At 59.5% G+C, this 54912-nt stretch carries 56 protein-coding genes and 3 pseudogenes (2 of these 59 cut by a window edge); 28 read left to right on the top strand and 31 right to left on the bottom strand.

Going from position 1 to position 54912, the window contains the following annotated elements:
- The 4 genes from AC1DUP_RS29035 to AC1DUP_RS29020 form a co-directional block, all read right to left on the bottom strand.
- Positions 1-528, bottom strand: partial view of an HD-GYP domain-containing protein gene (locus tag AC1DUP_RS29035; RefSeq protein WP_477836148.1) — the start only. 534 nt of this gene lie to the left of the window's left edge; only the first 528 of its 1062 coding nucleotides appear in the window; the start codon lies at positions 526-528; the stop codon falls past the left edge of the window.
- A complete protein-coding gene (locus AC1DUP_RS29030; protein WP_113509380.1) occupies positions 525-2339 on the bottom strand; it encodes an EAL domain-containing protein in 1815 nt (604 codons plus the stop codon). The genes AC1DUP_RS29035 and AC1DUP_RS29030 overlap by 4 nt, the downstream gene beginning before the upstream one ends.
- A gap of 612 nt (positions 2340-2951) precedes the next feature.
- On the bottom strand, positions 2952-3230 hold the full coding sequence (locus AC1DUP_RS29025) for a hypothetical protein (protein WP_477836146.1): 279 nt from the start codon (positions 3228-3230) through the stop codon (positions 2952-2954).
- Between the two features lie 151 nt (positions 3231-3381).
- Positions 3382-3846 carry an NUDIX domain-containing protein gene (locus tag AC1DUP_RS29020; RefSeq protein WP_113296281.1) on the bottom strand — a complete coding sequence of 155 codons (465 nt, stop codon included), beginning with the start codon at positions 3844-3846 and terminating at the stop codon, positions 3382-3384.
- Between the two features lie 552 nt (positions 3847-4398).
- On the opposite strand from AC1DUP_RS29020, the gene AC1DUP_RS29015 reads away from it, so the two are divergent.
- From AC1DUP_RS29015 to AC1DUP_RS28990, 6 genes and pseudogenes are all read left to right on the top strand, one after another.
- On the top strand, positions 4399-5013 hold the full coding sequence (locus tag AC1DUP_RS29015) for a hypothetical protein (RefSeq protein ID WP_477836200.1): 615 nt from the start codon (positions 4399-4401) through the stop codon (positions 5011-5013).
- A 1267-nt stretch (positions 5014-6280) separates the two neighbouring features.
- Positions 6281-6589: a hypothetical protein gene (locus AC1DUP_RS29010; protein ID WP_113509353.1), complete on the top strand. Its 309-nt coding sequence runs from the start codon at positions 6281-6283 to the stop codon at positions 6587-6589.
- 194 nt (positions 6590-6783) lie between these two features.
- Positions 6784-7250, top strand: a pseudogene (locus AC1DUP_RS29005) (Hsp20 family protein).
- 69 nt (positions 7251-7319) lie between these two features.
- Entirely contained in the window at positions 7320-7616 is a 297-nt protein-coding gene (locus tag AC1DUP_RS29000; RefSeq protein WP_113308611.1) for a DUF982 domain-containing protein, read from the top strand.
- A gap of 9 nt (positions 7617-7625) precedes the next feature.
- Positions 7626-7907, top strand: coding sequence for a hypothetical protein (locus tag AC1DUP_RS28995; protein WP_477836144.1), 282 nt, complete (start codon positions 7626-7628; stop codon positions 7905-7907).
- Positions 7908-8889: 982 nt separating this feature from the next.
- Entirely contained in the window at positions 8890-9123 is a 234-nt protein-coding gene (locus AC1DUP_RS28990) for a hypothetical protein (RefSeq protein WP_477836142.1), read from the top strand.
- 97 nt (positions 9124-9220) lie between these two features.
- Here the strand turns inward: AC1DUP_RS28990 and AC1DUP_RS28985 are convergent, their stop codons facing one another.
- Positions 9221-10423: an MFS transporter gene (locus AC1DUP_RS28985; protein WP_113308608.1), complete on the bottom strand. Its 1203-nt coding sequence runs from the start codon at positions 10421-10423 to the stop codon at positions 9221-9223.
- A 108-nt stretch (positions 10424-10531) separates the two neighbouring features.
- On the opposite strand from AC1DUP_RS28985, the gene AC1DUP_RS28980 reads away from it, so the two are divergent.
- The 3 genes from AC1DUP_RS28980 (at position 10532) to AC1DUP_RS28970 (ending at position 12908) form a co-directional block, all read left to right on the top strand.
- A complete protein-coding gene (locus AC1DUP_RS28980) occupies positions 10532-11482 on the top strand; it encodes an AraC family transcriptional regulator (protein WP_113308607.1) in 951 nt (316 codons plus the stop codon).
- Between the two features lie 413 nt (positions 11483-11895).
- Positions 11896-12183, top strand: coding sequence for a hypothetical protein (locus tag AC1DUP_RS28975; protein ID WP_113509352.1), 288 nt, complete (start codon positions 11896-11898; stop codon positions 12181-12183).
- Positions 12184-12527: 344 nt separating this feature from the next.
- Positions 12528-12908 (top strand): hypothetical protein, encoded by a 381-nt coding sequence (locus AC1DUP_RS28970; protein ID WP_113509351.1) that lies wholly within the window; start codon positions 12528-12530, stop codon positions 12906-12908.
- Between the two features lie 209 nt (positions 12909-13117).
- Here AC1DUP_RS28970 and AC1DUP_RS28965 read toward each other — a convergent pair whose 3' ends face one another.
- The 5 genes from AC1DUP_RS28965 to AC1DUP_RS28945 form a co-directional block, all read right to left on the bottom strand.
- Positions 13118-13714 (bottom strand): prolyl oligopeptidase family serine peptidase, encoded by a 597-nt coding sequence (locus tag AC1DUP_RS28965; RefSeq protein ID WP_113509350.1) that lies wholly within the window; start codon positions 13712-13714, stop codon positions 13118-13120.
- A 39-nt stretch (positions 13715-13753) separates the two neighbouring features.
- Complete coding sequence (lov, locus tag AC1DUP_RS28960) at positions 13754-14803, bottom strand: blue-light-activated histidine kinase (protein ID WP_113509349.1); 1050 nt, start codon at positions 14801-14803, stop codon at positions 13754-13756.
- A 944-nt stretch (positions 14804-15747) separates the two neighbouring features.
- Positions 15748-17409: an alpha-amylase family protein gene (locus AC1DUP_RS28955; protein ID WP_477836138.1), complete on the bottom strand. Its 1662-nt coding sequence runs from the start codon at positions 17407-17409 to the stop codon at positions 15748-15750.
- 839 nt (positions 17410-18248) lie between these two features.
- Positions 18249-18773: a ferritin-like domain-containing protein gene (locus tag AC1DUP_RS28950; RefSeq protein WP_477836136.1), complete on the bottom strand. Its 525-nt coding sequence runs from the start codon at positions 18771-18773 to the stop codon at positions 18249-18251.
- A 45-nt stretch (positions 18774-18818) separates the two neighbouring features.
- A complete protein-coding gene (locus AC1DUP_RS28945; RefSeq protein WP_113308603.1) occupies positions 18819-19745 on the bottom strand; it encodes a manganese catalase family protein in 927 nt (308 codons plus the stop codon).
- Positions 19746-20950: 1205 nt separating this feature from the next.
- On the opposite strand from AC1DUP_RS28945, the gene AC1DUP_RS28940 reads away from it, so the two are divergent.
- Together AC1DUP_RS28940 and AC1DUP_RS28935 are read left to right on the top strand one after the other, a co-directional pair.
- Entirely contained in the window at positions 20951-21139 is a 189-nt protein-coding gene (locus AC1DUP_RS28940; RefSeq protein WP_113509348.1) for a hypothetical protein, read from the top strand.
- A 282-nt stretch (positions 21140-21421) separates the two neighbouring features.
- Positions 21422-22399, top strand: a complete 978-nt coding sequence (locus AC1DUP_RS28935) for an HWE histidine kinase domain-containing protein (protein WP_113308601.1) — start codon at positions 21422-21424, stop codon at positions 22397-22399.
- 73 nt (positions 22400-22472) lie between these two features.
- On the opposite strand, the gene AC1DUP_RS28930 is transcribed toward AC1DUP_RS28935, so the two are convergent.
- A complete protein-coding gene (locus AC1DUP_RS28930) occupies positions 22473-22865 on the bottom strand; it encodes a serine hydrolase (protein WP_477836133.1) in 393 nt (130 codons plus the stop codon).
- Here AC1DUP_RS28930 and AC1DUP_RS28925 point away from each other — a divergent pair.
- The gene (locus tag AC1DUP_RS28925; RefSeq protein ID WP_477836210.1) at positions 22797-23123 is read left to right on the top strand and encodes an acyltransferase family protein; all 327 of its coding nucleotides are present in this window, start codon (positions 22797-22799) and stop codon (positions 23121-23123) included. The genes AC1DUP_RS28930 and AC1DUP_RS28925 overlap by 69 nt on opposite strands.
- A 79-nt stretch (positions 23124-23202) precedes the next feature.
- Here AC1DUP_RS28925 and AC1DUP_RS28920 read toward each other — a convergent pair whose 3' ends face one another.
- Positions 23203-23916, bottom strand: coding sequence for an IS6 family transposase (locus AC1DUP_RS28920; protein WP_477836131.1), 714 nt, complete (start codon positions 23914-23916; stop codon positions 23203-23205).
- Positions 23917-24330: 414 nt separating this feature from the next.
- Complete coding sequence (gene htpG, locus AC1DUP_RS28915; RefSeq protein WP_477836129.1) at positions 24331-26220, bottom strand: molecular chaperone HtpG; 1890 nt, start codon at positions 26218-26220, stop codon at positions 24331-24333.
- A gap of 359 nt (positions 26221-26579) precedes the next feature.
- Here htpG and AC1DUP_RS28910 point away from each other — a divergent pair, with 359 nt between their 5' ends.
- Entirely contained in the window at positions 26580-27776 is a 1197-nt protein-coding gene (locus AC1DUP_RS28910) for a helix-turn-helix domain-containing protein (protein WP_477836127.1), read from the top strand.
- Positions 27777-28024: 248 nt separating this feature from the next.
- Complete coding sequence (locus tag AC1DUP_RS28905; RefSeq protein WP_162747058.1) at positions 28025-28285, top strand: alpha/beta hydrolase family protein; 261 nt, start codon at positions 28025-28027, stop codon at positions 28283-28285.
- Positions 28286-28482: 197 nt separating this feature from the next.
- Here AC1DUP_RS28905 and AC1DUP_RS28900 read toward each other — a convergent pair whose 3' ends face one another.
- On the bottom strand, positions 28483-28725 hold the full coding sequence (locus AC1DUP_RS28900) for a hypothetical protein (RefSeq protein WP_477836208.1): 243 nt from the start codon (positions 28723-28725) through the stop codon (positions 28483-28485).
- 200 nt (positions 28726-28925) lie between these two features.
- Here AC1DUP_RS28900 and ku (AC1DUP_RS28895) point away from each other — a divergent pair, with 200 nt between their 5' ends.
- From ku (AC1DUP_RS28895) to ligD (AC1DUP_RS28885), 3 genes are read left to right on the top strand one after another with little or no spacing between them, the layout of a single operon-like run.
- Positions 28926-29825, top strand: coding sequence for a non-homologous end joining protein Ku (ku, locus tag AC1DUP_RS28895; RefSeq protein WP_477836125.1), 900 nt, complete (start codon positions 28926-28928; stop codon positions 29823-29825).
- 15 nt (positions 29826-29840) lie between these two features.
- Positions 29841-30650 (top strand): non-homologous end joining protein Ku, encoded by an 810-nt coding sequence (gene ku / locus AC1DUP_RS28890; RefSeq protein WP_477836123.1) that lies wholly within the window; start codon positions 29841-29843, stop codon positions 30648-30650.
- Positions 30647-31690 carry a non-homologous end-joining DNA ligase gene (ligD, locus tag AC1DUP_RS28885; RefSeq protein WP_477836121.1) on the top strand — a complete coding sequence of 348 codons (1044 nt, stop codon included), beginning with the start codon at positions 30647-30649 and terminating at the stop codon, positions 31688-31690. Before ku (AC1DUP_RS28890) ends, ligD (AC1DUP_RS28885) begins: the two co-directional genes overlap by 4 nt.
- Positions 31691-31823: 133 nt before the next feature.
- Here ligD (AC1DUP_RS28885) and AC1DUP_RS28880 read toward each other — a convergent pair whose 3' ends face one another.
- The 4 genes from AC1DUP_RS28880 to AC1DUP_RS28865 form a co-directional block, all read right to left on the bottom strand.
- The gene (locus tag AC1DUP_RS28880; protein WP_113509333.1) at positions 31824-32363 is read right to left on the bottom strand and encodes a DUF4334 domain-containing protein; all 540 of its coding nucleotides are present in this window, start codon (positions 32361-32363) and stop codon (positions 31824-31826) included.
- The gene (locus AC1DUP_RS28875; protein ID WP_477836118.1) at positions 32308-33219 is read right to left on the bottom strand and encodes a hypothetical protein; all 912 of its coding nucleotides are present in this window, start codon (positions 33217-33219) and stop codon (positions 32308-32310) included. Before AC1DUP_RS28875 ends, AC1DUP_RS28880 begins: the two co-directional genes overlap by 56 nt.
- Before the next feature lie 31 nt (positions 33220-33250).
- Positions 33251-35887, bottom strand: coding sequence for a DNA ligase D (ligD, locus tag AC1DUP_RS28870; RefSeq protein WP_477836116.1), 2637 nt, complete (start codon positions 35885-35887; stop codon positions 33251-33253).
- A 156-nt stretch (positions 35888-36043) separates the two neighbouring features.
- Entirely contained in the window at positions 36044-36277 is a 234-nt protein-coding gene (locus AC1DUP_RS28865; RefSeq protein WP_477836115.1) for a hypothetical protein, read from the bottom strand.
- Between AC1DUP_RS28865 and AC1DUP_RS28860 the strand changes: the two are divergent.
- The 4 genes and pseudogenes from AC1DUP_RS28860 to AC1DUP_RS28845 all read left to right on the top strand — a co-directional run.
- A pseudogene (locus AC1DUP_RS28860) lies at positions 36188-36442 on the top strand (Y-family DNA polymerase); the annotation flags it as partial. The gene AC1DUP_RS28865 and the pseudogene AC1DUP_RS28860 sit on opposite strands and share 90 nt — an antisense overlap.
- Positions 36402-36542 carry a hypothetical protein gene (locus tag AC1DUP_RS28855; protein ID WP_477836198.1) on the top strand — a complete coding sequence of 47 codons (141 nt, stop codon included), beginning with the start codon at positions 36402-36404 and terminating at the stop codon, positions 36540-36542. The pseudogene AC1DUP_RS28860 and the gene AC1DUP_RS28855, both read left to right, overlap by 41 nt.
- A 13-nt stretch (positions 36543-36555) precedes the next feature.
- A complete protein-coding gene (locus tag AC1DUP_RS28850) occupies positions 36556-36777 on the top strand; it encodes a hypothetical protein (protein WP_477836113.1) in 222 nt (73 codons plus the stop codon).
- A gap of 76 nt (positions 36778-36853) precedes the next feature.
- Positions 36854-37123: a DinB/UmuC family translesion DNA polymerase gene (locus AC1DUP_RS28845; RefSeq protein WP_477836111.1), complete on the top strand. Its 270-nt coding sequence runs from the start codon at positions 36854-36856 to the stop codon at positions 37121-37123.
- A 29-nt stretch (positions 37124-37152) separates the two neighbouring features.
- Here AC1DUP_RS28845 and AC1DUP_RS28840 read toward each other — a convergent pair whose 3' ends face one another.
- Positions 37153-37647, bottom strand: a complete 495-nt coding sequence (locus AC1DUP_RS28840) for an SOS response-associated peptidase family protein (RefSeq protein ID WP_477836109.1) — start codon at positions 37645-37647, stop codon at positions 37153-37155.
- A 312-nt stretch (positions 37648-37959) separates the two neighbouring features.
- Between AC1DUP_RS28840 and AC1DUP_RS28835 the strand changes: the two genes are divergently transcribed.
- Together AC1DUP_RS28835 and AC1DUP_RS28830 are read left to right on the top strand one after the other, a co-directional pair.
- Entirely contained in the window at positions 37960-38550 is a 591-nt protein-coding gene (locus AC1DUP_RS28835; RefSeq protein WP_477836107.1) for an SOS response-associated peptidase, read from the top strand.
- Between the two features lie 627 nt (positions 38551-39177).
- The gene (locus tag AC1DUP_RS28830; RefSeq protein ID WP_113308575.1) at positions 39178-40263 is read left to right on the top strand and encodes an ROK family protein; all 1086 of its coding nucleotides are present in this window, start codon (positions 39178-39180) and stop codon (positions 40261-40263) included.
- Between the two features lie 354 nt (positions 40264-40617).
- Here the strand turns inward: AC1DUP_RS28830 and AC1DUP_RS28825 are convergent, their stop codons facing one another.
- Positions 40618-40932, bottom strand: coding sequence for a hypothetical protein (locus tag AC1DUP_RS28825; RefSeq protein ID WP_113296255.1), 315 nt, complete (start codon positions 40930-40932; stop codon positions 40618-40620).
- A gap of 148 nt (positions 40933-41080) precedes the next feature.
- On the opposite strand from AC1DUP_RS28825, the gene AC1DUP_RS28820 reads away from it, so the two are divergent.
- Positions 41081-41650 (top strand): type 1 glutamine amidotransferase domain-containing protein, encoded by a 570-nt coding sequence (locus AC1DUP_RS28820; RefSeq protein ID WP_113296254.1) that lies wholly within the window; start codon positions 41081-41083, stop codon positions 41648-41650.
- Between the two features lie 39 nt (positions 41651-41689).
- Positions 41690-41778 (top strand): annotated as a pseudogene (locus AC1DUP_RS28815) (IS6 family transposase); the annotation flags it as partial.
- A 134-nt stretch (positions 41779-41912) separates the two neighbouring features.
- Here AC1DUP_RS28815 and AC1DUP_RS28810 read toward each other — a convergent pair.
- The 7 genes from AC1DUP_RS28810 to AC1DUP_RS28780 are packed head-to-tail and all read right to left on the bottom strand — an operon-like array spanning position 41913 to position 47852.
- The gene (locus tag AC1DUP_RS28810) at positions 41913-42635 is read right to left on the bottom strand and encodes an amino acid ABC transporter permease (RefSeq protein ID WP_477836104.1); all 723 of its coding nucleotides are present in this window, start codon (positions 42633-42635) and stop codon (positions 41913-41915) included.
- A complete protein-coding gene (locus AC1DUP_RS28805; protein WP_113296252.1) occupies positions 42635-43285 on the bottom strand; it encodes an amino acid ABC transporter permease in 651 nt (216 codons plus the stop codon). The genes AC1DUP_RS28810 and AC1DUP_RS28805 overlap by 1 nt, the downstream gene beginning before the upstream one ends.
- The gene (locus AC1DUP_RS28800; protein ID WP_113296251.1) at positions 43278-44057 is read right to left on the bottom strand and encodes an amino acid ABC transporter ATP-binding protein; all 780 of its coding nucleotides are present in this window, start codon (positions 44055-44057) and stop codon (positions 43278-43280) included. Before AC1DUP_RS28800 ends, AC1DUP_RS28805 begins: the two co-directional genes overlap by 8 nt.
- Before the next feature lie 59 nt (positions 44058-44116).
- Entirely contained in the window at positions 44117-44998 is an 882-nt protein-coding gene (locus tag AC1DUP_RS28795; protein ID WP_477836102.1) for a substrate-binding periplasmic protein, read from the bottom strand.
- Between the two features lie 27 nt (positions 44999-45025).
- Positions 45026-46177: an NAD(P)/FAD-dependent oxidoreductase gene (locus AC1DUP_RS28790; protein ID WP_477836100.1), complete on the bottom strand. Its 1152-nt coding sequence runs from the start codon at positions 46175-46177 to the stop codon at positions 45026-45028.
- Positions 46174-47550: an FAD/NAD(P)-dependent oxidoreductase gene (locus AC1DUP_RS28785; RefSeq protein WP_113296248.1), complete on the bottom strand. Its 1377-nt coding sequence runs from the start codon at positions 47548-47550 to the stop codon at positions 46174-46176. The genes AC1DUP_RS28790 and AC1DUP_RS28785 overlap by 4 nt, the downstream gene beginning before the upstream one ends.
- Entirely contained in the window at positions 47547-47852 is a 306-nt protein-coding gene (locus AC1DUP_RS28780) for a (2Fe-2S)-binding protein (RefSeq protein ID WP_113296247.1), read from the bottom strand. The genes AC1DUP_RS28785 and AC1DUP_RS28780 overlap by 4 nt, the downstream gene beginning before the upstream one ends.
- 112 nt (positions 47853-47964) lie before the next feature.
- Here AC1DUP_RS28780 and AC1DUP_RS28775 point away from each other — a divergent pair, with 112 nt between their 5' ends.
- Together AC1DUP_RS28775 and AC1DUP_RS28770 are read left to right on the top strand one after the other, a co-directional pair.
- Positions 47965-49335 carry an MmgE/PrpD family protein gene (locus AC1DUP_RS28775; RefSeq protein WP_477836097.1) on the top strand — a complete coding sequence of 457 codons (1371 nt, stop codon included), beginning with the start codon at positions 47965-47967 and terminating at the stop codon, positions 49333-49335.
- Positions 49336-49624: 289 nt separating this feature from the next.
- Positions 49625-50416 (top strand): IclR family transcriptional regulator, encoded by a 792-nt coding sequence (locus AC1DUP_RS28770; RefSeq protein ID WP_113296306.1) that lies wholly within the window; start codon positions 49625-49627, stop codon positions 50414-50416.
- A 41-nt stretch (positions 50417-50457) separates the two neighbouring features.
- Here the strand turns inward: AC1DUP_RS28770 and AC1DUP_RS28765 are convergent, their stop codons facing one another.
- From AC1DUP_RS28765 to alr, 3 genes are read right to left on the bottom strand one after another with little or no spacing between them, the layout of a single operon-like run.
- A complete protein-coding gene (locus AC1DUP_RS28765; protein WP_477836095.1) occupies positions 50458-51306 on the bottom strand; it encodes a TIGR01459 family HAD-type hydrolase in 849 nt (282 codons plus the stop codon).
- A gap of 4 nt (positions 51307-51310) precedes the next feature.
- Entirely contained in the window at positions 51311-52171 is an 861-nt protein-coding gene (locus AC1DUP_RS28760) for a DMT family transporter (protein ID WP_477836093.1), read from the bottom strand.
- A complete protein-coding gene (gene alr / locus AC1DUP_RS28755) occupies positions 52168-53250 on the bottom strand; it encodes an alanine racemase (protein WP_477836091.1) in 1083 nt (360 codons plus the stop codon). The genes AC1DUP_RS28760 and alr overlap by 4 nt, the downstream gene beginning before the upstream one ends.
- 135 nt (positions 53251-53385) lie before the next feature.
- Between alr and AC1DUP_RS28750 the strand changes: the two genes are divergently transcribed.
- The gene (locus tag AC1DUP_RS28750) at positions 53386-54549 is read left to right on the top strand and encodes a hypothetical protein (RefSeq protein WP_477836090.1); all 1164 of its coding nucleotides are present in this window, start codon (positions 53386-53388) and stop codon (positions 54547-54549) included.
- Here AC1DUP_RS28750 and AC1DUP_RS28745 read toward each other — a convergent pair.
- A protein-coding gene (locus tag AC1DUP_RS28745) for a C45 family autoproteolytic acyltransferase/hydolase (protein WP_477836088.1) crosses the window boundary here: on the bottom strand, positions 54546-54912 show its 3' portion. Its footprint extends 650 nt past the window's final position; the window shows 367 of its 1017 coding nt (coding positions 651-1017); the start codon falls outside the window, past its right edge; its stop codon occupies positions 54546-54548. The genes AC1DUP_RS28750 and AC1DUP_RS28745 overlap by 4 nt on opposite strands.

Genomic DNA, 54912 nt, shown 5'->3' with positions numbered 1-54912 from the left:
GGCAACGGCGATAACCGCCCCGGCGTTTTCGAACGTCGCCGCCATGATCCGTTCTACCGCCGATCCTGCCGCATCGTTTGCGAAACTTTGACGGAAGCGGGCATCGGCAAGCACCTGTTGGAGATGCGGACCGATTTCCCCGATCGAGCGGCGCGCGCGATCGATCTGCTTCACAGAAAACACGGTCAGCAGCATGGCGTTGAAACTTGCCTGGTCCTTAGCCATCGACGGTGGCGCAGACCGGTCTACGTCGGTACCTTTCTCGATATCGATGACGACGCTCATGACATGTCGCGACATGATCGTTTGGAGGTCGTGGGCTGAGGACACCAGAAAAGGCCTGAACGGAGAGGCGGTTTCCGCTCCGCCAACCTCGACGTCTTCGATGAACATTCCAACCTTGAGTTGATTGACCTGAATTCTTCTACGCATCCCCAGTCCTTCAAAATGACAGTATTGGCACCGAGATAAAATGGCTGCCCTATCAGGTGCGCCACGCAGGTGTACGATCCAGGGTCGCAAGCTCATGAAGCTTTCGCCGAGCCTGATCGCTCCGGCACGCGCTGTCCGTGCGCGGCAAGCATATCGGCCGCTCTTTCGCGATCCATCGCTTTCCAAAACAAGTACCCCTGTCCGAGCTTGCACCCAAGCCTGCGAAGCTGATCAGCCTGAGCCTCCGTCTCGATACCCTCCGAAACCACCCGGATACCAAGGTCGGAGGCAATGCCCATCAGGCCTCGGATGATAGGCACGCCCGCATCTCCCGGCACCATCCGGTGAATGAAGGATTTATCGATCTTGATGATGTCGACAGGCACGGTCAAAAGGTGGGTCAGGGAGGCGTAACCCGTTCCGAAATCGTCGAGCGCAACCTTCAAACCTTCCGCTCGCAGTGCCTTGATCTCGTCGGCCACCACTTGGTCCCTTTGGCCAAGATAGACAGATTCCGTCACCTCCAGGATCACGTGGGCGAGAGGCACCCTGGCTTCGCCGAAGACCCGGCACAGCCTCTCCCGCAGATTGCCGCCCCGAAAATCGGCGGCGGACAGGTTTATCCCGACATGCTGGAGCGGCAGGCCACGCCCAATCCAATTGCGCATGTCGGCTGCGACCCGTATCAACATGCGCTCAGTCAACTCAGACGCAAGACCGGCGTCCTTAGTCGCTTCATGAAAGTGTGCGGCAGCGATGATATCACCTGATGGAGTCGTCATCCGACACAACGCTTCGAAGCCAACCAACTCGCGCGTATCCAAACGAACGATAGGCTGGTAGTGCGCATCGATGCGATCCTCAGACAGGGCGACCCCTACATCTCGCACCGCCCGGAACCGTTGTGTCAGCGCCGTGCGCAAACCTGGACTAAACTCGACATAATCGCCGCGATGGTGTTCCTTCGCATGATAAAGAGCCACATCGGCATTCCGCTGAGTCTGATCAGGCCTCGATCCCGTCCCTGCCGCCGCGCCGCCGATGGTTGCAACAGGAATAACGACATGACCATCGCAGAAGGAGGGGGATGACAGAGCGGCAAGGATGTCGCTGGCGATATGTCTGAGGTCGAGGTTATCGACATCGGAAACGATGACGGCAAATTCGTCCCCACCGAGCCTGAATGTGCGTTGTGTGCCCGCGACAGTGTTGATGCGGTCCGAAACCGCGCAGATCAATGCGTCGCCGGCGGCATGCCCGAACGTGTCGTTCACCAGTTTCAGATTGTCGATGTCTGCCAGCAGGATGCCCCAACCGCCAGCCGATGTGGAAAGTTCTTCTTTGAGAACCTGATCGAAACGGGCTCGGTTGGACAAGCCGGTCAGCGCGTCGGTATAGGTCAGACGCTCTCGCTCACGCACCCGCTCTTCCCGATCGATGGCGATCGAACAAAGGTGAACACAAGCGTCTACAACCTCTTGTTCGAGCGCGGTGGGGCCGCCACGTTCACGGTAGTAGAAGGCGAACGTCCCGACAACGTGGTCGCCGCTCCAAATCGGGCTCGACCAGCAGGCCTTAAAACCGAGTGGATGAACCAGAGATCTGAATTTGCTCCACCGTGGATCGTTGTCGATGTCGGTCACGACCACTGGCTTTGCCTCATATGCGGCCGCACCACACGAGCCGGCGAGCGACCCTGCCTCAAGATTGTCGATCGCGGCGGAATATTCGGGCGGGAGGGACGGAGCCGCCAGTGTGTGCAGGCAACGCCCGTCAAATGTCAGGACAGAAGCCGTTATACGCGGCAGTGCCTCCTCGACCCTCAGGCAAAGCTGCTCGGCCGTGGCCGAGAGGGGTTGCCCTACAGCTATCATTTCAAGAATGGCATTCTGCAACTCTAGGATCATATGCAACATCTCGAAGGGAAACCCTCTCTACCAACGCTGCTTTCAGATCCGGTTACCCGGTCGATTACATTTTGATCTAACGGTCGCTCTTCCAACTTTCCAACTTCGCCGACGCGTTCCTCCGGTCGAAGGCCTTGCCTGGTCCCTCGTGCTGATGTCTCCCAATACGGCATGAGGTCGAGATCGTCCCTAGACAGAGTGTCAAACGTTGGCGGAAAAGCAAAAAACGGCCCGCCGGAGCGTGCCAGTTCGAGAAACCACTGAGAGTGGACCGTACGGCGCCTGCTGGGCAGCAGCGACGGGGCGCGTCGTTGCCGCACGGCCCACGCATCGAACGTCCAAGCGCCTGCGATGTTCCAAGAACTGCCCCGCCGAAATGGCTCTTTTCGTGTCTGCCGGTCGCTCCCGCAGCACCGCGCTTGCAGCAACGATCTTAAAAGTCGCGCGAGAAGGAGTCCGCAGGCGATCGAAGGACGGCCAGCGTCGGCGATAGTCGAACGCGCTTCGCTTTCATTCTTGCCGACTGGCGAAGGTCACGTTTCCGGCCGGCAACAGAGAGCGCCAGCGTGTCCGCCTCTGAGCGGAGGGTCTACACGCGGGCTGAAATGCTTGTCAGTGTTGGGCGCGGCGGCGCATCCGGTTGGAGAACTGGTGAACGAGCATGATGCCCTGCGCAAGCAGCAGTTCGGCGACAATCAGATCGCGCTGGGCAAGATCACCGGATATCCCGCGAATGGTGTTCGCGATACACATGGAATTCAGGAAAAAGCGGGTGTCACCGTCCTCGCCGGCTTCGTCAGCAGTCGCTTCGAGCGCGTCCGCAACAGTCTGGAGCAGGCTCGATCGTTCGATCAGTGTCATCTCGTTCAAGGTCTTTGACGTTCCAGGCATGAAGATCTCCTCGCGCGCCGGTGCGGCGCGCCGACAGTGACGGCTGATGTCTGTAGCGATATCCTGGAGATGGCTATGCCATCTGCCGGAAACAAGTCATGGCTGCTGGTCGCCTGACGCATGCCGGCGGACGCGAGAGCGTTGAAGGCGACTACCGAAGGTGCGCGGCCAGCTCGTCAAGCATGGGCCGCTGGCCCTTGAGGATCTTCAGAGCGGCGGCGTCCGGATCGAACCAGCCGGCCCGGTCGACTTCGGGAAAAACTTCCGACCGTCCCGATTTCGGCGGCCACTCCATGGTGAAGGTCGAGCTTTGGATGTTGTTCACATCGAGAGGCGGATTCGCCTCGACGGCCCATGCCACGATCGTCTTGCCGCTGGGCTGGCGAAATGAGCCGAGCGGCAGGAACGCGCCATTGACGGCGGTTCCCAACTCCTCCCTGGTTTCGCGGATTGCAGCAGCAAGATCGTCTTCGCCAGGCTCGATAATACCTTTTGGGATCGACCATGCGCCCTCGTCCTTTTTCGCCCAAAACGGGCCGCCTGGATGAACGAGCAGGATTTGAATGGTGCCTTCGATCCGACGGAAGACGAGAAGGCCGGCGCTGCGTTCCGGCATCGATCAGGTCCCACCGCCTCGCCGGAAACGTGCCGAGGCCGAACAAAGAGCCGGCATCCGTCGGCCGAACCTCGCAGCCTCGTCCGGTGCGGGATCGAGAGGCGGCTCATCGTGAGGTATGCCATCGGGTTCGGGCGGGCTGTCGACTGGTGGCGGCCCGGAGGGCGGTGGTACGATCGGTTCGAAGGGGACAGACATGAAGAGTTCCTCCTTGCGCAAACCAACGCCTGCCAAAGGGTGAGGTTCCGACGAGGGTTTCGGTCATTCGTTCTGATGGCTGTTGACAATTTCATGAAATCGTCAGGCAACTTTTCGTACGGACGGCGCTGGCGATTTTGATCGCACTCGTCATCATCGATCCGGTCCGCCAAAATCTGGCGGTGCGCCGGCCGACGTCTGCAACTGCAACAGACATCCGGTAGTGCATGCTACTCGATGGACATCATTTCACCTCGCCAGAGCAAGGTGAAGCTGGGCAACCTCGATCTTCGCAAGGAAGGTCGGCAGCTACCGGCTTCTTGGCGTGCGGCCGAAACGCACCATGTTGCGCAGATGATCTATTTCACGAGCGACACCCATTTTGGCGACCCACGGGTCCTGCAGATCGACCGACGCCCCTTCCCCGACATGACAGCCCACGACCTGGCGTTGATCGAGAACTGGAACGAGCGGGTAGGAAACGAGGGGGTTGTCTGGCACCTCGGCGATTTTATGTCCGCGCGGGCCGGACGGCTGGGCGTTGATCGGATCAGGCTTCGTTGGCACCGTCGTCTGGGTGTCCTTGTCGATGCTTTCGCCCAGAATTCCGAAGCGCTCCAGGCGATCGCCACGAGAACCAGCGCGCTGACAAGCACGATAAAAACCGGCTTGCCTCGGCTGCCCTGTCTTGCTTCGGTTGCTGTTTCCGTCACTTGCCCCGGGCTGCCTGTGCGGCCATTCGAGTTCATCATCGCGATTTCCCCTGCGGTTGCCCACCTGAGACCTTCGCGCGTCAGACATGTTCCCCGAGATTCGATCGGGGGCTGCATGGTCCGCTTGCCGCTTAAAGGGAATGAAGACCGCTCCACGCCCAACTTGGTACGGTTCAAGACCGGGCGGGCCATTGCGGAACTGCTCTCCGAGACAAGGGTTATGCCGAGCGATCAAGAATCGGAGGTGTTGAGTTGAGTTCGGCGATGTCAGCGGTCGCGCTCCTATCGGCAGCCCTTGTCCTGATCCATCCCACGCGGTGGGCGGCCGCAGGAGCTTGTGGTCTCAACGCCATTGCATCGTTGCACGGATGGTGGAGCCTCATCTTCGGTTGAAGGCACGGCCAGAATTTGTTCAGGCACCCTCTCAACAGAAAGGTCTGGTGAACGGAACCCGTTGACCTGTAGTGACAGCGCCGTTCGGCCCGCCACGCAACGCGAAGACATTTTGCAACAGGCAACCAGCATAAACAGAGATGTTGGGCTTATTGCCAGTCTCCGAACCTCCGCAAGCTCTCCGAATCCAGATTTCAAAATGCAGCCGAAGGGGGCGGCCAAGATGTAGCCAGCCGCTGGCCTCACCGAACATGCGGGTAAGGGTATGACAGACGCCAGAACTGCTTTCGAGGAAATCCTCTCAGAGGTCGCGAAGCTGACTTACCCCTGCGATGACAGCCTCACCTTCCGCTTTGCGTAGAGTACTTGACGAGGCGAAGTATGCTTCCAGTTCCGAGGGCGCAGTCGAGCCGGGATAGTTGAGTTGGCCGGCCGTCGTCTCGAGGCTAATCGCGCGGAGGTGACAGTGCTTCCGGGAAGTCTGGTCGTGGCGGCACTCGCCGACTTCGCCGATAACCCTGTTATCGCCTGCTACACCGGTTCGAGTTGCTCGACCGGGGCAGTTGCCAACGAAACGACGGGGCGGTCTCTCAAGCCTCCCCGAGGTGCTTCTGCTAGAGATCTCATCGAAGAACCTGAATGAGAAAGACTTCGCCGCGCTGACGCGCGTCGCGCTCATCGACTTTAGTCCTCACGATGCAATCCGCGGGCACTGCCCAGACGACGACATCGCTCTGTCTGACGAATTGCTTCACGGATACTGGTGTCAGGCCAGGCGATACTACCGTCAAGACGCGCCACCGCTCTCCAACGAGCCGGATTTCGAGTTTTGATTGCTGCGCTCTCAAGCTGGGGCCGCCAAAAGACCAAAAGTAGCGCTCCCCAGTGCGGGCTACACAAGCAGCCGATCTGCGTGAAGACGGCGGTTTCGACCCCGCGCGAACCTCGCCGGAGATGGCTAGGCCTTATGACGGCTCGAAGGGGCGACACTGCTGACGTCCCACTCGGCTTTCCCTTTGGCGGCGACGCCGGCGGAGTGAGCCAAGCGATCCTTCGGTCGTCGCGTTCTCGCTTACCAGGAACAATCGAGGCGCTTTGTCATTCTACCGCAATTGTCGGAAGGTGCAGAAATGATCGAAAATACCACCTCTCATCGAAGCCGCGTTGCCCGCGGCAGGCCGTATTCACTGGCCGAGTTCGCGGACAAGTACGGGCTCGACGACGATACGGCTTTAAAGCTGTTCACGCGCTTCGGGCCCTCGTCCGTCGAACTGGACCTGCTGATGGCGGCAAAAACGCGGTTGCCATCCATCCACACCATCACCGAGGATTTAGCTTCCGAGAAATCGTCACGCCGACCTTTTCTCAGTTCGGCGACAGGGGGCGACGATCATCACCGGCGAGGGAAAGATGGTCGCCCACGTCCGCTTCCTCGCTGAGCGCCGCCTCACAATTAGCATCACCGATTCTTTAAAATAGGCGAAAACCAGGACAAAATTTTCCTGGAAACCCTCTTGAACCTGAAAATCGCAAAACCAAATCGATTGTCACCGGCCGCTGATAACGGGCTGGCACTAGCGGAAGAGCCGAGTTCGGCGCTTCCGTACTATGTTGCCTTAAGGAGGATATGGCTATGGCAACAACTTACGACGACGCGTCCGAATTCCGATCAAGCATTGACTTCGACCTGGTTTTGGATCCGCCGGTAAATGCCCAGCGTGCCGGTTCGATCAGCGACTGGCCGCCTAACGACATTCCCAAAATGGGCGAAGACAGCGACCGGATCTCGATCGCCGTAGACGGTTTCACGCAGGAAGATCTCGGCATCACCTTTCAGTCCAACCCGCTGGTTGTTACAGGCAAGTGGCAGGAAGCCTGCGCCGACGAACACTTGCATCCAGGCCTTGCCGGCCGACCTTTCGAACACCGGTTCGAGTTGGCCGATCACGTCCGGGTGAACGCGGCTGATGTGGGTAACGGTCTCCTGTCGATCGGGTTGGTCCGTGAAATTCCGGAGGCACTTAGGCCACGGAAAAAGCAATCCAAGGCGCACTTAGTGTGGCGGCTTTGGCGCAAATCGAAGAGCAAAAGGCAGCTTGATCGTCGTGTTCAGGGACGAGGTGCGGTTATTACGGCACCTCAAGCATTACGGGTGGAAAGGAGAGTACGATGAAATCCGGTATGTTCAAAGAACCCATTTGCATTCTTGTCGGCCTCGGATTCCCAGCGAAGGTTGGCAGCGTGATGGACGCCTACCGACACCTTGCGGAATGGCCGGTATCACTGAGAGACACTGCGCATTCGATCGCGCTCAAGGCTTGCGTCGCGGCGCTTCGCGACGAAATCGAGCCGGAGACGGCACGCGGTCTGTTTGCCGCTTTCGCCGAAAGACATGATCTTCTCGCGCCGGACATCGATCCGGCCGCGGTGTCCCTTCGCCGGGACCGAGATCCGCACGTGCGTTGAGGTGCGCCGATGCTGAACAGGATGTTGACGCAGGCCGTCGAGGACGCAGTGGCGATGGGACCAGCCGTTCTGACGGGCCAAGGATCGCAGGTTCGGCGGCCGATCGATGTGGTGAGGGCGCCGTCGCTTACCATCGATGATAAGCGGTCGATTCTCGCTGCATGGGCGTCGGATTTTTACGCCGTCGTTTCCAAGCCGTCCCTGCGTCAGATTCCAGGGACCCCAGAGCCAGTGTCGATCGATGAGGTTCAGTCTGCCCTCAAAGAGCTCGACCGACGAAGTGATCCGTGAGGCCGGCAATCACGAGCGCCATCACGCGCGCAGACTTGCGCTAGATCGGGCGGCTTCTCGGCGTCGGTTACGTTGTCGAAGGCAGAGTCAGGCGGGCAGGCAATCGGGTGCGGATCACGTTGCAGCTCCTGGAGACGGTGAGCGGGACGCTTTATGATGCCACGATCCTGATCCTTTGGGCCGGGATGCAAGGGTCGCTTGGCCGGCCAGAACAGAGTTTGGCCGGTACAGTTCACGCCTGCTGTTCCTTCCAGCGCGCTACAGCGAAGCCGCACTCCTCCTGGAGCAGCGGACCTTTGATACGCCAGAAAGAGAACCGCGGGATATGGCCTGACGCGCCGCGTCCTACACTCATATGGGCCGGATCGGGAAGGCAGAAAGATGCGCCCATGTCTTTGTCAACACCGTCGGCACACGATGGTGCGGAAAAGCGGCGGCCGGCCCGGCTGACTATGTGAATTGGCTTGTCGATGTTTCCTATCTGAGTGAGGAGCGGGAATTTTCGCGGCTGCGCGATGGATTGAAGGGCGCGGGCCTGTCGGCATAGGCAATGCTTCGATTCTCGGTGTGCGATGACTGACATCACCTCGATCTGATCCGGCAAACGGCTTTAAACCCGCCCAGATTATCTCCGACCCAATTGCGTGCATTTGTTCAGCCGTTGGAACGCTCGCTCGCTTGCTTCGCGGTCCTCCATAATGGGGCGGGAGCTCGACCGTGACCATGCGAGTAGTCTCAGTTCAACCGTCGCAGCGTGCCGGCATCAAACCACTTGGTCGGACTTAAGTCCGATTGAAGACAGAATCTGCCACCTTACTTTCGCTTCAGGTGGTGCTGCAAACTCAGCAAAAGAAGAATTGCGCGTTCCGTTCACGAGCACCCTTCTTCAGCCTAAAGACAATTTGTGATATGCACGCCCGATGGGCCGACCACGGTTTGAAAATCATCTATTTCACACTATAATCGGTACCGATTTTTGCGCATGGAGGAAACGATGAATGAGCGTAAAATCACCGAACGCGACCGGCCGATGACTTCGGAAGATCTTGCTGTTTGCCAGCAAGTACTGGAGGCGGTGAAAGCGGAATTCCAGCTTGGTGATGGTGACGAAGAGACATCGAGGAGCGCGGCGATCACTATCGAACTTTACCGACAGGGTGTCCGGAATTTCGATCAGCTGAAAGTCCTGGTTTTCGCAGCCCGAGGCAAAATTTGAGACCCGGCTGCGTGCATTGGTAGCCAGCACCCATTCGCGTCCTTGCAGACGCGAACAAGGCTCAATCGGTTTGACCGCGGAACACGGTCGCGGGAGTTTATGCCGTCTCCACGGTTCCTCGGCTGCGGACACCGATTACGACAGCTCCGCAGAGTGCGGAGACGGCAGCGAAGCCGAATACCCCTTCAAGCCCTTGGGCGTCGACGATCAGGCCGCCGATTGCAGCACCGCTGGAAATAGCAATCTGGAAAGTCGTCAGCATCAGAGCGCCAGCACTTTCTGCCTCGTCGGACGCCGCTTGCGTCACGAAACTCTGAACACTCACCGGCAGGGCTCCGAACGCGAAACCCCAAAGGGCAGTGGCAATCAAAGCTACGACCGGGAGGACGCCAGCGAGCGCCAGGAGCAAGGTGGTTGCGCCAATCCCGCCGGCTGCGATAACGATTGACAGGCGGGTGCTGCGTTCGGAGACAAAGCCGCCGAACAGATTGCCGAGAAATCCGCCGATGCCGAAGGCCAAGAGTACGCCCGAGATGCCTTCGACCCCTAAATGCGGAACTGTTTCCAGGAATGGCCGTATGAAGGTGAAACCTGCAAAATGACCCGCCACGACCAGCAGCACCGTGAGCAGGCCAAGACGGATCGCGGGACGGCGCAGCACTGCTGCCATTGTGGCTAATCCGGCAGAGCCCGTGGCTGGCATGGCGGGTAAGGTGAGGATCTGGACAATGAGTGCAAGGCCACCGACGCCGGCGGCAATCAGGAAAGCGGAGCGCCACCCATAGGCCTCCCCAACCCACGCGCCGACGGGCGCAGCGCAAACCGTCGCAACGGATACGCCAGTCATGATGATTGCCATCGCTCGCGGCATCAGTTGCTCCGGAACGAGCCGCATGGCAAGCGCAAGCGACAAGGCCCAGAAGCCACCGAGGGCGATACCAAGCAGCGCGCGAGCAATGAGAAGCGCGGTAAGCCCGTCGGCAAAGGCTGCAAGGAGGCTTGACACGATCAGCAGGCTCGTGAGGGCGAGAAGCGTAATGCGGCGGTCAATCCGGCGCGTGCCGATGACCACGGCGGGTCCGGCAAAAGCACCAACGACAGCTGTCATTGTTACGGACTGACCCGCAGCGCCGATGCTGACATTGAGATCATGAGAGATCGGTGTGAGCAGACTGGCCGGAAGGAATTCGGCCGTGACAAGACCGAAGACGCCAAGCGAAAGTGAGACGACGCCGGCCCAGGCGGGATTTATCTTTCGTGTCTCCTTATGGAAGCCGTCGGCGTCGGGGCTGATGTTCATATGCCGTCTCCAAAAGTTGCTACGGAAAGGCTAGACGGGTCGCCCTGGTGTTTCTATGCTGCAAAATCTATAAGACATGACTATTCGTCCAAAAAATGAAAGCCGGCCATGAGCGACGCACTAACCGAGATGATGCGGGGACTTCGCCTTGACGGGGTCGACTACGGCCGCTGTCAGCCTTCTGCGCCRTGGGCGACGGCGTTTCCGATGAAGGATGAAGCGCAGTTTCATTTTCTGGCTGCTGGAAAGGCATTTGTGCAGACGCCGGACGGGGAATGGATGGAGATGCATCCGGGCGATGCGGTCCTTCTGCCACGAGGCGATGCACACGTGCTTGCAAGCGAGCCCGGGATCGCGCCGACGCCGGTGGAACGCATGCCGCGCAGACCCGTCTGCGACGGGATCGTCGACCTGGAATGTCCCTGTGCGGACGCAAGCAACCTGCTGTTCTTTGCCGTCATGCGGTTCAACGTCGACAAGCAACATCCGCTGTTGCAACTGATGCCCAATGTGATGCGCACAGCCGACCTCGCGGCCAGCGAACCTTCTATCCCTGCGCTCCTCGATGCAATGATGCGCGAGGTGGATATGAATCGCGTTGGCGCCGGCGGTATTCTGGCCCGCCTCGCCGACGTCCTTACCGCCACTCTCATTCGAGCATGGGTGGAGCACGGGTGCGGTGACTCATCCGGTTGGTTAACGGCAGTTCGCAATCCCGAGGTCGGGCGCGTTCTGGCAGCCATCCATCTCGACCCTGCGCATGACTGGACGGTCGACGAGCTCGCGCGGAAGATGGGAGCATCTCGATCCGGTTTTGCCGAACGTTTCGCCAGGGCAGTTGGAGAGACACCTGCCCGCTACGTCGCCCGAATGCGCATGCATCAAGCACATCAGTGGCTGCGCGAAGGACAGCGTGTTGCCGCCATTGCCGAACGACTGGGTTACGAATCCGAGGCATCCTTCAGCCGAGCCTTCAAGCGCATCATTGGCGCTCCGCCTGTCACATTTCGCGCGCGCGCCTTGGATGCGACCCGGCTCCGGGGTCAACTCGCATCCTGAAATCCTACCCGTTCCCGCGATAGTATCCTCGTCCCGAAACATCTTCCATCCGCCCGTCACGCACGGCGCTCATGATCCCCCGGCAATCAATAGAGGAGCAGGTCAGGGCTTACGGCCTAATTACCATGCACCATTTTCAGATTGTCTGGTCTTTGAATTCCGAGAGCAAAATACCAGCGGACGCTCGATTCCCTGCTACGGAACAGGCGAGCTAATCCAATTGGTCGAATTGCGGTTCTCAGGCCCAGGACTTCTAATCGGGTTGTCGCCGTGATGAGCGTAGATGAGACAAGTTCGCTGGAGTTCGTCTTTGTCTGGAAGCCCTTGCGTCTGTCCGGACTTCTGATGAAGTTGGGTCGGAGAGACGACTATGGGAATACTTGAGTAGAACACCATGTTCATAAGGTCCGCCAATGCAGCCTTTTCCCGATGCCGACGACCCAGATAGCCTTGATATCGTATGCGATGTCATCCTGACCGATTGGTTCAATACAGGAATGGACAGCTTCGATATCCGAGAACTTCGGGAAGAAATGGAGCGGCACTTTACTGAGGCGGGCAAGCCTGTCCCTGCGGCAATTGCGGATCCCGCGAGGCTCGTTCCAACTCTCCGGCTACTGCAAGCCCGCATGCACATCGTCAAGCCGACGCAGATCGCCGGTATAACATGGCAGTTTCTGCGCGACACTGCCGGCGCTTAAGGCAACGGCGGAACCACATCATGACCTCTGTTCCCACACCAAGGGCCCCGATTGCGATCCAGAACGAACTTCTCAGGCGCCAGGACGTTCTCGATCTCGTATTCCTGGATCTCGTTGACAATGCGGCTGCCGCCGGGTGGCTGCAGAAGTTCTCATTGCCATTTCGAGCTCGCCGACAACCAGGCGCTTATGATTAAGGCCAACGCGAACGTCGGAGCACCCTTCAGGTTCTAAAGCGGAATTGTTTCCTGTCACCATTTTAGYATGTCCAAACCTTGATCCTTGACTCAGCCCAAAACGAGAACATAATAAGAACATCGACACCAAGATGAAGGATTACGGCGATGAACGATTTGCCGATCGATATCTCATGGCAAGAAGACGACATCGAAAAGCAACCTGTCGGCACATACTGGACTCCTCCTTCACCTGTTGGCATCCATGAATTGCTTCCTGCGCTTCGTGCTGCGATGTTGCTGGCGGTCGAAGCTCGCTTCGAAAAAATGGACCAGTTCGAAATATACCTTGCCCACGTCTTCGATATGGAGACGTGCGCTCCCGCCGGCACCTTCGTGGTTTCGACCGACAAGACTGCCGGCCGGGCTTTGGGGATTTACAGTGATGTTGGCGTAAAGGAAGGGATGTGGTTTGCCTTCGAGGGAGACACTGACGACGCCTTCAAGTCTCTATATGACCGCGTCAAGGAAAGCGGCTACCTCCCCTGATTCATGGCGGGACCGTGATACCTGGACTGACTGGTTAGATCCTTGCGTTGCCGCTCAATCGCGGGCGACGCTTGAAGGCTGTCGCCTAAGCAGAAGTTCGGAAACGTCTCGCTAAATGATGTGATTGCCATCGCTCGAAGCCGAACGAAGCCGTCTCCGGCGGCAGCGATCATGTCCACGCATGGGGTGACAGCTGTCGAGGCTGTCGCCTATGCAAGCGTTCGTCTCAGGAACGCCAGCGCTCTTTCCGCTCCCGACGATGAGATCGTGTGACCTACGCCTGGTTCAACGTCGAGTTCAACCTTGAAGCCGGCGGTCCCAAGCTGCGCAGCCGCAAGCGTCGAAGCCATGTAAGGGATCGTCGTGTCGTTCTGACCATGAACGAGAAGGACGGGCGTAGTGTTGCTCGCCGACGAAGTCCGTTCCGGCGGCAAGAGCCCTGCGAAGGATACGAGAGCGCCAACCTTCCAGCGTCCAGAGGCCACTGCATCAAGCGCGACAATGGCACCTTGGGAGACGCCGACGAAGGCAAGCCTGTCATGGGCGTCGGAGAACCCTTCTCGATGAACGACGTCGTTCATCAACGCGTCGAATCCCTCACGCGCTAAACGGATGCGCGCCGGATCCAACGGGTCGCCCTCGGTCGAGAACCATTGATGACCGCGCCAATGGTGGAGCGGTGCGTCCGGGGCCGCGAAGCGGGTATTCGTAAGGCTCGCCCGCCAAGAGGCTGCAAGCGGCATAAGCTGCGCACCGGAGGCGCCGATCCCATGGAGAAAGATGACGAGCGATGATTTGCTTGGCATTCTGGTCCTGTCGCTAAACACACAGAGGGTGCTCGACGTTCACGGTTTTGCCTTCAGACCTCGGCCAACGCGGTCGAGAAACGGCAGCTCGACAAGGAGCCGCAGGCCGTCCTTACGCCAGTCGCGGGCGATCTTGCCACCGAGCTGCTTTTCGAGAACCGCGCCGAGCAGCACGTTGCCGAACCCCTTGCCCCGGGTCGCCTTCGACCCCGTTCCTCCGCGTTCGTGCCACATCAGGATGAGACCTTCACCTTCCCTCTTCCAGTCGATCGTGAGGCTGCCGCCGGGACGCGACAGCGAGCCATGGACTGCGGCATTGGCTGCGAGCTCGTGGATAGCGAGGCCTATCGGCTGGACGGACGGTGCCGGCATCATCACGTCCGGACCGTCTATTTTGACCTTCTGGTCCCCAAAGATGCCGACCTGAAGAGCGACGATGTCGCGAAGAGAAACATGCTGCCATCCGTTCTCGGCAAGCAACATATGCGTCCTCGACAGCGCCTGGACGCGCTGTTGGACCGAGGCCGCATAGAGTGCCGCATCGTCGGACCGGCTGAGCCGCACGATGCTGTCAACGATCGCAAGGACGTTTTTCGTCCTGTGGTCGACTTCGAGAAGCAGACGGTGTTCCGCTTCTTCAAGCGTCTGGATCTTCCGGTACTTCGTGACGTCGATCTGCGAGGCGAAATAGTAGGCGAGTTGTCCGGCATCGTCATGAATGGGGCTGAGGTGAAGCTGGTTCCAAAATGTGCTGCCGTCCTTCCTGTAGTTCAGGACCTCGACCGTGCCTTCGCGCTCCTGGGCGATGATGGCCCGGATCTCTGCTACCGCCGTTCTCGAGGTTGCCTCGCCCTGAAGCATGCGGCAATTCCGGCCGAGCAGCTCTTCAGCGGCGTAGCCCGTCAGGTCGAGAAAAGCTTCATTGGCGAGAACGATTGGGTAGTCCGGCTCACAGGCGTCGGCGACGACGATCGGCATGCGCGTTCTTTGAAACGCGAATGTTGCGAGCTCCTTGTGATCGGCCATGCCCTTCTTCGATGCGGCGGCAGGGCGGTCGCCGTGGATGATGGACTTGTCGGTCTCAGACACATGGCACCTTTCAATGGTCGCCCACTTAAACGCCGATCCAAGACTATAGTTCAGCGCTTTGGTGCCAGTTTCGAAACCGTCTCACGTGCCGGGGACGCGGGTCGTACGCGTCCCAGCGTTGAATCATGCGGGCAATGGCCACGTCGTTGCGGCGTCGGTCCTCAACCGGGTGCTTAAGACGGCAGGCGCGGCGGGCTGAAGGGTTGCCTGTTCGGAGAGCAATGGAAAACGGCCGGGAAGCATTTCGCCTCGTCAGCGAGCTCCGTAATGCTCTTATAAAGCACCGCCTTCGGATCGTTGAGGACAAAAAATCCCAACGCGTTCAAGCGCCCGCATCATTGTTGGCGCGTGCGATCGAATTTGGGCGATGAGAGGTGGCTGGGGACTGACCAAAGCTAATTCCTGAGGCGAGGAAAAAGCAAAAAGCCACCAAGCCTAGTTGAAACCTGAGGAAATGGAAATCGAGGCGGACGGCGGAGGTTTGTTCTCCGAGGTACGTTTTGATCGAAGGTGATATCCTATCATTTTTCGCAGTCGAGAGATGCGGGACATCCTAAGGTGCATTCGGCAATTTGTGCTCCGGCGTTTGTCTGCCGGTTCCGGCCCCTGCAATGCCGGCGATGGCCCGCCGTGGCTGAACTCTACATGTGCTCTCGATAGCTTCATTTTGAGAGCATAGGTAGGACAACTACCCCAGCATGGTGCTGCCGCGCCCGACATCGTGTTCCGCTTTCGGACGAAGTCACAATAACGCAATTTCTATCAAATCGGCCGGTCCCTTCTTAGCTGCACGTCCGCACCGTCGGCCTTTGATATAGAAGTTGGCACGCTAATCGCGCAGGCAGGCGGTAATGGAGGAACGGTTCGCTTCCGCCCCGGTTGTTTCGGGGCCTATAAAGAAAGCAAGTGTCAACGCTCCGGCAGGCCGGAGCAATGGATAATGTTCAAACCTCGGACCGGCGCAGTAGATAGTCGAGGCCGCCGATACGGTACCACTTGTAGCCGAAGCCTTCCAGAAACACGCAGTGCTTGCCGTCTTTTCCGGCTTTGCTGTTGGAACCATCGGCGATATCGATCAGCAACTGCCCGTTTTCGCCGATCCCGGGATCGATTTCTGCTTCGACGGGCTCCTGCATCAGATTGTGAACGATCAAGATCGAATTGTTGCGCCAGTCATATCGTATGGCGAGAACCCCTTGCTGGCCGGTTTCGACACAGCTGTAATCTCCCCAGCCGATCTCAGGCGCCTCCTTGCGCATTCGGATCAAGCGTTCCATCCAGTTGAGCATGGAATCGGGGTTCCTCCTCTGGTCCGCCACGTTGATATGCTCGAACCCGTAGGCGCCGCCTGTGATGACGGGCAGGATGGGCGTCGCGCTCTTTGTGAAGCCGGCCTGCGGCTCTGTCGACCATTGCATCGGTGTGCGTGCACAATTGCGTTCGGGAAGCGAAAGATCATCGCCCATGCCGATCTCGTCACCATAGCGCAATACCGGCGTTCCCGGCAGGGAAAACATCAGGCTATAGGCCATGCGAATGCGGGCTCCATTGCCTTCCAGCATCGGTGCAAGCCGCCGCCTGATGCCGCGATCATAAAGCTGCATGTCCTTGTCCGGTCCGAAGGCCGCAAAGACTGCGCTTCTCTGCCCCTCGCTCAGCCGTCCGAGGTCGAGTTCATCATGATTGCGCAGGAACAATCCCCATTGTGCCGTCTCGGGGCGCGTGCGGGTGGCCTCGAGGGCCTTTTCCAGCGGTCGGCAGTTCGCGCTCGCCAGCGCATAGAAGAGTGTTTGGTTGACCTGAAAGTTGAACATCATCTGCATCCGGTCGCCGTCCTCGCCGAAATAGTCCATATCGGTCTCCGGCAGGACGTTCGCTTCCGCCAGAATGATGGAATCACCCTTTCGCCATTGCAGGAACTCGCGAAACGACCGGAGCATCTCGAACCGTTCGCGCGGCTTTTTGACGTCCGCACCCTTCTCGGCGATTACGAAAGGCACCGCGTCCATCCGGAATCCGGAAACGCCAAGTTGGATCCAGAAGCCCATGATCTTGAGGATTTCGGCCTGCACATGCGGGTTTGCCGTGTCGAGATCGGGCTGGAAATCGTAGAAACGGTGGAAATAATAGGCCTTCGCCTCCTTGTCATAGGTCCATGTCGACGTCTGCGCGCCCGGAAAGACCATTCCTTCATTGGCGTTTGCCGGCTTTTGCTTTGACCAGACGTACCAGTCGCGGAAACGCGATCCTTCATCGCGACGTGCCTCCTGAAACCAGGGGTGCTGGTCCGAAGTATGATTGACGACGAGATCGATCAATACCCGGATACCGCGCTGCTTGGCGCCATGCGTGAACTCGACGAAGTCGCCGAGCGTACCGTAGCGCGGATCGACATTGTAATAGTCGGACACGTCGTAACCGTCGTCCCTGCCGGGCGAGGTCTGGAAGGGCATCAGCCAGATCGCCGTGATCCCGAGACCTGCAAGGTAGTCGAGCCGGCGCGCAAGCCCCTGGAAATCTCCAACGCCATCGCCGTTGGCGTCCATGAAGGTCTCGATCGACAGGCAGTAGACAACAGCATTCTTGTACCAGAGGTCGTTGATCATGAGCGCTCCCGATTGGTCTATTCGAGGCAACCGCTTTCGCGCATCAAAGGTTCCCAACCGCGCGCTGCCCAAAAAATCCTGCAACGGAACGACGGCTACGAATGAATGCCAGGGAACTCCATATTGTCCGAGAGGTCCGGACGCTCACGATCGGAGCGATGTCTTGTGGGAACAGGTGAAGACGCGTTGGGAGAACTGGCGAGCGCTGATGTTCGCCGCCGATTTCAGACACTGACACGATGACTGTTCTAGCCGGCACACGGGCCGAGGATTAGCGCAAGCCCGGCCGCTTGCCCCCTTGACCTTCGCCATCCTTTGCACAGGTAAGTTCGAACAAAGGGGCAGCTCACAAGCAAAGGGCCTTGGGAGCACGGGTAGGGAAAGTTATTGAGCAAGTTGTCACTCCGGGTTCGCCTATGGTCGCTGTCCATCGTCATGCGCTTGGTGTTGCGATTGATCCCAGACGATAACCACCGTGCTGTGGTTGCGCATTCCGAACTGCTTTTGGCATTGCAGCTTGRTGAAGATCGCATGTGACGACCGCGCCTTCTCCATCAAATGACGCGGCCACCGGGATTCTGGTCACCTGCGCCATGCGCGGTTGCCCTATAGCCGCGGCTTCGCGCACAATTGTGAAGCCATATTGGAGCATGTCGCCCCATCGATCGTAGGAGCAGTCATCTCTCAAAGCGTATCTCTTCAGTTCACCGCCGAGCAAACATCATGCATGGAACGTTCGCCTCGTATCGTCGGAGCTGACGTTAATTGTCAGGTCGAGTTCCGTTGGGGCAAAGCGGAGCGGCCGCAGACAACACCCGGTCGTCTGCAGCCGTTTTTGATCACACCTTGGCAGACTTGCCGGCTACCCTCAGCGACAGAAATTTCTCCGTCAACGAGGCCACGTGCGCGTCCAGCCAGTCTGCCATGGCCTTTTCTTCGGCAAGGTTTTCCTTCAGGCCCCCGATGGCTGCCTTGAACCCGCCGGCTTCCCCTACCGTCAGCGACGATTTATAGGCGGCGATTTCGAAGTTCTCAAAGGCGAAGTTGGCAAACGAGTTCTTCAGGATCTCGTCGCCGGCGACAGTATGGCCCAGCGCCGCCATGGAACCTGTGAGGGAGAGTGCCATATCCTTCAGCGTCGAATGGCCCGCGTTGAGGCCTGTCAGGATCTCCTCAATGCGGTGGATCTGTCCTTCGGTCTCGGTTATGTGGCGTTGAAGCATCTCCGCCACTTCCGGATAGTTCTCGATCCGGCTGAGCTGCGGCTTCATGATGCTGAGGGCCTGGTTCTCCATCGCATGAGCGTTTCGCAGGCCGACAATGAAGATATCGCGTTTCGTTGTCTGCCATAGCGTTCCTTTCAAGGATGTGCCGCAGCCGGCGCTGTTTTGCGCCGTCGGCGGCGTGCTTCAGCGGGACTTCTTGTACAGTTTTTCGGCGATCTCGAACATTTCTTCCGGCGCGTAGTCGGGGGTGAATGCGGAGGGCACACCGACGAGCTGGTGGATCTTGCCACCTTCGGGCATGCCGTCGACGACTTCGAGTTCCCCCGGCGGATCACCGGGAAGCGCGACTTCGTCATTACTCCAGATCCCGGCAATTTCTTTGTAGTCGTTGGGGCTCCACGTGTAGAGACGCCGATGCGAGCCCTCGTCAAGGTATTGCTGGCATTCGGGGATGTTGCCGAGCGGAATGTTGGGGCAGGGAAGGAATTTTTCGATCTCGACGCCGGTGATCTTCTTCAATGCGAGTGCATAAGCGTGGGCATGCACCGAACCGCGTACGAGAAGATAGCCACAGACGGCGCGGCCGGTCGGGTCGGTGACCGTCTCGTAAACGCGCAGCTTGTGCAGCCGTGCGCCGCATTCCAGATGAAAATTATGCAGGAGGTCGAGGACTACATTGCCGGTGGTTGTGATGAAGTCGTTGTTCCAGGAAACGCCGTTGCTGTTGACCGGCATCGCGCCCCCGGCCCCGGAGAGGAAACTGGCGGCTAGCCGGATGTCCTTCATATCCTCGAAGGGAGCTGCTGAGATGTCGCCACCGTCGCCGACATCCCCGTCTGGAATATCCGGCCCGTTGTTCAGCATGGCAACGCCGTTACTGACCAGCTCAACATGGCCGAGTTCTTCGGCGGTAATGCTGGCAACCAAGCTGTAGAAAGGCCGCAGCTTGGATTTCGACCGGAAGTTGAAGCTCTGGAACATGTAGTTCCCGAGCGTCGACATCTCGCCATACTTCCCGCCGAGCAATTCCTGTAGCGCGGCGGCGGCGTTGGGATCGGCTGCCTTGGGTGGAGGCAGTTCGGCCTGCAGTTGATCAACACGCATGAACATCGGAATTTTCCTCTTTTGGACGAAGCTTGCCCAACCTGCTGTCATCGTGCTTGTTCCCAAACAAAGCGCTGGCTGCCTCGTATGTGCGATACCGTACAAATGGTCGGCGGGTACAAGTCCACTTTGATGTCCGCGACGATTGACGCTTGTCCAGACTTTCAACCGTAAACAGTGTCTTGAGTTCGTCACTGTCACCGGGAGGGCGGCAACAAGCCCGTCATCCAGACGAGCTTGATACGTCCAGGGGCAACAGGACAGGATTCACAGGCCCAGTATTAGTCGAGCCCGGGCTGAGCAGAGCACCGGTCGCAATGGCAATTGCGGTTTTATTCCAGGCCGCGGAGAACCCTACGAGCGAGACCCCAAAGCGACCGCAAGGCTCGTCATCGCGGCGGCATCAGCCTCATCGGACGCGGGCGCAATAGTTGTCGGGAAAGATTGCATTGGGACCAGCGACGGCCGCAAACATCTGGGTGACCGGCACAATGGTCGCCGTCGGACAGGAGTCATTGCGTAAAGCGATTCTTCTTTCGATCGACCTTCGCCAATTCACGAATGCCCCCCGGCGGTGAGGGCTGCCGGGGGGCATTCGTGTTGGTGACACGGCGAGGCTTGACACATACCGGCTCTATTTGAAGGAAGAGTGCCGTGTCCCCTTGCTAACATCCATCAGCAAGCGTTGTTCCCGTTCCAGATCCAATTGATCCCCAGGTTGGAAATTATGCTCCAGGAGATCTCTGTATCAGATCTCATGGGCGTCCCCCCAGGACAACAATATCCCTCAGGTCGTTCTTGGATCATGCCGACGTTGCCGCTGGCCTGGGTCGTCCGGCTTCATCGGCATCCTCGTGCGTCTACCAATTCATGTCAGAAATCGATAAGTGCATGCGAATTAGTCGCGCTAATCTTCGGAGTCGCCCAGGATTAAGATTGTGGGCATGGATCAGCAAAAGACACTCCCTCGGTCGAACGCCCAAACTCACTCTGTCGATATTCCCCCGCATGGCATCGACCGGCGCCCTGGGCTGAGGCCCTTCTTGTTTGCTCTCGTCTTCTTCGCAGCGATCATGACCCTTGAGGACGGCATCGGCGGCCTCCGGTCGCTTTCCGCCGCCACCATCATGCACGTTTGACCACCGAATCGCTCTTTCCTCGCGGGCTCCTCCACCTTCACCCCTCGCCCTGAACGCAACGAAGGATCGTCGATGAATGATCAAAGACCGGTACTGACACTCAAGAATGCCTGGTTCCGGACCTATTGCGGGAACGTGGAAGCCCTTCTTGAGTGGCTCGCGCTCGCCCTCGTCGGCGCGGTCGCGGGCTATCGTTACGGCGATGGTAATGCCGCTTCTGATCGTCAGGACCAGCGTCCTTTCAAAGAGTCGAACACGTGAAGGCCAGTAGGCCTGGGTGGGAGCACATTGAATGACCAGCGAGAGGTAAGCCAAGACCATGGTCGCAACAGTAGCACCCTGAGCGCCTTCACGAGATTCGAACCACGACCCTGCTGCCATGGAAGAGTTCTCGTCTCAAAGCGCTCGTAGCGGACTTTGCCAGCAAGGCGGAACGGTTTACTTTGAAAGCGAGTGACGGATATGGTCAATAAGGGGTTTTCAACAGTGGTCGCTCCACCATATTTGCCTCGTGGAACGAAATGCGGGCATGGGATTGTATCGATGCTGCTGGAGGATTTGTATCGCCTGATGAAGATCGGCCACGTCCAGGCTCAGGGCGTCGTCGACACCATGACCCAGCCCGTTGTCGTCCTGGATCAGAATTTGTGTGTTACGACCGCGAACAATGCATTCATCAAGGCCTTCCACGCCGACCGTGAGGATATCCTCTCGCAGAACTTCTTCTCATTTGGGAACGGGCAATGGGATATTCCCGAGCTGCGGCAGCTCATATCTGTCGTTATCCCGCGGGCGGCTGCCGTCATCGGCTTCGAAGTGAAGCACGATTTCCCGCTAATCGGCCAGCGCACCTTTCTCGTCGATGCCCGGCGCCTCGTTCATCCCGACGACAACAGCCCCAACATTCTGGTCATCTTCGACGACGTTACCGAGCGTCGCCGCAACGATGCCGAAATGGATTTCATTGTTGCGGAGATGCGGCATCGCATGAAGAATCTCTCGGCCGTCGTCCTGTCTGTGGTGAAGAACAGCAGAGCCGACGACGCCGCCGCGGCCAATTTCAAGGAAGCGCTTCTCGGAAGGCTGGATATCACATTTCAAGCGCAGGATGTTGCCGCCCGTCGCGAGGCGGTTGAGTTTGAAGAACTCCTGAAGGACGCAGTCGGAGCGACGGTTTCGGAACGGCTCGAATGCTCGGGATCGTCGGCGAAGTTAGATAGCGCGAAGGTTCTTCCGGTCAGCATGATTTTCCACGAACTCGCGACGAACGCAGCGAAATACGGGGCCATTTCGGTTCCGGCCGGAAAGATCCGCGTGACTTGGGAATCGGAAACCGGACCGCGGGAGCGGACGCTCCTCGTATGCCAGTGGCGCGAGGAAGCAGGCCCGCTTATCTCCCAACCTGAACGCAAGGGCTATGGAACTGAACTGATCGAGGGTCTCACCGCTCATGTCGGTGGAAGCGTGAAACTCGCCTATCCTCACAGTGGTTTCACTGCGACGATCAAAATCCCGATTTGAGCTATGTGAGCGATACCGCCGACGAAAAAGACCGGAGGCGAGATTATGATCCTCGCCGTAGAAAACGCGTTCTTCATCGCTGACGAGCTTCGGCGCTATCTGAGTGCTGCGGAACTGGGAGTGCTCGGTCCGGTATCCCCCAACGGACGCACCGATCCATTGGATCAGGAACTACCGGGTCCTGCATGCCAATCCGGGACGCGACATCGATCATGACGCCGTCATAGACAGACCGGCCGGTCGCCTGCTCATAGATTGTCCCGAGCGCGTTGAAATCCCAGTTGTTGTAGTGCCAAATGCTTCCCGGTGCCTGACTTCCTCTGAACGGCTTTGCTTCCGTCATGGCTTTCGATTCAGCCAGGGCCGGATGATAGATGCCTGATCGGGCCTGAAGGAGATGGCGGACTGTCGCCTGCCGCTCGGCTGTGGTCAGGCCTTCATTAGTTTCTCGCTCTACCTTTTCCATGTACCAGCGATGTTTCTCACGCAGCGCGCTTTCGCCTCCGTGCTGCCTGAGCTAACACTGACCGTCGTGTCGCCCATTGTCGCTCTAACCGCGGCCTGGGTCATCCATGAACTGGTGGAAGTTCCCAGCCGACGCTTCGTGTTGAAGTTCTGGCGGCGGGGCCGTTCTGTGCAGAACGTTCTTCGGGCACCCCAGCTTGAAACGCCCGCCGAACAAATGAACAATGCAATTGGACAATTGCGCAATCCGAACTGCTAATGCAGGCCGACATATGGTCTCCACCGGTGGCGTCGCCTGGACGGTTTCGAGCGCGCGGTGTCGACGTGTTTCGCGTACTTCAGGCAGCGATTGAGCCAGCGATTTCACGCCAGATCGAGATGGCGTGAGTGCGAAGCTGGCGACGGTCTGCGGCGGACAGCCATTTCCGGTGAAGAAGGAAAAGATTGGCGATCGGGCCGTGAGTTGAGACGAAACGCTGACATTGTCGCGCGGACTTGAAGCGCATCATGCGTCGCTCTCGCCGTCGCACAACAAGATGAGAGTTCTCAGCTCGGTTGTTCAATCCCTTGTGCGAGCGATGTTCGACGCGCGGCATCAACTGGGATTTTGCGGCCGAATAGGAACGCAGCTTGTCGGTCACCATCACGCGCGGGGCGGTCCCATGGTGCTTGAGCAGCTTTCTCATCAGCTTTAAGGCGGCCGCCTTGTTCCGTCGGCTTTGCAGCAGGGCGTCGAGCACGTAACCGTTCGAGTCGACGGCGCGCCACAACCAATATTTCTTTCCCTTGATCGTCACCACCATCTCGTCGAGCTGCCACTTGTCGGAAAAGTGGCCTCGTGAACGGTGCCGGAGCAGATGAGCAAATTTCAAGCCGAATTTCGCCGCCCATTCCGAGACGGTCTGGAATGAGACATTGATGCCGCGCTCAGCGAGCAGATCTTCGATGTCACGGAAGCTGAGCGGGAACCGATAATAGAGCCATACGGCATGGGCAATGATCTCAGCGGGAAATCGGTGGCGTCTGAAGTGGGCGAGAGGGGCTTCGGTCATGAAAACCCGATATCAAGTCATTTCGAACAGGCAGTTAAGGCGACGCCACCGTTGTACCTTATTGCACTTCAAGACCGGCGTCTACTTATGGCGATGAGCTTGCCAGGCGACCTCTCGACGCAGCGATCGGGATGCGGTCGTAAAAGATCAAATCCCGTTTTGAGTCCTTCCGGGCCACTATGCTTCCCTATACTCAAAAACGCCGGTCTGAGGTTGAGTGCGTACTCGAAGAATTCACTTAAGATCGGGACATCGCCATCCGTTTCGACGTTCGAAAGGCGCCGACACGCTGCGGCAGGGATCAAGCTTCGCCGCGAAGGCTGCTGTGCAGCGAAGCTTGATCCGACCGATTTTCCAGTAAAACTGCCAATTCCAGGTTTTGACCTGCCAGCGAGAGGTCGCCTGGCTGCGGTGCTACCTCGCCCGTCCGATCGCCAATGCAAACAGTCTGGCCTGCCTTTCCGCGAAAGCGCGCGGATTGGTGGGCTTGTCCCCGTCGAGAATACGGGCTTCGTCGAGCAGGAGCCAAGCGGCATCTTCGCGAAACGCCTGATCGTCCATCGCGGCAATGCTTTTCACAAGTTCGTTCTGCGCATTGATTTCCAGGATCGGCTTCGACGCGGTCTGTAGCCGCCCTGCCCCCTGCAGCAGCTTCTCGAGCTGTCGATCCGGCCCATGTTCGGAGGCGACCAGGCAGACGGCACTTTCGGTCAACCGACCGGAGACCCGCACGTCGGCAACCTCCTCTTTCAGGCTAGCTCGCGCAAAATCGATGAATGCTGCAACGTCGGGAGAGGCTTCCAGGGCCTGCTCATCTGTGCTTCCCTCGCCGGTAATGTCGTTCAGATCGGCAAGACCCTGGGTGACCGACTTGAAGGACTTTCCCTCGAAATCTGGGACATTCGTCGGCCAGAAATTGTCTACGCCATCTGTAAGGAGAAGGACTTCGATACCTTTGGCTCGAAAACCTTCGAGTTGCGGCGACGATTTCAGTTGGTCCAGACTGGAGCCGCTGATGTAATAGATCGCCGACTGCCCCTCTTTCATCGACGCCAGGTAGTCGGCCAGACTGCGGGTTGTTTCACCGGATAGAGTGCTGCGGAAGCGCGCCAGCTTCAGCAACTGCGAGCGCCGCTCGAAGTCTTCATAAATTCCTTCCTTAAGGATAGCGCCAAACAGGTCCCAGAATTTTGAAAACGTCTCGGGCTCACCTTCGGCCATCTTCTCAAGCGCGGTGAGGATCCGGCTGGTTACGCCTTTCTTGATGGCGCTCAGCACCGGGCTTTCCTGAATCATCTCGCGGGAAATGTTAAGCGGCAGATCCGAGGTGTCGACGATGCCGCGCACGAACCGCAGGTAACGCGGCAGCAACTCGGCTTCGTCGGTAATGAAGACGCGCTTCACGTAGAGCTTCATCCGACCCTGTCGATCCGGATCGAACAGGTCGAAAGGTTGCGAACCGGGGATGAAGGCGAGCGTTGTGTATTCGTGGCGACCCTCGGCGCGGAAATGCACATTGGCCAGCGGCTCGTCATACTGACCGGAGACACCGCGATAAAAATCGTCGTAATCCTGCTTGGATATCTCGCTTTTCGGTTTTGTCCAAAGTGCAGCGCCGTCTGAGATCTGCGACGGCTCGGCGCCGTCTTTCTCAGTAAGGCGGATCGGAACAGGCACATGTCCGGACTGATCGCGAATAATCTTTTCGACCGTCCATTTGCCGGTATATTTCTTTGCGTCCTGCATCAGATGCAGCACGACACGCGTGCCCCTCGCTGGCGCCGCGTCGGGATCGATGGCGACGATGTCATAACTTCCCTTGCCGTCCGACGACCATTTCCAGGCTTCGTCCTGACCAGCACGGCGGGAAATAACATCGACCTGCTCGGCGACCATGAACGAGGAATAGAAGCCGACGCCGAACTGGCCGATCAATTCCGCCTTTTCGCCAGCCTTGGCAGCCTCAAGCCGCTCCATGAACGCCTTCGTGCCGGAGCGCGCGATCGTGCCGAGCGCGTCGATCATCTCGTCGCGGCTCATGCCGATGCCGTTGTCCTCGATGACGAGCGTCAACGCCTCTTCATTGAGGCTCACGAGAATTCCCGGCGGGGTCGAATCCGCCGAGAGCTGCGGCTGGGAAATCGACTCATAACGCAGCTTTTCGCAGGCATCCGCAGCATTCGAGATCAATTCGCGGAGGAACACATCCTTGTCCGAATAAACCGAATGCACCATCATGTGCAGCAGCCGGCTGACATCGGCTTCGAATGCGTGGTGCTCAGGCCGATCTTCTACTGTCGTCATCGATAATCCCCATTGCGCTGAAATTGCCGGTCAGATGGCTTTTTCACCACCGGATTTCAAGCGCCAATGACAACCCACGCTCAAGGATTTCCAGTCAGCGCATTCATCGTCTTTGCAGCCGTAGCCACTGACTTGACCGTGGTGGCGTGACACACAAGCTTAGCTACCTCCGCCCGAGAAGGCCAGGAGCTCCGGGTGGCCGCCGCCAAACCGGTGGCGACGTTTACCGCCTGACGGTTGAGTAGAATCAAACCCTACGCCGGAACAATTTTTCGACCAACGTCTTTTCACCGGAAAATCAGACGATAGCACCCAGGATGCATCGTTGGCAGTCTCGACCGGCTTTGGAGGATCGGTCCATGATGAAATCTCTAAGAATACTAACCGGAAAACCAATACTCCTCGTGGAGGATGACTACCACGCCGCTACAGCACTTGCCTCTAGCCTTCGCCAGTGGGGCGTCGACGTGGTGGGCCCATCTCCGAACGTCGACGACGCTCTCAAAAAAATCAGAGAAAACCGCGATCTCGCCGGTGTGGTCCTCGACGTGAACCTTGGCGGGGAAATGTCCTTCCCGGTTGCCGACGAACTCGACCGGCGGGGCATACCGTTTCTGTTTGCCACCGGCTACGAGCCGAACATCATCCCAGTCCGCTTCTCTGACAAGATCGTGCTCCGCAAGCCGCTCGAGGACGAGGCCACTATCGCTGCCCTACTGTCGACGACAACCCCGCGTTCGGCATCTGGTGAAGACGCGTTGATGAACGGGATTCTGCGTCTGCTTCCGCAGCAGGAGTTCGCGCAACTGCTTCCCCATCTTCGGAAGCTTCACCTCCCCCGCGGCGCATTGCTTGAAACGGCGAGCCAGATCGTCGAGCGTGTCTTGTTTCCTGTCGACTGCGTTCTTTCGCGCACAACAGTTGGTGCCGCCGGAACCAGGGTCGATACTGCGTTTGTCGGAAACGAAGGCATGACCGGCAGCGGGATCGTCGTCGGCGATGACAAGGCAACCTACGACCTGATCAACCGGGTCGAAGGCGATGTCTTGGCGATCTCGGCAGATGATTTCCGCGCCGCCATCAAGGCGGGGCCTACTCTCCGGCTGATCTCCGCCCGCTACGAACGATCGATCTGTATCCAGGTCGGTCATGCGGCTCTTGTGATCGGTCAATTCGACATCCCCACCCGGCTTGCCAGATGGCTCCTGATGATCCAGGACCGGTCGGGGAAGGCTTCCCTGGACATCACACATGATACGCTTGCGGGTTCTCTCGGCGTCAGGAGACCGTCAGTCACTGCCGCAATGCACCTTCTTGAAGGCGAACTCCTCATCAGATCGACAAGAAGCAATGTACTTATCCGTGATCGCGACGGCCTTGTCCGATTTGCCGGTGAGGCATACGGAACTCCTGAAGCCGAGCATCGGCGTCTGCTGGCCCTGCCCGCACTCGTCGCGCCGGCTGGGCAGCCGACGAAACTAAAGGCAGGTATCCCCGAAGGACGACCCTTACCGGGTTCCGGTTACCTTCCGGCTTGCGATCACGATTACCGCTAGTTCATCATCCGCACGGCATTGTTGCGATCAAGACGACAGCAGAAGTACGTATGAAAGCATGCCGCTGGGACGGGAAGGAAAACATCCGCTGCGACGACGTTTCAGACCCAAGGCAGGATCGCCTCTATGAGACGTCCGACAGGCGGTAACTCCATGAGTGAGCTTGAGCTCAGCGCTAGTGATTTGCATCAGGCGCAACGTTTCAACGCATTCTTGAATCGCCTTCCTCGCTTTCATACGGGGCGCCGATGGCTGCCAGACTAATTCAAGCCGCTCTTCGTGCCGAAAATGCTCTGATGCCGGACGTGCGAAAGTGGAGGGACGAGCTGTCCGTTCTCAAGATACCGGGCACATCTGCATCGATCCGCCTGACAAAGCCTTCCGGCTTGCCACGGGCGATGGTTGTCCATTTCGATGACGGAGCGTGGATCATGGGACATGCGCGGCTTGAAGACCGCATTGCTGCGGCGATTGCCGAGGAGTGCGGCGTAATGGTCGAGGTCGTTTAGTTTCGAAACGCAATCGATGACAACCTGATTGCGACAATTGAAGACTGTCTCCTCGCAACCGACTTTCTAGCCGGGAATCTTCGGCGTTTCGGTGTCGAACGCCTCGCCTTTTCGGGACAGTTGTCCGGTGCGCATCTCGCGATGGTGAGCCTGCTCCACCTTCAGGCTTCTGGCCGGTCCGAGATTTTTTCAGGCTTCTACGGCATGTGTGGCGCATTCGATCTTGAAGGCTCCGAGAGCCTGAAACATAGCCGGTCCGACAGCCTCCTGATAAGCGGGCCATCAGCGCTTGCAAACCTTACGCCCTGGCCTGGCTTAGCGTCGTGACGCGCATCGGCGAAGAGGGACCGCGAGACGTCAACACTTTCGAACTGGCCCTGCTCGTCGCGACGGACATAGCGTTTGTCGGTGCCGGTTTCGATCAGTTCACGCTTGCTCATAGGAGGACTCCTTAGGGGTTGTTCCATATGGGGAACGCACGCCGGCGCTAAAAAGATGCATAGAATCATAAGCCTAGGCAGGACTCGCAAAACGCGCATTCGGATAGCGCTAAGTCATTGAAAAATGATTCGTTTCGAGTCGGAACGATTCGCCGCCGAATCACTTGAATCGCTTGAGTTGTGTCCGGAGGGTCGATGTCATGGCGGGTCCAAGAGCCAATTGGAAGGGCTACATCAAGTTCGGAGAGGTTTCCTGTCCGGTGGCGCTCTATACCGCCGCATCGTCCTCCGAACGGATCGCGTTCAATACGCTCAACCGCAAGACCGGCAACAGGGTCAAGCGGGAGTTCATCGACAGCGAGACGGGCGATCCCGTCGAGCGCGAGGATCAGGTCAAAGGGTATGAGGTCGAGAACGGCCAATATGTCGTGTTCGAGCCCGAGGAAGTCGCGGCCACCGTGCCCGAGAGCAACAAGACATTGAACATTGAGGCCTTCATTCCCTGCTCGCAGATCGATACCACCTATTTCGACAAGCCCTACTACCTGGCGCCGGACACGATGGGTACGGACGCGTTCGTGCTGCTGCGAGACGGCATGAAACAGCAAGGTGTCGCAGCCATCGCCCAGACCGTGCTCTTCCGCCGGCTGCGCACCGTCCTCATTCGGGTGTCTGGCAAGGGGCTGATCGCCTCGACGCTGAACTTCGACTACGAGGTCCGCTCGTCGGAAAAGGCGTTCGAAGACATGCCGGATCTGAAGATCGAAGGCGAAATGCTCGAGCTTGCGGAACACATCATTGGCACCAAGAAGGGCAGTTTCGACGCCAGCACATTCGATGACCGCTATGAGGCCGCCGTCGCCGAGCTGGTGAAAGCGAAGATCGAGGGCCGCGCGCTGCCGAAGAAGAAGGCTCCGGTCGCATCGAAGCCTGGCGATCTCTTGCAGGCACTTCGCGAAAGCGCCGGTATCGGCGCCAAGCAGACGAAGCCAATGCATTCCGCTGCCAATGCCAATGCCAACCGAGGTGGCCGCCACAAGGCAGCAAAACCGGCCGCGAAATCGAAACAGGCCACGGCGACGACCCGCCGAGCCGGCTGATCGGAGGATGCCGCCATGGCTCTACGTCCCTACTGGCGAGGCTATCTCAAACTCTCACTCGTCACCTGCCCGGTGCAGATGATGCCGGCAACCTCCGAGAGCAAGAAGGTCCGTTTCCATACGCTCAATCGCCAAACCCAGAACCGTGTGGTCAGCCACTATGTCGATTCCGTCACCGGCAAGGAGGTGAAGGAGGAAGACGAGGTCAAAGGCTATCAGCGGGGGGAGGACGAATACGTCATTCTCGAAGACGACGAACTCGAGAATGTGGCTCTCGAGAGCACGAAGACGATCGATATTTCCACCTTCACGCCGCGCGACAGCATCGAATGGATCTGGCTCGACACGCCCTATTATGTCTCCCCGAACGACCCGGTCGGTCAGGAAGCCTTTTCCGTCATCCGCGATGCGATGGAGGCCCAGCACATGGTGGGCATATCCCGGCTGGTGATCTCGCGTCGCGAGCGCGCCGTCATGCTCGAGCCACGCGGCAAGGGCATAGTCTTGTGGACGCTGCGCTACGGTGATGAGGTCCGCGATGAAAACAGCTATTTCGAGGGTATCGGCGATGAGCTGGCGGACTCGGAGATGATGCCGCTCGTCCAGCAACTGATCAAAAAGAAGACGAAGGACTGGAGCCCGAAAATGGTCGGCGACCCGGTCCAGGAGAAGCTGCTCGATATCATCGCGGCCAAGAAGAAGGACCTGAAAAAACCGGCCAAAGGCAAGACCAAGCCTCAGCCGTTCTCACCAGCCAGCAATGTCGTCAATATCATGGATGCGCTGAAAAAGTCCGTCGCGGCCGAACAGCGGACCGGCAAATGAGCCGTCACGCCAAACCGCTTCTGCAGGACGATCACGTCGCGAAGTCGAAGCCGGCCCGGCCGCGCGATCCGGCGCAACCCCATCTTCCGTTCGACCCGATGCCGGACCGGGTGGAGCCATGCCTGGCGCTCTTGAAGAAAGCGCCGCCCACAGGGCCGGACTGGACATTCGAGGTGAAGTGGGACGGCTATCGCCTGGCGATCCACATCGAGCCGAAGGGCGTCAGGATCATCACCCGCGGCGGCCACGATTGGACGCACCGGTTTCCCGCCATTGCCGAGGCAGCAGGAAAGCTGGGCGTCGGCACCGCGATCCTCGATGGCGAAGCCGTCGTGCTCGATGATGAAGGGCGTTCGGATTTCGGCGCGCTGCAGCGCTCGCTTGGTGGGCGCGGCGGCAAGCGCACGTCGACGGAGTCGGTGTTTTTTGCTTTCGACCTTTTGTATTTCGACGGCCATGATCTGACGGGAACCGAGCTCTCCGTCCGCCGACACCTGCTTGAGGACTTTCTCCATGGCGCCACCGGCGCGGTCCAGCTCTCAGACGAAGTCCATGGCGATGGCGCCACGCTTCTGGAACATGCCTGCTCGATCGGGCTTGAAGGCATCATCGCCAAGCATCGGGATCAGCCCTATCGCTCCGGCCGTACCGGCGACTGGCTGAAGATCAAATGCGTTGAGAGCGAGAGCTTCATGATCGTTGGCTACGAGCGATCTAAAGTTGCGCGCGGTGGGATCGGCAGCCTGCTTCTCGCCGGCCGCAAGGGCCTTGGCTGGGTCCATGTCGGGTCGGTCGGCACCGGCTTCAATACGAAGACCGCCGAAGATCTCCGCAGCACGCTCGATAAGCTGAAGACCACTCAACCAGCCGTCCCGCTCAAGGGCAAGAATCTGGTGTTCGCGGAACCGACATTGATCGCCGAGATCGAGTTCCGCGGATGGACACGTGACGGCAGCTTGCGTCACGCATCCTACAAGGGCCTCCGTGAAGTCCAGGACAATGCTGCAGTCTTCGACATGAACGAGAGGCCGGGAGGCTAAATGGACAGGGCGCTCGACCCTTGCGGGGAGCGCCCTGTCCGACCCGGAGGATCGCACGCGCCAGACAGTCTGCGCGGCAAGGCGATCGTCGAAACGGGTAGTCGGCGATAAATGGTATCGGGATGACTGGTCTTCAAGGTTCGTCGACGCGCTCGAGTTCGAAGAAATAGATCCGCTCGTCGCCGCTGATCGTCATTGCCCCGATGACCCTCAGGTCGTCTGTCCGCCGGAAATGATCGACGATCGGCTGGTGATCGTAGACCATGGCGGCACTCTTGGCGCCGTCAAACGCCATGGTCTTCAGCGAAGCGACCGGACCCCTCGCCCGCAGACGGCGGTGAAGATAGGAAAACAGGTTTCTCGCAATAGTCGTCCTGCCGACCTCATGGAAACGTAGCGCCAGCTGAAGGGGTATCCATTTCGGATCGATCGCAGTCAGCCGGTGTTCGCCAGACCGAAACAGCAACGCGTCGGCGCGCATGTTGGGCGTAAACCGCTTGCCGAACCAGCCGAGATTTTCCAGCACGCCGTCGAAGGGATGCCCGGCCGGTATGCCGTGCCCTTTCCATAGGCCGACGAGGTCACGCGGCTCGATCGACGACAAGCGTCGGAATTCCTCAAGCATTGCCTGCTGGTCTCTCACCGGATGGGTTGTCCTTTTGCTTGCGCTCATTCGTCCGCCGCCTGGATTTGGCGGCCCGCCGAGCAGTGCGCAACTCCTCAAGCGTTGGTATCCACCAGCCGCGATCGCGTTCGTGTTGTTCCGGCGGCGTCCGCGCCGGCCAAGTCGTCACCAGTTCTTCGAAAGAACCTCCTCGCCATGACCCCCAGACATAGTCCTCCCCTTCCGCCGCGGCAAAATAGAAGGCGCTGACCGCCACCGGATCCGCGAGTTCGCCATCGGTCTTGGTGAAGAAGACGATGCCGATATGCGTGCCGATCGCGCAATTGAACGGCGGGGTATCACCAGCGGGAACCGGATAGCGCTTCCGCCGGCGCTCCCTCGACCTCGCCTTGGATGCCTCGTCTTCTTCAGTACCCTTGATCGCCTGCCGCCGTGCCCGTCGTGCCGCCGGCTCGCTCCGTTCGGCGGCCGCCTCGATCGCCTGCCACCGCTGCCGCAGCTCCTCGAATGAGCGATAGGGCACGGTCCAGAGGCGGCGGTCGGCATCCCAGCGCGCATAGGGGATTTCCCGGATTTCGTCGATGACGGCGCGTGAATAGGGCGTCCGGATCTGGAAGCTCGCTGGTGCGGCCTCAAGGTAACGGCTTTCGATCGGCTCGAAGGCCAAAGCGTCCCTGCCCTTTTCGTCCGCGAAGGTGTCGGCCTCTGCTTCCATCTCGGCAAGCCAGCGGCCGATGCGTTTTTCCGCCCTTCGGCCGGGCACGAACCAGGCATTCAGCCTGTCGTTCCACCGGGCACGCGGAAACGCCTCCCTGAAACGCTCTACCGTTATCCGGTCATGCGGCAAGTCGGTCGTTGCCCCCTCAAGCGGGACGGGGGCGGATGTGTCCTTTGTTTTGTTCATAAGACATTGCCTGGAAGCCATGCTTCGGAGATCACGCTGCCCGTCCTGGTTTCCCGAGGCGCTTGATCGCCTGCTCGAGCGATCGCTCACCGTCACAATAATCCTGCCAGGCGGAGGTTTTCGCAAGCAGCGCCGGCACGGTGCGCAGGTTAAACCGCTTCGGGTCGAGATCGGACTTCACCTGCGTCCAGGTGAGCGGCATCGACACGGTGGCGCCGGGCCGCGCGCGCGGCGACAATGGCGCGACGGCGGTGGCCATGCGATCGTTGCGGAGATAATCGAGGAAGATCCGGCCACCTCTCAGACTCTTGGTCATCTTCGTCAAATAGAGGTCGGGATTGTCGCGCGCCATCTGCTGACAGACATCGTGTGCAAAACCCTTGGCCTCGGCCCAGGATAGCGGTTTTCGTCTATTGACGGCGAGCGGGGTCACGACATGCAGCCCTTTGCCGCCCGTGGTCTTGCAGAAGCTGACAAGGCCGAGCTCATCGAGACGGTCGCGCATCTCGCGCGCCGCCGCGACCACCGTCGAAAACGGCACATCGGGGCCGGGATCGAGATCGAACACCAGCCGGCCGGGCACTTCCGGCTTGCCGGGCTCGCAATTCCACGGATGCAACTCGACACCGCCGATCTGGGCAATCGCCGCCAGTCCCTCGATCCGATCGATCTGCAGGTAAGGCTTCTTGTCACCGAAGACCTTGACCAGCTCGAGAAGGTTCGACGTTCCGGGCATCGCATGTCGCTGGAAGAACTGCTCTCCGCCGATCCCATCGGGCGCGCGGATAATCGAACAGGGCCGGCCTCTGATGTGCTCGATCAACCAGGCACCGACGGCTTCATGATAGCGCGCCAGCTCTTCCTTGGTGACAGGCTCACCATCGCCGGCGTCTGGCCAGAGCGGCTTGTCGGGATTGGAGATCAGGACGCCCATGACCTCGGCCTTTGCGCCTTTGCGCCGGACAGGCCTGTGCTTGGCGGCCGCAACAGGTTTGGCGGTCTCGATCTTGGCAGGCGATACCGGCTTCTCGGCCTCGACCTCCCTCGAAGGCTTGTCCTCGCGCAGCCCCTTGAAGGCCGCCTGACGGACGAGGCCGTCTGCGGTCCACCCCTCGAATTCGATTTCGGCGACAAGCTCGGGCTTCACCCAAACAACGTCGGCCTGCGTCTTCGGAGCGCCGATACCGCTGAACGGCGACCGCGCCGCCTCGAGCGCCTTGAGTTTCGGAAGGAGTAACTCGACTTTCCCGGCGCTGTAGCCGGTTCCGACACGGCCTACATAGACGAAGTGATCACCGCGGTAGACGCCGACCAGCAGCGAGCGGAACTTGCCGTTGGTCTTGGCGTATGCGCCGATCACCACCTCGTGGCCGGCCCGGCACTTCGATTTCGCCCAGCTGTCGGTGCGGCCTGATTGATAGGGCGCATCGATCTGCTTGGAGACGACACCCTCCAGATGGAGCTTGCAGGCGGACCGCAGCACTGCGTCGCCACCGGATTCGAAATGTTCAACGTAGCGGACGCGCGGATCGTCGCCGGCACCGGCAAGCAGATTTTGAAGCCGCTCCTTCCGTTCGACCAGGCGCATCGACCGCAGGTCCTCGCCGCCGTCAAAGAGCAGGTCGAACGCGAAATAGACGAGATCGCCGGTCTTCCCCTCCGACAAAGCGGCCTGTAGGGCCGCGAAATCGGGTGCACCATTCTCGTCGAGGGCGCAGATCTCGCCATCGATGATGCAATCGGGAAGTTCTGACGCCGCTTCCGCGATTTCCGAATATTTCGCCGTCCAGTCGAGGCCCTTTCGCGTCTTCAGCGTCGCGGCGCCATTGGCAACGCGCATCTGGATCCGGTAACCGTCGAACTTGATTTCGTGCAGCCAATCATCGCCGGCCGGTGGCCGAGCAAGCTTCTCGCAGAGCTGCGGATCGATGAAATCCGGCAGGTCGACGACAGTGGAGGTCGCGACAGTCTTGCGCGACCGCTTTTTGCGCGCGTCGGCCGCCAGGCCATGTTTGCTGTCCCAGACCGCATCCGCCTCGACATCCCCATTCTCCATCATGAACGGTCGCGGCTTGCGGCCCTTGCCCGCGGCGATCTGATCCATGCTGCGGGCGGAGGCGACCGATGTCGCATTTTCTTCGAGAATAGCCGCGCCGTTTTCCTGGACGGAATGGTCGTCGTGATGTTTGATCAGCAGCCAGTTGGTCCGCTTGCCGCCATCACGGTCGTTGCCCATCCGGACGAGGACGAAACTGCCATGCAGCCTCTTGCCCTCCAGGATGAACTTGAAATCTCCCTTCCTCAGGGCCTCCTCGGGGGACTTCCTGCCTTCCGGTTCCCAATAACCGCGATCCCACAGCATCACCGTGCCGCCGCCATATTGCCCCTTGGGTATCGTTCCTTCGAAGTCGCCATAGTCGAGCGGGTGATCCTCGACCTCGACCGCCAACCGCTTGTCGTGCGGGTCGAGAGAAGGCCCCTTGGTCACTGCCCAGGATTTGAACACGCCGTCAAGTTCGAGCCTCAGATCATAGTGGAGCCGGGTGGCATCGTGCTTCTGGATCACGTACCGCCGGCGGTTCGATGGCTTGACATGCGTCTCCCCGCTCGGTTCGCTGGTCTTTTTGAAGTCGCGCTTGGCGCGGTATTTCGAGAGATTGTCTGCCATAATATTGCGGACCCTTTCCATGGCACGAGGAGCCAAGCCGGCCTCAGTCTTGCCGGTGTCAAATCTCCACGGAACGAAAACGCCTTCGGCGGCCGGTAGTTTCGCCTGTGCGTCCGAAGGCACCCATCGAAATGGGTGATATCGCGCTGAAGCCTGCTATTTTCTCTTTTCGTTTCGGCACGAGCTCAATATGCAGATGCAATCGCGATCGAAGAAGCCGCCATGACCCCAATTCGAAAAATCGTGCACATCGACATGGTCGCGTTTTATGCGTCGGTCGAGCAGCGCGATAATCCCGATCTGCGCGGCAACCAGCTGGCGGTCGGCGGATCGGCCGCCCGCGGCGTTGTCGCGGCAGCAAGTTACGAGGCCCGCGCCTTCGGCGTTCACTCGGCGATGCCGTCGGTGAGCGCCAAGCGCAAATGTCCGGATCTGATCTTCGTGCCGCCGCGCTTCGATGTCTATAAGACGGTGTCTGCAGCAGATCCGCGAGATCTTTGCCGAATATACGTCGATGATCGAGCCGCTGTCGCTCGACGAGGCCTATCTCGATGTCACCGAAAATCTGAAGGACATGGAGAGATCGCGCTGGAGATCCGCGCCAAGATCAAGCAGGTCACCGGCTCAATGCCTCGGCCGGCATTTCCTACAATAAGTTCCTCGCCAAGATGGCATCTGACCTCAACAAGCCCAACGGTCAGGCCGTCATCATGCCGAAGAATGGGCCGGCCTTCGTCGAGGCCCTCCCCGTCAAGAAATTTCATGGCGTCGGCACGGCAACGGCCGAGAAGATGCAGCGGCCCGGGATCGACACGGGCGCCGACCTCAAGGAGATGAGGCTCGAATTCCTCATCCACCATTTCGGGAAGTCGGGGCCCCTATTTCCATGACATTTCCCACGGCATCGACGAGCGGCAGGTCAAGCCGAGCCGGGTGCGTAAATCCGTCGGCGCCAAAGATACGTTCTTGCAGGACCTCCATACCCTTGAGCCGGCCAACGAAGGGCTCGACCCGCTGATCAGGAAGGTCTGGGATTATTGCGAGGCCAATGGGATCGGCGCCAAGACGGTGACCTTGAAGATCAGATATGCCGACTTTACCCAGCGCACCCGCAGCAAGACGGTTGCGGCCCCTCTGCCGGCGATCGCCGATCTGCTGCCGGCGCCGACCTTCCCGCCCCGCAAAGGCATCCGCCTGCTCGGCGTTACCCTGTCCTCACTGGAGAGGCGCGCTTAGGCCGCGCAACCGCAGTTGCGGCTGGCGCTCTACACAGCCAGCATCGGCTGGGCAGGAGCGCCCGCGTGACGCTTGACCCGGAATGTCCCCGCCGGCAACGGCCGCAGGATTTCGTCTTCGGGCAGCAGTCCGTCGAGCCAGGCCATGCGTTGGTCGCGAGCGAGAACCGCCATCTGTCGGTCATGAAACGGCGCGATGTCCACATTCGCTTCGATGGTCAGGATGGCATAGGCCTGCGGCCAATCCTCAGTCGCCGGCCGCCAAATCCCGGCGAAATAGAACCAGTCCCCATTTGCGAGCGAAAAGCGGAAGCCCTTGTGGCGAAACTCGGAAGCCGGCACCAGGCAGCGGTGGGTCGGAAATGTTCGGCCCTCCGATCGAACGACGTTGACGGCGCGCGGACTGCCATCGCGGGGCCGCAGCCCCCAGGGCAGTTCCACCATCTCCAGGTCGCTCTCATGGCGCCTGACGATGACCCGGCGCTCGCCGAGCGGGGCATCGGACTGGAAAACCGTCGCACTCATAACGGTTGGAACATATCAGGAACATATTCGTTAGGCAAGTCTGATGGATCGTGTGCGGATGGTGGAAAGCTGCTAATCTCCTTTGATGCGCGCCGATGAGACCGAGCTTCAGATGGTCATGCGACACGTTCGAGATGGCGCCGCCATCCTCGCGCGTCAAACCGTTCTGATCAAAAGGCTTGCCGCTCTCCGCCTGCCGACGAGGGACGTGGAGGATCTCTTCGTTCTGCTGGAACGCCTACAATCCGCGCACATATTGACCTGCAGCGGCTCGGTCGCTCGGTGATGGGAACGCACTCGAAGGAAAGAGCAATGTGCAATGACTATCGGCTGATGGTGGATGTCGCCTCGGTTGTCGAAGATTTCGCCGACCTCAAGATCAAGATCCGCTTCGGTGAAGGCGCACCGAACCTTCAGGCGCGTGAGGACATCAAGATCACCGATATCGGCGCCATCGTCCGGACCTTCGACGGAACTCACGATGAGGCCGAGCTCGTGCAACGGCGCTGGAGCTGGCCTGGGCCGAACAAGCGGCCGGTCTATAATTTTAGGTCGGAAGGGAGGGAATTCACTTCCAATCGCTGCCTGATCGTCGCCGACGGCTTTTACGAGTTCACAGACCCCAAGGACCCCCAAAAGAAGCGCAAGGACAAGTGGCTGTTCACCAAGAAAAATGAGCCGATCTTCTGCATCGCCGGCATCTGGCGCGAGATGCCGGAGGTCGGCCAGGCCTTCACCATGCTGACGATGGAGCCGGGACCAGACATCGCCCCCTATCACGATCGACAGATCGTCATCCTGGAGCGCAGCAGTTGGGCCGACTGGCTCGATCCAAGAGTTTCTGCAAAGTCGCTGATCAGGCCGCTTCCGACAGGAACGCTATTGGTGGAGCAGGTCGGTTAGCCGCAATCCGGCGGTGTCGACGAAACGTTCGGCGTCAAGCGATTTGAGGAGAGGTTCAGAGGCTATCTTGACCCCTTGAACTGAAGTCAGATCAGCAGGCGGGCCAAGGTGTCCTCGTCCTCCACCCACGCTGAGATGACTGAATGATGCGGCTGGCTACGTCCTCGCGCTCGGCGGCTCTATCTATCTGTTTTGTCGAGATGACGTCATCATACACCCGTTGGTACAAGGCCGATTCGGCCTCATTCAGCACGTCATAGGCGCTGCGAACGTGGGTATAACTCACCGGAGGGCGTCGCCCATGACTAACGGCTCAAGACCAAACTGGACTGAAACTGTCTTGCGTCGGCAAGGGCGGCCGGTCGGTTTAATTGCCAGCTTCTTCACGACATTGGAAAAGCAAACCCACGGCGCAGATCGTCGCCAGGTTAAGTGATAGCAGCCGCCACTGTCGCAAAGCTCCGATATGAGGCGCGATGGCGCTAACCCGCAACTGCCGGGCGGACGAGACACGTGAAAAAGACCGCCGTCCAGCGACGCACCTTCATTGTTTCTAAACTCCCTGGAACACCGAAAGTCAGTCGTGCGTTTCTGCGGTCCCGACATTTGGAAATTCCGCGAGCCTCCATGACAAAACCAAACCGTAAGCCTGCCAATGATACGACGCCACTCGTTCACGGCGCGGCCACATTGCCCTCAGTTGTCATCGACGACTACAACAACGAGGCCCGGGATAGGAAAGGATTCATTGGCGACGGCGCGAACAAGAAGTCTTTCCGCCACAAGCTTGACGAACAAAGAATGCTGATGCGAGCGCTTGGACGCGATCCCTTTGGCAAGATCCCGACCAAAGAACTGAAGAAGAAGGATATTGACGCGCTGCTTTCCGGAGAAGATGCAGGGGCTGCAGCCTTGGTCTTAGGCGCTGTAGAGGAGTTTTCCGGCGAGTTTGCCGCCGTCATCAGAAAGTTTCTGAACGAAAAACCGTGGAAGAAAACAGAACGGATTGCCGTTGGCGGCGGGTTCCGGCAGCGCAAAATCGGCGAACTTGTCATCGCCCGCACGATGATGCTTCTCCGGAGCGACGGCGTCGAAATCGAGCTCGTCCCGATCGCGCATCATCCAGACGATGCCGGTCTGATTGGTTCGGTGCACCTGATGCCGGAATGGATGCTCAAAGGCCATGACGCGATCCTCGCCGTTGATATCGGCGGAACCAACGTCAGGGCGGGCGTCGTCCACTTCGGGAAAGACACCAAAAGCAAAATCGAAGATGCCTCGGTGGTGGCCTCGCTCATCTGGCGGCATGCGGATGAAACTCCAAGCCGGACCTCAACCGTCGCGAAGCTCTCGGAAATGCTTAAAGAACTGATTGCGAAGGCGGCCGAGGCCAAGCTCCACCTTGCGCCATTGATCGGGATCGGCTGTCCGGGCGTGATCGAGACCGACGGTGCGATCGTTCGAGGCGGGCAGAACCTTCCTGGCGGAAACTGGGAAAGCGACCATTTCAACCTGCCGGCGGCTCTCGTGAAAAGCATTCCTGAAATCGATGGGGCTGAAACCTTTGTCATAATGCACAATGACGGCGTCGTTCAGGGACTTTCACAGATCCCGCTGATGACCGATGTGTCGAGCTGGGCGATCCTGACGATCGGCACTGGACTTGGAAATGCCCATTTTACCAATCGCGTCCACGGGCAGACGGACATATAAGTCAAACTCATCTCTCCTGCCCGTTTCGAGCGAAAATGGCGTTCAAGGTCGCGGCAGGCCGAACATGCCGGGATTGGAATTCCTGTACCGACGGTCGAAGAATCCAACCACGCCCACAGAGAGCGCTGCGCTATCGCTCGGCGAGATATTGTGCGCGCGGACATCGACTTTAACATGGAGGAAACCGAAGGATTTCAGCGCTGCTGCAGGTCTGCCAAGAGGATATGAGCTGTCGCAGTTTCGGGATATTGAATCCGTCCGTTCCCGTGACCGAAAAAGTCTGGTGTAAGAATGGCTTGGCGCTCACCCTGAAAAACGCATGATTGACGGTCGACGTGCGGCGTGCTGCTCAAGTCATCCGGAAGGCGTCAGGCTTATTACGGTTCCGCTGTCGACAACGATCCAGAGGGTTCGGATCATATCGGCCGCCTCGAGAAGACCGTCTCGACTTTCCTGCGGCGATGCCTCCTCGACTGCCGACGCCAAGTCTGTCAACCGGATGACAGCGTCGTGCTCGGTGCCGTTGACCGGGATCCCAATCACGTCCCTCAAATCCCGAATGGTGGTGATTGCCCGGAAGAGCAAATTCTCGATCTCGCGGGTGGTCTGACGATCGACCTCGTTGGCGGCACGCACGAGCTCGGAGACAAAGGACGGGATACTGATCATGGACGCAAGAAAACTGATTCAGCCTGCGCGCGCAACACTGCGAAAGGCCTGCCAACGATTGATCGCTCCGGCTACGGAACATCGAGACCGCTTGCAGGTTTCCACATCGACACTCCTGTCGAAATCTTCAACAGCAAGGAAGAATCCCATGACCCTCGCAGGGAAGAAGATTGCCATCCTCATCGCACCGCGCGGAACCGAAGATCCGGAATTCAAGCAGCCAAAGGAAGCTGTACAGGCCGCGGGCGCAACCGTCACCGTCGTAGGCATCGAAACCGGAGAAGCGAAGACGAACATTGGCGACCTGGACCAAGGCAGCAGCTACACGGTCGACAACGCTGTAAGCGAGGTGTCAGCGAATGACTTTGACGGCCTCGTAATTCCGGGCGGCACAGTTGGAGCCGACAAGCTCAGGGCGAACCCGGAAATCGTCTCGTTCGTGACAGCATTCTTCGAACAGGCAAAACCCGTAGGCGTGATCTGCCATGGACCTTGGCTGCTGGTTGAGGCCGACGTTCTCAAGGGGCGCAAGGTCACCTCGTATTCGTCCATCCGCAAGGACATCGAAAACGCCGGGGGCATCTGGGTCGATCAGGAAGTCGTCACCGACAAGGGGCTGGTCACGAGCCGCAAGCCGGACGATCTCGCGGCCTTCTGCGCGAAGATCATCGAGGAGTTCGCTGAAGGAAAACACCCGGAACAAGCTCGTAGCGCTTGATATCGTGAGGGCTCCATCATGGCGCCGAAGAGGTGCCTTATGCTGGCGGTGCGCGGCATCATCGTCTCGCACCAGACGATCCGTCTGCGGACCGAAAAATTCGGCAGGGATTCGCCAACACGATCCGCTGTTGTAACGTTACGGCATAGCGCCTTGGGTATGTTTCGCGCCCCACTGCCTCGGGAAGTGTGAGGAGTTTTTCATAGTTGCTAAGATCTCCTGATCGTAATGCTTGGTATGGATGGCGCGATGTTGGAGGCTGTCACGAAGAGGACGAAGCCGTGGTCAGACGATCGACCGGCGCCTGGGATTTTCGCTTCGTTTTCGGAAAGCGCAAGCGCCACTCGATATGACGGGCTGCAAGAGACGCCGGCCAGGCGAGGCAAAAGTAGAGCAGCGCTGTCAGCGCAAAGACCTGCAAGGGCAAAAAGCTCTCCGACATGATTTCTCGTGAGACAAGCGTCATTTCGGGAACGGCGATGAGGGCGGCGATCGAACTATCCTTCAGTAGCGAGACGAGATTGATCAAAAGAGGAGCAACCGTATGACGGATTGCCTGCGGGAGAAGGATCAGCCTGAATGTCTGAAACGGGGTCAGGCCGCTTGCGAGCGCCGCTTCTCGTTGGCCCACCGGGATCGCTTCGAGCCCGGCGCGGAATACTTCTGAGAGATAGGCGGCATAGACGGCGGCAAGCCCAATGGTCGCGGCCAGTTCCGCCGGCAGAGTGATGCCAGCGCCTGGCAGCGCGAAATAGACAAGATACAAGATGACGAGGATCGGAATGCCGCGTGCGACGGCGATATAGATCCGGGCGATGAGGCGTAGTGTCGCCTGACGGCGTGAGCGAAGAAATTCGAGCACGAGGGCGAGCAGAAAGGCGAGAGCAAAGCCGCCGGCCGTCAGCATCAGCGTGCCTCGCAGACCGGACAGCATGCGTGGTCCCCAATCGCCGAGATTGGCGAGGAACGTATCGACAAAAAACATCAGTGGGTCTCCAGCTTGCGTTCCACGAGGAAAACCGACCCGGCGACTGCCATCGTCAGAACGAGATAGATGGTTGCCGCACAACCATAGATCAGCGCGGTCTCGAAGGTTTCGTTGACCAACTGACGCGCGTTGAACATCACCTCGGGCGCTGCGATCGCTGCAACGAGCGAGGTGTCCTTGACAAGGCCGACGGCATAGTTGCCAAGCGACGGCAGCGCGAGCCGCAATCCCTGCGGCAGGATGATGAACCGGAAGGCCGCGAGCGGCTTGAGGCCGATAGAGGCGGCCGCTTCCTTCTGGCCGAGGGGAACCGCCTGGAAGCCGGAACGGAAAATATCGACCGCGATCGCTCCGCCGATCAGGCCGAGACCGAGAATCGCGGCGACCATCGAAGAGAGCCTGATCCCAGCGGCCGCGAGCCCGAAATAGAGAAGAAACAGGAAGGTCAGGCTCGGAACGTTGCGCAGGGCCTCGACATAAAGACGGATCAGCAGATGAAGCCAGCGGCTCTTCGACAGGACGGCGATCGTTGCGAGGCCAAGTCCTATGACAATCGCCAGGATCAACGCTCCAGCCGTGACTTCGACGGTCACCCACACGCCCGTCAGCAGGGCTTCGGCAATTCTGTCGAGAAGGGTGCTATCCATCGCGGCGCCCTCCCCGCGACAGGCTCGCCAGGAACTGCTTGAGGCGCGGTGATTGCGGATTGTCGAGAAGGTCCTTTGCCGGTCCCTGCTCGACGATACGACCACCGTCCATGAACAGGATGCGATCGGCAACCTCGCGGGCGAAGGCGATTTCATGGGTTACGAGCACCATCGCCCTTCCTTCTCCCGCCAGTTCTTTGATGACGCTTAGAACCTCGCCGACGAGCTCCGGATCGAGCGCCGAGGTCGGCTCGTCGAAGAGCAGGAGTTTGGGCTGCTGGGCGAGCGCGCGGGCAATCGCCACGCGTTGCTGCTGGCCACCGGACAGGCGTCCAGGCATCTCGTCGACCTTGTGATCAAGATGTACCTTCGCGAGCATCGCTTCCGCCATGCGAGAGGCTTGGCTCCGAGCGATGCCGCGCACCTTTCGCGGCTGCAGCGAGACATTGGCGCGAACACTCAGGTGCGGCCACAGATGAAAATGCTGGAACACCATGCCGATTTCGGCGCGCTGCGGCGCAAGCTCGAGATCGCTCATGCGACGACCATCTCCGCGGCTGCCGATCGCCTTACCGTCCAGGCGGATATCGCCTGCTGTCGGAGGTTCGAGATAGTTGATGGCCCTGAGACAGGTCGACTTTCCCGAGCCACTCGGCCCGATGAGCGCAATCCGTTCGCCGCGTGTGAGCGCAAAGGACACATCGGTCAGAACCGTATGATGACCATAGGCCTTGCCGAGACCGGTGACCTGAAGAAGATATTCGGCGGCCATGTCCGCCTCCTTGAACAATGAGAAGAACTTACGCGGCCGGCTACCCGGCCGCGTGGCGGCTACTTCCCGCAGACTGGCGGCGTCCAATCGGTCAGCCGATCGATACCGACCCGGAAGTTCTCTGATGACGGGGTGTAGTTCGCTCGGCTGACGTTGCCGTAGCGCTGGCCGATCGCGTTGATAGTGCAGGAGGTCCAGAGGTTGCGGATTTCCCCGCTGAGAGCTGCCGCGAGCACGGCGTTCTCTTTCGACAGACCGAAGACATATTGCCGCCCGAGACCGGTCAGCAGTGGATAGTCCGGATTGTTGTCGGTGAAGGGCAGGTTGACGAGCCCCCAGGCCGGATTTTTGGCGAGTGCGTAGTCGATTACCGGCGGGTCGCCGACGAGCGCTTCGATGCGGCCGGCGAGAAGATCGCGCAGTGCAGCGTCCGAGCTGTCATACAGAGACAGTTCGAGACCCTTGATCTTCCGGAGTTCCGGCAGGAAGGAGAAGCCGGTCATCGATCCGACCTTGCGGTTTTCGAGATCTTTCAATGCATGCCAGGCCGCCTCCTTGGGCGAGGTGATGCCGTTCTGGAAATAACCGGTCGGGTCGGTCAGGGACAGCGTTTCGGCGCGCTGCTTCGTCCAGGCGACATTGCCGCCGATAATGTCGACGCGACCGGTCTGGACGGCGGCGATCGCTCCCGACCATTCCATCGGCACCGGCTTGATCTTCAGCGATAGTCTTTCGGCAGCGATCTGCAGGATATCTCCGTCATAACCAGCAAGCTTGCCGTCGCGTGCCACCAGGCCTGGCATGTCGCCGGTAATGGCGACCGATAGGACCCCCGCTTCGGCAAGATGATAGGCCGGGTCGGTTGCCGCCGATGGATCCGGTTGGAGCGCGACGGCGATCCCGATGGCGCCACCGAGCAATCCGAAAATGAAATGCTGCATGTCTGTTCCCTCTGTTGTGGATGGTTGTCAGGTTGAATGAAGACCTGCCGCGTCCGACGCAGCGGGTCTCGTCTCGAAACGGCTCATCGAAAGCCCATCGATCTCTGTTCTTGAGTGACCCTCGAGGCAAAGCTCGGCCAGCACGGCACCGACTGCGGGTCCGAGCTGGAAGCCGTGACCCGAAAAGCCGAAAGCGTGAAAGAGCCCATCAAGTCTGGGGCTCGGGCCGACGACGGGCAGACCGTCCGGCATGCGGCCCTCGATGCCTGTCCAGGTCCTGACGAGCAGGACATTGGCAAGTGCGGGTACCATCGCGATTGCGAGCCTGGCCGCCTCGCATGTAACCTCCGCAAGGGGGCGTGCCTTCAACTGGTGCCGGTCGGCAGTGCCGAGGCCGCTTCCGAAGACGACGCTCCCCTGCCCTGTCTGGCGGATATAGATGCCGCCGCCGCAGATCCCGAGATTGGGGCCGATCAGGGGTGCGATGGGCTCCGTCACACACATGTTCGGCGCCATCACAGCTTCTTCGACCTGGTCGCCGAGCGATGCCGCGATCGCAGCGCCCCAGGCGCCGGCGGTGTTAATGAGCCGCCGTGCGCTGACGGGTGACAGATCGCCGGGCAGCCAAAGCAGAAACCCCCGCTCCGACACCCGGATCTCTTCGACGGGGCAGCATTCACGGATGTCGGCGCCGAGCGCGCGGGCCGCGCGGGCGAAGGCTGGCGCGACCAGACGGGGATTGGCCTGGCCGTCTTCCGCGCAGAAGGAGCCTCCGGCATAGATTGGCGCAACATACGGAAAGCGCAGGCGCAGCTCGGCTGGTTCGAGAATTTCGGAATGAATCTCGTGGCGTCCAAGCAGCTCCCGGTGCGCTGCAAGGTCGTGCATGTCCGCATCGTTTCGCGCGAGCTTCAGATGACCCGTCGCCCTGAATTCACAGTCGCTGCCGACCAGGCTCTGCAGATTATCCCAGATGCCGCGGCTGCGACGCGCGAGCGGCAGTTCCGCCGGATGACGGCCCTGCTGGCGGACACCCCCATAGTTCACACCGCTTGCCTGCGCTCCGCAGCGGCCGCGCTCAAGCAGGACGACGGAGGCGCCCATGCGCCGCGCATACAGGGCCGCCGCGCAGCCGGCCAGACCGCCGCCGACGATCGCGATGTCGAAGGACGCAGTCATCGGCCAATCTCCGCGAGATGCTTGAGCGGCATCGGTTTGATCGGAGCCTGACCGCGCAAGCGGCCGACCGCGCTGATATCGACCCGGGCAGTCGCCGCAATGAGCTCGGCAGCGGTCGGCGCGCAGATGCGTCCCTGGCATCGCCCCATGCCGAGTCGGCAGAAGGCCTTGATACGATTGATGTCCGACTCGCCCGATTCGATCACAGTCCGGCGGATGTCGCCTGCGGTGAGGCCTTCACAGCGACAGACCATGGTCTCATCCGGCAGTGTTTCGGCGATGTGCGACGGAAAGGGGAAGACGCGATCGAGAGCATTGCGAAAGCGCGCCGCTCGTCCGATCACGCCCCGGTCGCGCTCTGAAGGACCTTTTTCCTCATGTGCACAGTCCCGAAGCAGTGCCGCAGCCGCGAGCCTGCCGCTCGCGGCTGCGATGACGCTGCCTCGAACAGAGGAGCCCTCGCCTGCCAGATAGACATTCGGGAGTGACGAGCGTCCGTCAATGTCGACCTTCGGCAGCCACTGTCTCTGCGGTGCGTTGAATTGGAAGTCGACGCCGAGGAGGTCGGCGATCTGCGTCTCCGCTTTCAGGCCATGCCCCACGGCGAGCGCATCACAGGCAAGGAACATATCCCGGCCATCACAGCGGAACTCTAGTCCATTCACGCGGCCATCACCACCGCGCGTCGCCTCCGCGGGAACAACACCGGTCAGCACGGGAATACCATGCGCCCGAAGCCAGGCGATAAAATAGAGCCCGCGGGCGAATGTGGTACCGCCGGAGGCCAGTGCCGGAAGGGCCGACAGATCGTTGAAGGGTTTCGCGGTCTCCAGGACAGCCGGGACAGTCGCCCCGGCCCGGGCATACTGGTAGGCGACCAGATAAAGAAGCGGCCCGGTGCCTGCAAGCACGACAGTCCGGCCGATCAACGATGCCTCCGCCTTGAGTGCGATCTGCGCACCGCCTAGACTGTAGACCCCGGGAGCCGTCCACCCCTTCATCGGCACGACGCGATCCATGGCGCCACTTGCGATGATCATGTGCGACCAGCGCTGCACGAAGGCGCGCCCGCGGCTCACCAGATGAAGTGCGCCGGGTTCGGCGCTCCAGACTGCTGTTTCGGCGTGGTATTCGATGGCCGACTTAAGATCGGCCACATCGCCGCGGAACGCTTGAGCCCGCCTGGCGTCGAAGCCGTAAAGATCGCTCAACGATCGCGAGAGCTCCGGCTGGGGCTTGCGGAATATCTGGCCGCCCGCAGATCGGGCCTCATCGATCACAACCGGACGAAGGCCGGCATCGGCAAGCGTCCTGGCCGCGGCGATGCCGGCCGGACCGGCACCGATAATCACGATTGGCTGAAACGGTTTCATCGAGGCGCCTCCGGCGATCGGGTCAGGAGCCGCATGCCGGCATCGACCATGCTGGTGCACGCGCGAAGACGTTCGCCGTCCTCGCGCCAAAGCCAGCAGTCCTGGCAGGCACCCATCAGGCAAAAGCCGGCGCGAGCTTCGTCCATGAATTCAAAGCTGCGGACATGACCTGGATCGGACCGCATCGCCGTCAGCACAGTTTCACCCAGGCGGGCGCGTACCCGCAGGCCGTCGACGAAGACGCTGATGGCAGCTCCTGCGCGCAGATCCGGCCTTACCCGGCCGCTTTCCACCAAATCCATGGCTGAAATCTCTCACTCCTGATTTCGTGTTGACAAGCTTAACATCCATAATATGAATTTAAACATTCATAATAATTCTGGCAATTGGGCTCTAACTGAGGATGTTCGAAACTTGACTACTACCTGTGAGAGTAACCCGCGCGAGGAGACGGCCTTCGTGATCGATCATCTCGCAACAATGAGCGCGTCCGTTTCGGTCGCACCGGCCCACGTGCTGGACGCTACCCGGCGAACGCTTGTCGACACGATCGGAGCAGCAGCAGCTGGAGCTGCAACCAGAGCTGGACAGGCCTCGCTGAAAGGCGTCCCGCTCATTTGGGGATCCGGAGACTGCGGTATCTGGTTTTCCAGGCGGCGCTCAACCGCTGTCGGAGCCGCCTTCGTCAACGCCACTTACGCGGCAGCGCTCGATCTTGACGACGGCCACAGGAAGGCCTCTGGCCATCCGGCCGCTGCCATCATTCCTTCCGTACTGGCCTGCGCGGAGCACAACGGAGCAGGCGCGGACGCAGTCCTCACCGCCATAGCAATTGGATACGAGGTGGCAGTCCGTGTATCGAGCTCCCGCGAAATCAATGCGCTTCGAACCACCGACAGCGGTCTGTGGTGCGGATACGGCGTCGCGGCGGCAACTGCGTGGCTCTATGGGGTTTCCGCGGACACCATGAGCCACGCGCTCGCGATCGCCGGCCAGACATCAACGTCTCAGGCTGCGACCGGGTTCACCCGCATCGGCCATACAGTGAAGGAAGGCATACCGTGGGCGACGGCGAACGGCATCCAGGCCGTGATACTGGCCAATGCCGGTCATCGAGGACCGGTCGATATGCTGGATGACGCCGATACTTACGCCAGGAAACACCTTGTCGGCGCACCGGAAGGCGCATGGGCGATCGAGAGTGCCTATTTCAAGCTCTATAGTTGTTGCCGCTGGGCGCATGCTGCGATCGACGCGGCGCTAACCCTTCAGGTTCGCATGTCACTAAGCAGCTGCGACATCGACACGATCCTCGTGGAAACCTTCGAACGGGCGCTGTCCTTGCCCAACCTGCCGGACCCCTCCACGAGCGAGGCCGCGCAATACAGTATCCCCTTCTCTATCGCGCTGGCGCTCGTACATGGCGAACAAGCGCTGCTGCCACTGAAGGAGGAACATCTCTGCGATGCCTCCGTGGTGGCGCTCGCCCGGCGTATCAAGCTTGTGAGCTCCAAGAATTATGAGCATGTTTTTCCGGCATCGACCCCAGCGCGCGTGACAATCGTGGGGAAAGGCCAGCTCGACCAGCAAGAAGTGCTGTCACCGCGAGGGGAGCTGCTGAACCCACTCACCCGTGATGCGCTTGAGACCAAATTCCTGGCTCTCATGGAGAAATCGCCTTTTGACGAAAAGCAGGCCATGGCATTGCTTGAGGCGGCAGGCCGGCTGGGCATCGATCGTGAGCCCTCCGACCTCTATGCCGCCCTGAGAGCAGTGGAGCCATAGTCGCCTTCGGTTTGTTCTGATTGCCGGGTTGAACACGGCGGCCAGAGACAATTCTCATGCCGCCGCCTTTGGCCCGCTTTCAACAAGCAGAAAATCGATAAGACCACTTCCTGGAGGGATTGTACATCGAGTTTCTGGGTCTCTCTATCGCTCTTGAGGTTCGGCATGCTCCTTTTGGCGCTACAGGTGCTGACGCACGGACCTGGTGCGCCTGGCGATGTCCTCACAAGCGTTTACAACAGCGCCGTGTCGTATAAGGAATCTCACGGAATGTGGAATGAGGACCGACATGGCGAAGGAAGATGTCACGGCGACCGGCACGCAACTGCTCGATAGGGCGGTGGCGATCCTCAAGCTCCTGGGCGAGAGTGGACAGACTGGACTGACCATGACATCGATCGAAGAGGTGATGGGTCTAAAGCAGCCGACCGTCCACCGCATCGTCACGGCGCTCGAACGCCACGGGCTTGTTGACCGCGAACGGCGAACCAAACGCTATCGGCTTGGTCTTGCGTTATTTGCGATGGGTGCGACGGCCGCCGATGGAACCGGCCTGCGCCAGCTCGCCCGGCCTGCCCTGATGCGCCTTGCCGCAGCAACCGGCGATCCGATCTTCCTAATGGCCCGCTCCGGTTTCAACGCAGTCTGCGTCGACCGTCAGCAGGGCACCTATATGATCGATAGTCTGACCGGCCATGTCGGTGGCCAGATCCCGATGGGCGTCGGCCCGGCGAGCCAGGCAATCCTCTCGTTCCTGCCCGAGACAGAGATCGATATTGTCCTTGCGACCAACGAACCGCTCTTCAAAAAATACGGCGGCTTGACCGTCCGGAAGGTCAAAGACGACATCAAAAAAATCCGTGAGACCGGATTTGCCCTCGACGACGGCGAGCTTGTCGCAGGGATTTCCGCGATCGCCGTGCCGATCCTGCCGCCCGGCCGCGACGCTGTCGCATCGATTGCGATCAACCTGACGAGCGCGCGGCTGACAAGAGAGCGTATTCCCGAGCTTGTCAGCCTGCTCTCACGTGAGGTTCAGGACATCGAAGCTCAGCTCAATCCGCTTGAGAGCGGAGTTTGAGCGCCATATCTTCTCCTAGATCAGTGCCGCGACCGTGACGGCTAGCCAAGCGACGAAAGGATGAAATTGGGCTCGACGCCGTGCTGCCGGAAGAGATCCCGGAGCATCAAACGGTCCATTTTACCGTCACGGGTCAGGCAGTTCTTGTGGACGCCTGTCAGCACGAGTGCAGTATCGAGACCAGCTCGCTTGCCGCCGACAATATCGGTCGCGACGCTATCTCCAATCGCCAGAGCCTGCCCCTCAGATAGGCAGAGAACCTCCAACGCCTTTGAGTAGGCGGCCTGGTAGGGTTTCCCATAAGAGATAACGCGCCCTCCAAGCATTTCATAGTCGCGCGCGAGCGCACCCGCGCAGATAACCTTCCTGTCTCCGACGAGAACCTCGAAGTCCGGATTGGCACAGATCATCGGCAGCTTGCAGGCAATGCCGGCATGAAGAAGTTCACCTGTCATCGTGCTCTCTTCGGGCCATCCGGTCGCAAGTATGAAATCCGTCGTCTCTATCCTCATCGATGCCTTCATCGGCAGCCCCGACAAGAGACCGGCCAACTCCACCGGTCCGAGGTGAAAATAGCTAGATCCTGCTGGAAAATCGGGAGATTCGGTGAGCGCCTCATAAACCAGTTCGCCTGATGTGATCAGCCCGCGATACATATCGCGTCCGATCTCCATCGCCTCCAGGCGTTTGGCTACCTCTTCGGATCGTCGGGGCGAGTTGGACAGAAGGCAGGTTCCGATCCCCTCCTTTCGGAGTCGGCGAAGGGTCGCGCATGCCTCCGGGAAGGCCGAGACCCCGTCATAGATGACCCCGAATACATCAAGGACTACGCCTCCGTAGGGCCCGACAATATCCGCCAGTGAGATCATTTCCGGCATGGACTCTGCCACAAGCTCATTCCTCCGTTCGAACCGTTCGTTCTTTTGGCGCCGTCAGATGGACGATCACTGCCACAAGGATGATGCCCCCTCCGACGATCGTCTGCAGGGTCGGCCTTTGATCAAAGGCGAGCCAGACCCACAGCGCTGACAAAGGAACTTCACAGAGTGACAGCAAGGCTGTCTCGGGTGGCGGGAGCAGACGTGCACCTTTGGCATAGAGGATCAGGCCGAACGAGATTTGGAAGAGAGCAAAGCACGCAATGACGAATGCCTGTTTGGCGTCGAGAGCGAGGCTCGGCGCCATGGCCGCGCCCGCAAGCATGGCAATTGCGTTCGAAAGCCCGACCATCGGAAGGACCGAAAGGACGTTCGAGCGCTTGAAGGCGATCGTCATCAGGGCCATGAAGATCGTCATCATCAAAGCCAGCCCGTCGCCGGCCAGTCGTATGCCCGAGGATGCCGAGCCCGCAAAGATGATGATCGCGCCGAAGGCTACCAACAAGCAAAGGCCGACTGTCCGGCGGTCCACCCGTTCCGCGAGGATCAATCCGGACAGGATGACCGTGGTCAGAGGCAGAGCGCCGTGAATAACAGCAACGTTTGCAACTGATGTCAGTCGCAGCGACGGGATGAAGGCGAGCGTTGCTGCAGCCGAGAGAATAGCCGCGAGGAGACCCGCGCGATCGAAGCGCAGACGCGCGAGCGACGTGGGCTGCATCGCGATGAAGATTGAGGTGAAGCCCAGTGCAAACAAGCTCCGCCAGAACAGGATCGCCCATACATTCATGTCGAGAAAGCCTATGAAGAAACCAGCCGTGCTAAACAGGCCGGCGGCGAGCAGGATGGACAGCCTTGGCGGCAGTTCGAGCCTCATGCATCCTTCCCCTGCTCAATGGCCACGTAAGAGCGGCGGCAGGCTGCACCGACACGCAGCATCACTTCCTGCGCAACAGTAGCGCCAGCACGCGCCATCGCATCGGCAGGCCGATCTTTCGTGATCAGCTCGACCCATTGTCCCGGGTGGCAAAGCTGATCTGGTATGTCCGTCAGATCGATCGCAACGTATTCCATGGCAACTCGGCCCACGAGCGGTGCAACGTGGGATCCGATCTCCACAATCATTCTGTTTGAAAGAGACCAGGCCAGACCGTGCGCGTAGCCGATGGAGAGGATACCGAGACGTGTTGGCCGGCTCGCGCGAAAGGTGCTTCTGTAGCCCACAGTAGCGCCCGCGTGAACGTGCCTGACATCGACGAGACAGGCTCGCAGCCTGAGGACATTCATAAACGGATTGGGGACAAGGTCTGTGGTGTTCAGGCCGTAAAGGGCTGATCCAAGACGCACGAGGTCGAAAAGGTAAGCCGGGCCAAGGAACAATCCTGCCGATGCTGCGAGACTGCGCCGCGTCGGGCCTAGCAGCGCGGAAAAGCAGACGAACCTGTTTTTCTGCAGCTCGTTGAGCGTATTAGCCGGCTCGTCGGCGCATGCCAGATGGCTCATGACCAATAGAGGTTGAGGAAGAGATCGGTGGATGAGGCTTCGCACGTCGGAAGGTCCTAGTCCGAAGCGCGAAAATCCGGTTTCAAGATTAAGTGCGTAGTCACAACGTCCTTCCGCTGCTGCGACTGCTTCTGCCAATGTGTTGCATACCGGAACAAACCGGTTCTTGCGGCAGTGCTCGGCATGGTCGCGCTTCATTCCGGCCAATACGAAGACGGTCTCTCCCTTCGAGCGATCACGTACACGGTAGGCCTCAGAGAGATCGGCCACGAAGAAGGTTTGACATCCGGCAGCGATCAAAGGTTCGATCAGTCTGTCAAGACCAAGACCGTAGCCATCGCTTTTGACCACCGCAGCCACGTCCACATCCGGGCCGGCGATCGAGGTCGCAATCGCAAAGTTTCGCTGGATCGCGTCCAGATCAATAATCACTTCCGGGCTGTCTGCGTGCATATGAGAAACCACCCGTAGTCGTATTTTAGTAAACATTAATTTTCAGTTGCAATTTACAACAAGCCGATCCATGATGCAATCTATTGATGTAATATTCATGAGATTAACTCATAGGATGCAAAAGGAGGAATGACCATGACAAGACATGCCGACCCCCCGAAGATGCTGATCCTCGGTCAAGGCGTTCTCGGCGGCGACGTTCTTGATTTCCTGCTGCAAAGCGACGCACCGCTTGCGCTCGTCGTTGGCGTGAGAAACCCGGAGAAGGCGCTGCACCGCGTTAATCTGGCTCGATATACCGCAATGAATCTCGGACGGTCCAAGCCGGTAGAGATTGAAGCGATCGACCTTATGGATATCGATACGACAGCGGCGGCAATCGACCGGCTGAAACCCGACATCATCTTCAACGCGACGACCTTGCACAGCTGGTGGGTCATCACCAAATTGCCGGCGGACGCCTTCAAGAAGCTTGACGAGGCCCGAGGCGGTATTTGGACGCCGATGCACCAGGTCCTCATTCGTCGTCTCATGAAATCTGTCCGAATGGCAAACAGCCGAGCGACCGTCGTCAACGCGTCCTATCCTGATGTTGTCAATGCAACGCTCGCTGCCGAAGGACTAGCGCCCGCAGTCGGCATCGGAAATATCGCAAACGCGGTCCCCGGGATCCGGCTCGCTGCCGCTCACATGCTTTCGCTAGATCCATCGTCGATCGAGGTTCGGTTCTTTGCCCAGCACTACCTCAGTTACCGAATGCCCAGCACTGGCGGGACCGATGGCGCGCCTTATCATCTGACCGTCTACGCAAACGGGCTGGAAGTGCCGAGGTCCGAGATTGATCACGACGTGCTTTTCTCACTGGTAGCAGGCCGCTTCCGTCGGCTCAAAGGGCTTGCCGGTCAGTCGGTGACGGCGTCATCTGCGACTGCGATGTTGCTTGCACTTTCAAACCGTTCCGGCCAGGTGGTGCACGCACCGGGACCGCTGGGACTCGTCGGCGGTTATCCCGTCAGGGTTTCACCGACCGGGCTTCTCATTGACCTCCCCGGTAAATTGACGCTCGAAGAGGCTGTAGACATCAACAGACAATGCCAGCGCTTCGACGGCATTGAAAGCGTCGACGACGACGGCACAGTCCGCTTTACCGGCCGATCGACCGAAGTGTTGCGCGATGTTCTTGGGTATGAGTGCGAAGCATACGGGCCAGAAGATTGTGAATGGCGGGCCGAGGAGCTCGGCGCCCATTTTGCGAATTATGCCCGCATGCATGGCATGGAGGTCGCAACCGCAGCCTAGGCCATCGCTCGGACCTCGAGCCTAAAGCGCTGGTAAGGCGCTCTGTCCGGCCGCCCGAGTGCGATCATCGCCTCGCGCCGGCGGCAGTCGAAGATGACTGAAAAGGCGGTTTCGGTATCCTCGCGCTGTGAGGCGGATTTGCATATGGCATCGGGCGCACCCGCCCTGTCCCTGAGGAGCACCTCGATATCCTGGGCGCTCTCCAGCGTCAGGCGGTTTGCCGCTCGCAGCCGCTCGCGGCTCGACGGGTAGAGCTGCGCGACGGCTTCGATGTCTTCCCATACGGCAATCGCCGGCAGGAGCGGATGGTTGGTATGACGAATGACCGGGCAAGCAGCATCCGCAACGCCGGCAGACGGGGAG

This window comes from Rhizobium sp. 01L419 (genome assembly GCF_056400025.1).
Note: the sequence above shows the minus strand (reverse complement) of the source record. Positions and strands in the feature narration are given on the sequence as shown.

Coding starts and splice junctions, on each gene's coding strand:
- ku (WP_477836123.1), top strand. CDS start 29,841: ATGGCTCTACGTCCCTACTGGCGAGGCTATCTCAAACTCTCACTCGTC.
- AC1DUP_RS28835 (WP_477836107.1), top strand. CDS start 37,960: ATGTGCAATGACTATCGGCTGATGGTGGATGTCGCCTCGGTTGTCGAA.
- AC1DUP_RS28785 (WP_113296248.1), bottom strand. CDS start 47,550: ATGAAACCGTTTCAGCCAATCGTGATTATCGGTGCCGGTCCGGCCGGC.
- AC1DUP_RS29015 (WP_477836200.1), top strand. CDS start 4,399: ATGATCTATTTCACGAGCGACACCCATTTTGGCGACCCACGGGTCCTG.
- ligD (WP_477836121.1), top strand. CDS start 30,647: ATGAGCCGTCACGCCAAACCGCTTCTGCAGGACGATCACGTCGCGAAG.
- htpG (WP_477836129.1), bottom strand. CDS start 26,220: ATGACGACAGTAGAAGATCGGCCTGAGCACCACGCATTCGAAGCCGAT.
- AC1DUP_RS28770 (WP_113296306.1), top strand. CDS start 49,625: ATGGCGAAGGAAGATGTCACGGCGACCGGCACGCAACTGCTCGATAGG.
- AC1DUP_RS28965 (WP_113509350.1), bottom strand. CDS start 13,714: ATGCCAAGCAAATCATCGCTCGTCATCTTTCTCCATGGGATCGGCGCC.
- AC1DUP_RS28940 (WP_113509348.1), top strand. CDS start 20,951: ATGAATGATCAAAGACCGGTACTGACACTCAAGAATGCCTGGTTCCGG.
- AC1DUP_RS28925 (WP_477836210.1), top strand. CDS start 22,797: ATGGCGGACTGTCGCCTGCCGCTCGGCTGTGGTCAGGCCTTCATTAGT.
- AC1DUP_RS28820 (WP_113296254.1), top strand. CDS start 41,081: ATGACCCTCGCAGGGAAGAAGATTGCCATCCTCATCGCACCGCGCGGA.
- AC1DUP_RS28780 (WP_113296247.1), bottom strand. CDS start 47,852: ATGGATTTGGTGGAAAGCGGCCGGGTAAGGCCGGATCTGCGCGCAGGA.
- ligD (WP_477836116.1), bottom strand. CDS start 35,887: ATGGCAGACAATCTCTCGAAATACCGCGCCAAGCGCGACTTCAAAAAG.
- AC1DUP_RS28880 (WP_113509333.1), bottom strand. CDS start 32,363: ATGAGCGCAAGCAAAAGGACAACCCATCCGGTGAGAGACCAGCAGGCA.
- AC1DUP_RS28930 (WP_477836133.1), bottom strand. CDS start 22,865: ATGGAAAAGGTAGAGCGAGAAACTAATGAAGGCCTGACCACAGCCGAG.
- AC1DUP_RS28750 (WP_477836090.1), top strand. CDS start 53,386: ATGACAAGACATGCCGACCCCCCGAAGATGCTGATCCTCGGTCAAGGC.
- AC1DUP_RS28800 (WP_113296251.1), bottom strand. CDS start 44,057: ATGGCCGCCGAATATCTTCTTCAGGTCACCGGTCTCGGCAAGGCCTAT.
- AC1DUP_RS28795 (WP_477836102.1), bottom strand. CDS start 44,998: ATGCAGCATTTCATTTTCGGATTGCTCGGTGGCGCCATCGGGATCGCC.
- AC1DUP_RS28910 (WP_477836127.1), top strand. CDS start 26,580: ATGATGAAATCTCTAAGAATACTAACCGGAAAACCAATACTCCTCGTG.
- AC1DUP_RS28760 (WP_477836093.1), bottom strand. CDS start 52,171: ATGAGGCTCGAACTGCCGCCAAGGCTGTCCATCCTGCTCGCCGCCGGC.
- AC1DUP_RS28830 (WP_113308575.1), top strand. CDS start 39,178: ATGACAAAACCAAACCGTAAGCCTGCCAATGATACGACGCCACTCGTT.
- AC1DUP_RS28900 (WP_477836208.1), bottom strand. CDS start 28,725: ATGAGCAAGCGTGAACTGATCGAAACCGGCACCGACAAACGCTATGTC.
- AC1DUP_RS28970 (WP_113509351.1), top strand. CDS start 12,528: ATGAACGATTTGCCGATCGATATCTCATGGCAAGAAGACGACATCGAA.
- AC1DUP_RS28850 (WP_477836113.1), top strand. CDS start 36,556: ATGGCATCTGACCTCAACAAGCCCAACGGTCAGGCCGTCATCATGCCG.
- AC1DUP_RS28825 (WP_113296255.1), bottom strand. CDS start 40,932: ATGATCAGTATCCCGTCCTTTGTCTCCGAGCTCGTGCGTGCCGCCAAC.
- AC1DUP_RS28935 (WP_113308601.1), top strand. CDS start 21,422: ATGCTGCTGGAGGATTTGTATCGCCTGATGAAGATCGGCCACGTCCAG.
- AC1DUP_RS28790 (WP_477836100.1), bottom strand. CDS start 46,177: ATGACTGCGTCCTTCGACATCGCGATCGTCGGCGGCGGTCTGGCCGGC.
- ku (WP_477836125.1), top strand. CDS start 28,926: ATGGCGGGTCCAAGAGCCAATTGGAAGGGCTACATCAAGTTCGGAGAG.
- AC1DUP_RS28905 (WP_162747058.1), top strand. CDS start 28,025: ATGGCTGCCAGACTAATTCAAGCCGCTCTTCGTGCCGAAAATGCTCTG.
- AC1DUP_RS29000 (WP_113308611.1), top strand. CDS start 7,320: ATGAAATCCGGTATGTTCAAAGAACCCATTTGCATTCTTGTCGGCCTC.
- AC1DUP_RS29025 (WP_477836146.1), bottom strand. CDS start 3,230: ATGCCTGGAACGTCAAAGACCTTGAACGAGATGACACTGATCGAACGA.
- AC1DUP_RS28955 (WP_477836138.1), bottom strand. CDS start 17,409: ATGATCAACGACCTCTGGTACAAGAATGCTGTTGTCTACTGCCTGTCG.
- AC1DUP_RS28855 (WP_477836198.1), top strand. CDS start 36,402: ATGATCGAGCCGCTGTCGCTCGACGAGGCCTATCTCGATGTCACCGAA.
- AC1DUP_RS28975 (WP_113509352.1), top strand. CDS start 11,896: ATGCAGCCTTTTCCCGATGCCGACGACCCAGATAGCCTTGATATCGTA.
- AC1DUP_RS28875 (WP_477836118.1), bottom strand. CDS start 33,219: ATGAACAAAACAAAGGACACATCCGCCCCCGTCCCGCTTGAGGGGGCA.
- AC1DUP_RS28805 (WP_113296252.1), bottom strand. CDS start 43,285: ATGGATAGCACCCTTCTCGACAGAATTGCCGAAGCCCTGCTGACGGGC.
- AC1DUP_RS29020 (WP_113296281.1), bottom strand. CDS start 3,846: ATGCCGGAACGCAGCGCCGGCCTTCTCGTCTTCCGTCGGATCGAAGGC.
- AC1DUP_RS28810 (WP_477836104.1), bottom strand. CDS start 42,635: ATGTTTTTTGTCGATACGTTCCTCGCCAATCTCGGCGATTGGGGACCA.
- AC1DUP_RS28840 (WP_477836109.1), bottom strand. CDS start 37,647: ATGAGTGCGACGGTTTTCCAGTCCGATGCCCCGCTCGGCGAGCGCCGG.
- AC1DUP_RS28920 (WP_477836131.1), bottom strand. CDS start 23,916: ATGACCGAAGCCCCTCTCGCCCACTTCAGACGCCACCGATTTCCCGCT.
- alr (WP_477836091.1), bottom strand. CDS start 53,250: ATGCACGCAGACAGCCCGGAAGTGATTATTGATCTGGACGCGATCCAG.
- AC1DUP_RS28945 (WP_113308603.1), bottom strand. CDS start 19,745: ATGTTCATGCGTGTTGATCAACTGCAGGCCGAACTGCCTCCACCCAAG.
- AC1DUP_RS28985 (WP_113308608.1), bottom strand. CDS start 10,423: ATGAACATCAGCCCCGACGCCGACGGCTTCCATAAGGAGACACGAAAG.
- AC1DUP_RS28990 (WP_477836142.1), top strand. CDS start 8,890: ATGGAGGAAACGATGAATGAGCGTAAAATCACCGAACGCGACCGGCCG.
- AC1DUP_RS29010 (WP_113509353.1), top strand. CDS start 6,281: ATGATCGAAAATACCACCTCTCATCGAAGCCGCGTTGCCCGCGGCAGG.
- AC1DUP_RS29030 (WP_113509380.1), bottom strand. CDS start 2,339: ATGATCCTAGAGTTGCAGAATGCCATTCTTGAAATGATAGCTGTAGGG.
- AC1DUP_RS28995 (WP_477836144.1), top strand. CDS start 7,626: ATGCTGAACAGGATGTTGACGCAGGCCGTCGAGGACGCAGTGGCGATG.